General features: G+C 64.7%; 52 protein-coding genes, 4 tRNA genes and 1 pseudogene (1 of these 57 cut by a window edge). 20 read left to right on the forward strand and 37 right to left on the reverse strand.

The window, feature by feature from the left end; all coding sequences use genetic code 11:
* Positions 1-355: 355 nt before the first annotated feature.
* Positions 356-2998 carry a DNA polymerase I gene (gene polA, locus FPH17_RS02685; RefSeq protein ID WP_154878603.1) on the reverse strand — a complete coding sequence of 881 codons (2643 nt, stop codon included), beginning with the start codon at positions 2996-2998 and terminating at the stop codon, positions 356-358.
* Positions 2999-3073: 75 nt separating this feature from the next.
* Between polA and FPH17_RS02690 the strand changes: the two genes are divergently transcribed.
* A tRNA-Leu gene (locus tag FPH17_RS02690) sits at positions 3074-3147 on the forward strand.
* Positions 3148-3522: 375 nt separating this feature from the next.
* Here the strand turns inward: FPH17_RS02690 and FPH17_RS11995 are convergent.
* The 3 genes from FPH17_RS11995 to FPH17_RS02705 all read right to left on the reverse strand — a co-directional run bounded on the left by FPH17_RS11995 (position 3523) and on the right by FPH17_RS02705 (position 4558).
* Entirely contained in the window at positions 3523-3726 is a 204-nt protein-coding gene (locus tag FPH17_RS11995; RefSeq protein WP_208722070.1) for a hypothetical protein, read from the reverse strand.
* Positions 3727-3844: 118 nt separating this feature from the next.
* A complete protein-coding gene (locus tag FPH17_RS02700; RefSeq protein WP_167496759.1) occupies positions 3845-4117 on the reverse strand; it encodes a CPBP family intramembrane glutamic endopeptidase in 273 nt (90 codons plus the stop codon).
* The gene (locus tag FPH17_RS02705; RefSeq protein ID WP_154878606.1) at positions 4118-4558 is read right to left on the reverse strand and encodes a hypothetical protein; all 441 of its coding nucleotides are present in this window, start codon (positions 4556-4558) and stop codon (positions 4118-4120) included.
* 96 nt (positions 4559-4654) lie between these two features.
* Here FPH17_RS02705 and FPH17_RS02710 point away from each other — a divergent pair, with 96 nt between their 5' ends.
* Complete coding sequence (locus FPH17_RS02710) at positions 4655-5026, forward strand: hypothetical protein (RefSeq protein WP_154878607.1); 372 nt, start codon at positions 4655-4657, stop codon at positions 5024-5026.
* Positions 5027-5050: 24 nt separating this feature from the next.
* Here FPH17_RS02710 and FPH17_RS02715 read toward each other — a convergent pair whose 3' ends face one another.
* Genes FPH17_RS02715 through FPH17_RS02730 form a run of 4 tightly spaced genes read right to left on the reverse strand, consistent with a single transcriptional unit; the run spans position 5051 to position 8837 of the window.
* Complete coding sequence (locus FPH17_RS02715; RefSeq protein WP_154878608.1) at positions 5051-6073, reverse strand: DUF418 domain-containing protein; 1023 nt, start codon at positions 6071-6073, stop codon at positions 5051-5053.
* A gap of 55 nt (positions 6074-6128) precedes the next feature.
* Entirely contained in the window at positions 6129-7478 is a 1350-nt protein-coding gene (locus FPH17_RS02720) for an IS256 family transposase (protein WP_154878609.1), read from the reverse strand.
* A gap of 16 nt (positions 7479-7494) precedes the next feature.
* Positions 7495-7713, reverse strand: coding sequence for a hypothetical protein (locus FPH17_RS02725; protein ID WP_167496760.1), 219 nt, complete (start codon positions 7711-7713; stop codon positions 7495-7497).
* Positions 7714-7739: 26 nt separating this feature from the next.
* Positions 7740-8837, reverse strand: coding sequence for a DNA methyltransferase (locus tag FPH17_RS02730; protein WP_154878611.1), 1098 nt, complete (start codon positions 8835-8837; stop codon positions 7740-7742).
* A 209-nt stretch (positions 8838-9046) separates the two neighbouring features.
* On the opposite strand from FPH17_RS02730, the gene FPH17_RS02735 reads away from it, so the two are divergent.
* The 4 genes from FPH17_RS02735 (at position 9047) to FPH17_RS02750 (ending at position 12247) form a co-directional block, all read left to right on the forward strand.
* Complete coding sequence (locus FPH17_RS02735; protein WP_154878612.1) at positions 9047-10273, forward strand: ImmA/IrrE family metallo-endopeptidase; 1227 nt, start codon at positions 9047-9049, stop codon at positions 10271-10273.
* Positions 10270-10716: a PIN domain-containing protein gene (locus FPH17_RS02740; protein ID WP_154878613.1), complete on the forward strand. Its 447-nt coding sequence runs from the start codon at positions 10270-10272 to the stop codon at positions 10714-10716. Before FPH17_RS02735 ends, FPH17_RS02740 begins: the two co-directional genes overlap by 4 nt.
* A gap of 560 nt (positions 10717-11276) precedes the next feature.
* Positions 11277-11801, forward strand: coding sequence for an ImmA/IrrE family metallo-endopeptidase (locus tag FPH17_RS02745; RefSeq protein ID WP_167496761.1), 525 nt, complete (start codon positions 11277-11279; stop codon positions 11799-11801).
* Entirely contained in the window at positions 11798-12247 is a 450-nt protein-coding gene (locus tag FPH17_RS02750) for a hypothetical protein (RefSeq protein WP_154878615.1), read from the forward strand. Before FPH17_RS02745 ends, FPH17_RS02750 begins: the two co-directional genes overlap by 4 nt.
* A 271-nt stretch (positions 12248-12518) precedes the next feature.
* On the opposite strand, the gene FPH17_RS02755 is transcribed toward FPH17_RS02750, so the two are convergent.
* Positions 12519-13745: an AlbA family DNA-binding domain-containing protein gene (locus FPH17_RS02755; RefSeq protein WP_154878616.1), complete on the reverse strand. Its 1227-nt coding sequence runs from the start codon at positions 13743-13745 to the stop codon at positions 12519-12521.
* 698 nt (positions 13746-14443) lie between these two features.
* Between FPH17_RS02755 and FPH17_RS02760 the strand changes: the two are divergent.
* From FPH17_RS02760 to FPH17_RS02770, 3 genes and pseudogenes are all read left to right on the forward strand, one after another.
* Positions 14444-16228: pseudogene (locus FPH17_RS02760) on the forward strand (oleate hydratase).
* Positions 16229-16318: 90 nt separating this feature from the next.
* Positions 16319-16759, forward strand: coding sequence for a MarR family winged helix-turn-helix transcriptional regulator (locus FPH17_RS02765; RefSeq protein ID WP_154878617.1), 441 nt, complete (start codon positions 16319-16321; stop codon positions 16757-16759).
* Between the two features lie 82 nt (positions 16760-16841).
* Complete coding sequence (locus tag FPH17_RS02770) at positions 16842-18053, forward strand: MFS transporter (protein WP_154878618.1); 1212 nt, start codon at positions 16842-16844, stop codon at positions 18051-18053.
* A gap of 70 nt (positions 18054-18123) precedes the next feature.
* Here the strand turns inward: FPH17_RS02770 and FPH17_RS02775 are convergent, their stop codons facing one another.
* Positions 18124-18750: an HNH endonuclease signature motif containing protein gene (locus FPH17_RS02775; protein WP_154878619.1), complete on the reverse strand. Its 627-nt coding sequence runs from the start codon at positions 18748-18750 to the stop codon at positions 18124-18126.
* A 4-nt stretch (positions 18751-18754) separates the two neighbouring features.
* Complete coding sequence (locus FPH17_RS02780) at positions 18755-19165, reverse strand: hypothetical protein (protein WP_154878620.1); 411 nt, start codon at positions 19163-19165, stop codon at positions 18755-18757.
* 172 nt (positions 19166-19337) lie between these two features.
* On the opposite strand from FPH17_RS02780, the gene FPH17_RS02785 reads away from it, so the two are divergent.
* The 4 genes from FPH17_RS02785 (at position 19338) to FPH17_RS02800 (ending at position 22623) form a co-directional block, all read left to right on the forward strand.
* Positions 19338-19889 carry a hypothetical protein gene (locus FPH17_RS02785; protein ID WP_095548320.1) on the forward strand — a complete coding sequence of 184 codons (552 nt, stop codon included), beginning with the start codon at positions 19338-19340 and terminating at the stop codon, positions 19887-19889.
* A gap of 88 nt (positions 19890-19977) precedes the next feature.
* The gene (locus FPH17_RS02790) at positions 19978-20892 is read left to right on the forward strand and encodes an ABC transporter substrate-binding protein (protein ID WP_154878621.1); all 915 of its coding nucleotides are present in this window, start codon (positions 19978-19980) and stop codon (positions 20890-20892) included.
* 6 nt (positions 20893-20898) lie between these two features.
* Positions 20899-21846 carry an amino acid ABC transporter permease gene (locus FPH17_RS02795; protein WP_154878622.1) on the forward strand — a complete coding sequence of 316 codons (948 nt, stop codon included), beginning with the start codon at positions 20899-20901 and terminating at the stop codon, positions 21844-21846.
* A 3-nt stretch (positions 21847-21849) separates the two neighbouring features.
* Positions 21850-22623, forward strand: coding sequence for an amino acid ABC transporter ATP-binding protein (locus FPH17_RS02800; protein WP_269150535.1), 774 nt, complete (start codon positions 21850-21852; stop codon positions 22621-22623).
* Between the two features lie 6 nt (positions 22624-22629).
* Here FPH17_RS02800 and FPH17_RS02805 read toward each other — a convergent pair whose 3' ends face one another.
* From FPH17_RS02805 to FPH17_RS02835, 7 genes are read right to left on the reverse strand one after another with little or no spacing between them, the layout of a single operon-like run.
* On the reverse strand, positions 22630-23382 hold the full coding sequence (locus FPH17_RS02805; RefSeq protein ID WP_331252962.1) for a TSUP family transporter: 753 nt from the start codon (positions 23380-23382) through the stop codon (positions 22630-22632).
* A complete protein-coding gene (gene coaD / locus FPH17_RS02810; protein ID WP_095554682.1) occupies positions 23379-23855 on the reverse strand; it encodes a pantetheine-phosphate adenylyltransferase in 477 nt (158 codons plus the stop codon). The genes FPH17_RS02805 and coaD overlap by 4 nt, the downstream gene beginning before the upstream one ends.
* Positions 23852-24442: a 16S rRNA (guanine(966)-N(2))-methyltransferase RsmD gene (rsmD, locus tag FPH17_RS02815; protein WP_095276186.1), complete on the reverse strand. Its 591-nt coding sequence runs from the start codon at positions 24440-24442 to the stop codon at positions 23852-23854. Before rsmD ends, coaD begins: the two co-directional genes overlap by 4 nt.
* Before the next feature lie 43 nt (positions 24443-24485).
* Entirely contained in the window at positions 24486-26588 is a 2103-nt protein-coding gene (locus tag FPH17_RS02820) for an ATP-dependent DNA helicase RecG (protein ID WP_154878623.1), read from the reverse strand.
* Between the two features lie 3 nt (positions 26589-26591).
* Positions 26592-28193, reverse strand: a complete 1602-nt coding sequence (locus FPH17_RS02825; RefSeq protein ID WP_154878624.1) for a fatty acid kinase ATP-binding subunit FakA — start codon at positions 28191-28193, stop codon at positions 26592-26594.
* An 11-nt stretch (positions 28194-28204) separates the two neighbouring features.
* Positions 28205-28849, reverse strand: a complete 645-nt coding sequence (locus FPH17_RS02830) for a uracil-DNA glycosylase (RefSeq protein ID WP_154878625.1) — start codon at positions 28847-28849, stop codon at positions 28205-28207.
* Entirely contained in the window at positions 28846-29811 is a 966-nt protein-coding gene (locus FPH17_RS02835) for a thiamine-phosphate kinase (protein ID WP_154878626.1), read from the reverse strand. Before FPH17_RS02835 ends, FPH17_RS02830 begins: the two co-directional genes overlap by 4 nt.
* Before the next feature lie 35 nt (positions 29812-29846).
* On the opposite strand from FPH17_RS02835, the gene FPH17_RS02840 reads away from it, so the two are divergent.
* Entirely contained in the window at positions 29847-30806 is a 960-nt protein-coding gene (locus tag FPH17_RS02840) for a DUF3515 domain-containing protein (RefSeq protein WP_154878627.1), read from the forward strand.
* A gap of 2 nt (positions 30807-30808) precedes the next feature.
* On the opposite strand, the gene FPH17_RS02845 is transcribed toward FPH17_RS02840, so the two are convergent.
* Together FPH17_RS02845 and FPH17_RS02850 are read right to left on the reverse strand one after the other, a co-directional pair.
* Positions 30809-31855 carry a D-alanine--D-alanine ligase family protein gene (locus FPH17_RS02845; RefSeq protein WP_154878628.1) on the reverse strand — a complete coding sequence of 349 codons (1047 nt, stop codon included), beginning with the start codon at positions 31853-31855 and terminating at the stop codon, positions 30809-30811.
* Between the two features lie 42 nt (positions 31856-31897).
* Positions 31898-32893: an NAD(P)H-dependent glycerol-3-phosphate dehydrogenase gene (locus FPH17_RS02850; RefSeq protein ID WP_095276170.1), complete on the reverse strand. Its 996-nt coding sequence runs from the start codon at positions 32891-32893 to the stop codon at positions 31898-31900.
* Between the two features lie 131 nt (positions 32894-33024).
* On the opposite strand from FPH17_RS02850, the gene FPH17_RS02855 reads away from it, so the two are divergent.
* Genes FPH17_RS02855 through FPH17_RS02865 form a run of 3 tightly spaced genes read left to right on the forward strand, consistent with a single transcriptional unit; the run spans position 33025 to position 35017 of the window.
* A complete protein-coding gene (locus tag FPH17_RS02855; RefSeq protein ID WP_154878629.1) occupies positions 33025-34059 on the forward strand; it encodes an NUDIX hydrolase in 1035 nt (344 codons plus the stop codon).
* 14 nt (positions 34060-34073) lie between these two features.
* A complete protein-coding gene (locus FPH17_RS02860; protein ID WP_154878630.1) occupies positions 34074-34562 on the forward strand; it encodes a YbjN domain-containing protein in 489 nt (162 codons plus the stop codon).
* The gene (locus FPH17_RS02865; RefSeq protein ID WP_095276163.1) at positions 34562-35017 is read left to right on the forward strand and encodes a YbjN domain-containing protein; all 456 of its coding nucleotides are present in this window, start codon (positions 34562-34564) and stop codon (positions 35015-35017) included. Before FPH17_RS02860 ends, FPH17_RS02865 begins: the two co-directional genes overlap by 1 nt.
* 5 nt (positions 35018-35022) lie before the next feature.
* Here the strand turns inward: FPH17_RS02865 and leuD are convergent, their stop codons facing one another.
* A complete protein-coding gene (gene leuD / locus FPH17_RS02870; protein WP_095536890.1) occupies positions 35023-35613 on the reverse strand; it encodes a 3-isopropylmalate dehydratase small subunit in 591 nt (196 codons plus the stop codon).
* A gap of 40 nt (positions 35614-35653) precedes the next feature.
* A complete protein-coding gene (leuC, locus tag FPH17_RS02875; RefSeq protein WP_154878631.1) occupies positions 35654-37075 on the reverse strand; it encodes a 3-isopropylmalate dehydratase large subunit in 1422 nt (473 codons plus the stop codon).
* 49 nt (positions 37076-37124) lie between these two features.
* Between leuC and FPH17_RS02880 the strand changes: the two genes are divergently transcribed.
* Positions 37125-37838 (forward strand): IclR family transcriptional regulator, encoded by a 714-nt coding sequence (locus FPH17_RS02880; protein ID WP_154878632.1) that lies wholly within the window; start codon positions 37125-37127, stop codon positions 37836-37838.
* Between the two features lies 1 nt (position 37839).
* Here FPH17_RS02880 and FPH17_RS02885 read toward each other — a convergent pair whose 3' ends face one another.
* Positions 37840-39528 carry an alkaline phosphatase D family protein gene (locus FPH17_RS02885; RefSeq protein ID WP_154878633.1) on the reverse strand — a complete coding sequence of 563 codons (1689 nt, stop codon included), beginning with the start codon at positions 39526-39528 and terminating at the stop codon, positions 37840-37842.
* A 145-nt stretch (positions 39529-39673) separates the two neighbouring features.
* On the opposite strand from FPH17_RS02885, the gene FPH17_RS02890 reads away from it, so the two are divergent.
* On the forward strand, positions 39674-41602 hold the full coding sequence (locus tag FPH17_RS02890) for a purple acid phosphatase family protein (protein WP_167496762.1): 1929 nt from the start codon (positions 39674-39676) through the stop codon (positions 41600-41602).
* A gap of 306 nt (positions 41603-41908) precedes the next feature.
* Here FPH17_RS02890 and FPH17_RS02895 read toward each other — a convergent pair.
* The 8 genes from FPH17_RS02895 to gltX form a co-directional block, all read right to left on the reverse strand.
* Positions 41909-41981, reverse strand: a tRNA-Glu gene (locus tag FPH17_RS02895).
* Between the two features lie 89 nt (positions 41982-42070).
* Entirely contained in the window at positions 42071-43261 is a 1191-nt protein-coding gene (gene chrA / locus FPH17_RS02900) for a chromate efflux transporter (RefSeq protein WP_154878635.1), read from the reverse strand.
* Positions 43258-44325, reverse strand: a complete 1068-nt coding sequence (locus tag FPH17_RS02905) for an ABC transporter ATP-binding protein (RefSeq protein WP_154878636.1) — start codon at positions 44323-44325, stop codon at positions 43258-43260. Before FPH17_RS02905 ends, chrA begins: the two co-directional genes overlap by 4 nt.
* Positions 44322-45944 (reverse strand): ABC transporter permease, encoded by a 1623-nt coding sequence (locus FPH17_RS02910; RefSeq protein WP_154878637.1) that lies wholly within the window; start codon positions 45942-45944, stop codon positions 44322-44324. Before FPH17_RS02910 ends, FPH17_RS02905 begins: the two co-directional genes overlap by 4 nt.
* A 13-nt stretch (positions 45945-45957) precedes the next feature.
* Entirely contained in the window at positions 45958-47016 is a 1059-nt protein-coding gene (locus FPH17_RS02915; RefSeq protein ID WP_414437251.1) for an ABC transporter substrate-binding protein, read from the reverse strand.
* 207 nt (positions 47017-47223) lie between these two features.
* A tRNA-Glu gene (locus FPH17_RS02920) sits at positions 47224-47296 on the reverse strand.
* Positions 47297-47331: 35 nt separating this feature from the next.
* Positions 47332-47403, reverse strand: a tRNA-Gln gene (locus FPH17_RS02925).
* A gap of 262 nt (positions 47404-47665) precedes the next feature.
* On the reverse strand, positions 47666-49156 hold the full coding sequence (gene gltX, locus FPH17_RS02930; RefSeq protein WP_203085488.1) for a glutamate--tRNA ligase: 1491 nt from the start codon (positions 49154-49156) through the stop codon (positions 47666-47668).
* 138 nt (positions 49157-49294) lie between these two features.
* On the opposite strand from gltX, the gene FPH17_RS02935 reads away from it, so the two are divergent.
* A complete protein-coding gene (locus tag FPH17_RS02935) occupies positions 49295-50428 on the forward strand; it encodes an isochorismate synthase (RefSeq protein WP_154878638.1) in 1134 nt (377 codons plus the stop codon).
* A gap of 12 nt (positions 50429-50440) precedes the next feature.
* Here FPH17_RS02935 and FPH17_RS02940 read toward each other — a convergent pair whose 3' ends face one another.
* The 6 genes from FPH17_RS02940 to serA form a co-directional block, all read right to left on the reverse strand.
* A complete protein-coding gene (locus FPH17_RS02940) occupies positions 50441-51232 on the reverse strand; it encodes a fumarylacetoacetate hydrolase family protein (protein WP_095535166.1) in 792 nt (263 codons plus the stop codon).
* Positions 51233-51270: 38 nt separating this feature from the next.
* Positions 51271-51840: a 3'-5' exonuclease gene (locus FPH17_RS02945; protein ID WP_154878639.1), complete on the reverse strand. Its 570-nt coding sequence runs from the start codon at positions 51838-51840 to the stop codon at positions 51271-51273.
* A gap of 1 nt (position 51841) precedes the next feature.
* Complete coding sequence (locus FPH17_RS02950) at positions 51842-53632, reverse strand: DUF294 nucleotidyltransferase-like domain-containing protein (protein WP_154878640.1); 1791 nt, start codon at positions 53630-53632, stop codon at positions 51842-51844.
* 41 nt (positions 53633-53673) lie between these two features.
* Positions 53674-55179, reverse strand: a complete 1506-nt coding sequence (locus FPH17_RS02955; RefSeq protein WP_238397077.1) for a cell wall-binding repeat-containing protein — start codon at positions 55177-55179, stop codon at positions 53674-53676.
* Positions 55180-55220: 41 nt separating this feature from the next.
* Entirely contained in the window at positions 55221-56237 is a 1017-nt protein-coding gene (locus tag FPH17_RS02960; protein WP_154878641.1) for a 3-isopropylmalate dehydrogenase, read from the reverse strand.
* 114 nt (positions 56238-56351) lie between these two features.
* A protein-coding gene (serA, locus tag FPH17_RS02965; protein WP_154878642.1) for a phosphoglycerate dehydrogenase crosses the window boundary here: on the reverse strand, positions 56352-56971 show its final stretch. 964 nt of this gene lie beyond the right edge of the window; only the last 620 of its 1584 coding nucleotides appear in the window; the start codon falls outside the window, past its right edge; it ends in the stop codon at positions 56352-56354.

Genomic DNA, 56971 nt, shown 5'->3' on the forward strand with positions numbered 1-56971 from the left:
ATTATAGGATGCTGGGTGTGAGGCGTAGTTGTGTCAGCTGGTCACAGTGGGAGCACTGTATTGTCGTTGGGAAGGCAGTAGGGATATGTCGTTGATGTTTTTATTGCAGGTGCCGTGGACCCCAGGACTATACGTGTTCCTCTTGGGCGGCAGCTTCGGTGGTGTAGAAGGGGAAGAGGGGGGGGAAGGGGGGGGGACGCAGCATTCCCCGGAATGCTGCGCGAGAGGCGGGCACGAGATTAACGGCCCTGGTGCCCGCCTCCTCGTCCCTCAGCGGCGGCTCTGCCCGCGGCTGAGCGCGAAAGGCGCGGGGTGAACTGTACGGAGACGGCACACCCCGCGCTTTTCCGTGCGTTTAGTGCGCCGCCTCGTTCCAGTTCGTGCCCGTGCCGGCGGAAACCTCGAGCGGCACCAGCAGCGAGATCGCCCCATCCATTTCCTGCTTGACGATCCCGCGCACCTCGTCGAGCTCGCCCGCGGCAACCTCGACGACCAACTCGTCGTGCACCTGGAGCAGCACTCGCGACTGGTAGCCCGCGAGCGCCCTGTCGACGCGGACCATCGCAACCTTAATGATGTCCGCAGCCGTCCCCTGGATCGGCGCGTTGAGCGCCGCGCGCTCCGCGTTCTCGCGCGCGACGCGGTTATCGCTGTTCAGCTCAGGCAGGTAGCGGCGGCGGCCGAACAGGGTCGAGGTGTAGCCGTCGCGCCGCGCCTGCTCGACCACCTCCTCCAGGTAGCGCTTCACACCGCCGAAGCGTTCGAAGTAGCTCTCCATGATCTGCTTCGCTTCGCCCGCGGAGATGCCCAGCTGGTTCGACAGCCCGTAGGCCGAAAGCCCGTACACCAGGCCGTAGCTCATCGCCTTCACGCGGCGGCGTAACTCGGGCGTGACCTGGTCGATCGGCACATCGAAGACGCGCGAGCCCACGAAGTTGTGGAGGTCCTCCCCCGCCTTGTACGCCTCGATAAGGCCCTCGTCGCGCGACAGGTGCGCCATCACGCGCATTTCAATCTGCGAGTAGTCGGCCGTCAGCAGGCATTCGTAGCCCTCGCCGACCCTGAAAGCGGAGCGGATTTCGCGGCCCGCGTCTGTTCGCACCGGGATGTTTTGCAGGTTCGGGTCCGCGGAGCTGAGCCTGCCTGTCGACGCCACCGTCTGCTTGAACGTCGTGTGGATCCGGCCGTCGTCGCCGACCGCCTTGATGAGGCCCTCGATGGTGGACTTCATCTTTTGGTACTCGCGGTGCAGCAGCAGGTAGTCAAGGAACTCGTGCGGGTGCTTCTCCGCCAGCGCCTCGATTTCCGACGCCGCCGTCGAGTACCCCGTCTTCGTCTTCTTCGTCTTCGGCAGCTCGAGCTTGTCAAAGAGCACCACGGAGAGCTGCTTCGGGCTGGACAGGTTGAGCTCGGGCTCGTCGACAAGCTCGCGCGCCTTCTCCTCCACCTGGGTGACCTTGTCGGCGAAGTCCTTGCGCTGCGCCTCGAGCACGTCGCGGTCCACGGCGATGCCGGTGTGCTCCATCTCGGCGAGGATTGGCACCAGCGGGAGTTCCAGGTCCGCGTAGAGTTCGTATTCGTCGATGTCGCGCAGCTGCGCGGTGAGTTCCTCGGCGAGTTCGAGAACGGCCGCGGCGGCGTCGATAAGCGAGGTGTCCTCGAGCAAGCTCAACTGGTCCCCACCCACGGTGAGCTGGCGCTGCAGGTGACGCTGGTAGACGTCCTCGAGGCCGTACGTGCGCTGGCCGGGACGCAGGAGGTAGGCCGCGATCGCCGTGTCGTGCGCGATGCCGCGTAGCTCGATCTCGCGCCCGCGCAGCATGTGGTACGCGCCCTTCGCGTCGTGGAGGTACTTCGGGTCCTCCGACTCCAGCCAGGCCTTGAGCGCCGCGTCCTCGGCCGGGGAAAGGTCTGCGGTATCGCGCTGAATGCCGCGCCGTTGCTTATCCACGATCCCCAGCCCCGTCACATCACCACCCGCCGGCACCGCGGAACCAGCCAGGTACACGGCGAGGCCGTCCCCGCGTCGGGCCTCGAGCCAGGAGTCCAGCGGCTCGTCCGCAATCTCGACGTCCGCGAGCTCCACCGGCGCCTGTTGCTCAGCCGCATCGCCCTCGGTCGGCACGGCATTGAGCACGCGCTCGCGCAGGTTGGCACCGAACTCCAGGTCGTCGAAAGCCTTGGCAACCTCCCCCACGTCCGCGGTCTTCAGCGCTAGCTCGTCCGGGCCGACCGGCAGCTCGACGTCCGTGACCATTTGGGTGAGCTCGCGGTTGAGCTGCACCTGCTCGATGCGTTCGCGGAAGTTGTTCCCCGCCACGCCCTTGATCTCATCGGCGTGGGCGATGAGCTCCGCGAGCGAGCCATACTTCACGATCCACTTCGTCGCGGTCTTCTCGCCCACCTTCGGCACGCTCGGCAGGTTGTCCGACGGGTCTCCGCGCAGCGCCGCGTAGTCCGGGTACTGCTCAGGCGTGAGGCCGTACTTGTTCTCCACCTCTTCCGGGGTGAACCGGGTGAGCGTGGAGACGCCGCGGGTTGGGTAGAGCACGGTCGTGTGGGCGTCGACAAGCTGCAAATAGTCCCGGTCACCGGTGACGATGACGATTTCGTAGTCGCCGCGCGCCTGCGTCACCAGCGTGGCGACGATGTCGTCGGCCTCGAAGTTCTCCTTGGACAGTGTGACGATGCCGAGCGTGTGTAGCACGTCCTCGATGATCGGGACCTGCCCCTTGAACTCCGGCGGCGCCGACTCGCGCTGCGCCTTGTACTCCGGGAAGCGCTCCGTGCGGAACGTCTTGCGGCCGACGTCGAAAGCTACCGCAACGTGCGTCGGTGCCTCGTCGGCGAGGATGTTGGCGAACATGGAGAGGAAGCCGTACACCGCGTTCGTGTGCTGCCCGCCCGTGGTGGAGAAGTTCTCCGCCGGCAGGGCGTAGAAGGCGCGGAAGGCCATGGAGTGGCCGTCGATGAGCAGGAGGCGTTTTTGATCAGTCACGGTGCACCAGTCTAGCGACCGCCCACGCCACGCAATTTCCAGATCCTCGCGCGCATCCGCTACACTTTTCCGCGAGCCCCAGTAGCCCAATTGGCAGAGGCAACGGATTCAAAACCCGTCCAGTGTGAGTTCGAGTCTCACCTGGGGCACGAATAGCAAGGTCACAGCCGAAGAGATATCCTAGAGGGTCTCACCACTCACCATTTACTCACCACCATGAGGGCAAGCGGAGCCGCGGCGGGGGTGGCGGCGCAATAACGGAGAGCAGTGAAAACGTACCGGGAAGACCGTGGACGTTAACCGGATGATTCCGACTAGACTCAACTCAAATCACCTACAGGACACGGGAGGTACGATTACCCCCATCCTGGGGTAGGCGGGGGTAACCGAAGGTTGTAGATGACCCCATCTTCCGCCCTACACAACCCCGTTGAACTGCACAATTCCTAAAACCGTCATGCCCCCGGATCCACATCCCATTGGGGGGCTGCTGCCCTCCAAACGGCCACTGATTCTAGCCGGACCTACCTGTCGAGTTGCGGGGTGAGGTCCATATCGAGGTGGTCGAGGACCGCGTTGACTGCGCCTTTCCCAAGCATCCAAAGGGCTAACCCGATGAAGATCGAGCCGGTACCCATGTCAACGAAGTGACCATACCGGGCCAGCAATCGAGAAAAGTCATCCACCGACAGCGCAAACCCGGCTGACATCACAAAGCCTACGGCCACGAGGGCGAGAGGATGACCACAATCCATTCCGATCTGCGCGACATCGGGCCCAGGTACTGCTACTGCAGCTGCGAACACGCCGATTAACGCGAGAGAAACGCAGAATGTCGTCACACGATCACTGCAAAGCCATGAGCGCGACCAGGAGCAGGAACAAGTTGTTGACAAGGTGCAAAATCAGCCCAGCCCACAGGGATTTGTGGCGTCTTGTCACCAGTGCGCAGCCCAAGCCGAACAGTGTCGCGTAGAGGATCACCGATGGGAAGACGTGAGCAAGACCGAAAGTCAAGGAGCTCAGCAGCACACTCAGGACTGCGGGCTCTACGGTGTCGAAATAGCTCATGAGCAGGCGCCTGAAGACGAGCTCTTCGAAGAAGGGGCCGAGAAGCACCTAGGTCGCAAGCGCGAGGAGTATGCCCAGGCCGTCCTCGAGTGGCGGATTTGAAGTCTCATTGTCCAACCCGAGTAAAGATCCGAAGAAGCCAGCGCCAATGGATGCGAGCAACATGATGCACGGCACTTCCCACATCAGATGCCTACCGTCGCCGCGCAGAGGATGAAATCCCAGCGCAATCCCTCGACGCTTCATATACAGAACGAGCGCCGCTGTCGCGAGTGCAATGCTCAATCCAACAGCGACAGGAAATAGGGCCAGAAGTCGGTTGTCTCCAACACCCAATTCACGCAATGCAAGCAGCACTCCGAGCGGGACAGCGACCAACGCAGCCGTCAACAAGAGACCGATGAGTGCGTCTCGCAGTTGAATGTTTTGCCCAGTGCTGTCAATGATCCTAGTCGAACCTCCTAGGCTGCTTCCGATATTGCCAGTCATTCCACTGCAGATACTTGGCTGGACTCAAAGACAGCTCCAAGAACACCGCGCTTTGGCTGCGCCGCATCAACAGGCCCTGTGTCACACTGTAGCTCTGTGAAGGTATTTCCCATCAACGACGGCAATTGGATGACACCGCATAGCGCCGGGGACACCCATCTTCTCCAGCCGACCTATTACGTGTTCTTTTGGGCCAGCGATGCGGACTGGGAAGACGTGCACATCCGTGAGGGTTTCAAGCTCATTGGCGCCAAGGATGTCGTAGAGGCGATCAGCTGGGAGCAGCAGCATGCGAACGGCCGCATGGCAGCGACGTTGCTTCCTGTGTCTCAAAAGATGGATACCGGCAGACACTACCGTGAGCTCTACCTTGTGCACGGAACGTATCCGCAGGAGTCTGAGCGCCCAAGCGAACCCGATTTCGCTTGGGAGATGTTCACACCAGACCCCGAACCCGAATCCAACTAAACACGCCGCGTGGCAGCACGGGCGCTACGCGGCGTGTGCTCCGCTGCGCGAGCCGAACGCGTCCCACGTCAACCAGCGCCAGGCCTTTTCTAAAGGGCCCTGCCCGAATGCCCGCAACCAGACGGTGCTGATCACCGCTTGCGCAATGAGCATCACGATCACGACCAGCCAGGCCGTGACAAAGTCGGCGTCGCTCGCGTTGTCCTGCGCTGGAGGAATGCCCAGCAGCGGCCGAGCGGCGAGGATGATGAAGGTCGCGCCGATGTAGTTCGTCAGCGCCATGCGGCCAAGGGGCGCGAATACGGCTGCGAGTGCGTCACGCAGCGGGGTTCGAAGCATTACCAGTACGAGCGCTACCCATGTCGCAGCGAGAATGAAACCCGCGACAGAAGAAAGCGGGGTGAACCCTGCGCGAGCACGATCCTGGTATTGGAGGAACCCGGTGACCAAGGTCAGGGGTACCAACAGCAGGAGTGCGAGCGCGGCGGGCCGGGGGTTGATATCCAAGCGTTGCGGAAGGCCCCATTCGGCGGCTGCGAACCCGAGCAGCAGCAGCCCCGGAATGAGCAGCGTCCCGCCGAAGTAGACGCCGATGAGTGTGAGTATGACACCGAGCACTGTCGCGATTGGTCGCCTTCTCGTCTCGGGGAGGAATGTCAGCGGCAGCAGGAAGATCAAGCTAGAGAATGCGTAGTGCATCAGTGCCTCGCCCGGGTGCACCAGCGCGTGCAGGAATCCAAGGATGAGCAGTGGGATGAGTCGGCGCAGCAGCACGACCCACTCGCGGCGCTGCCTACGCCGTGCAGAACGCACGATCATTGCGAACCCGATGCCGAAGAGGAAGGTGAATACCGGGAAGAAGCGCTCATGCGCGAGGAGGTTGCGCAATGTCCACGCGATGGAGTCTTGCGTTGATGCGGGAAACATCATCCACAATTGGGTGATGTTGACAAAGGCGATGCCACACAAAGCGATGCCACGGATGACATCGAGTGAGAGCAGTCGTTCCTGTGCAGGCGTGGCGGTGGTGATAGTCAACGGAGGCATAAGCTGCGTGGTCCTTTCTTGAGGGTGTCCGATTCTTTGTGTGCGGGGGTTTGGTTTACAGGTAGTCCGCGAATCGGTCGGGATATGCCACGGCTAGTTGGTTGATGGCTTGTTTCCACCCGGTAGCTTTCGCTCCTTCAATATAGCCGTTGCATTCGATGTCGCGTTTTGCTTTCTTCGCTCGCTGGGCAGCGCGCTTGTCCTCGATGTTGCAGATCATCAGCCACAGCGTTTTCAGCGCCGCAGTATCGTTCGGGAACTGCCCGCGGTTACGGGTAGCTTTACGCAATTCAGCGTTGAGCGATTCGATCGAATTAGTGGTGTAGAGCACCCTGCGTGCCGCAGGCGGGAACTGCAGAAACGGCACGAACCGCTCCCAGGCGTCGCGCCAGACTTTGACCGATTGCGGGTAGCGGCGACCTAGCTCAGAGGCTTCGAACGCGTCCAAGGCGGCACGGGCGGTGTCCTCGTTGGCGGCCGTGTAGACCTCACGTAGCGCACGGGAGACACCTTTGCGGTCCTGATAGGACACCCACCGGTTCGCAGCTCGAATCAGGTGCACGATGCAGGTCTGCACCATGGAATTCGGCCAGGTTGCCTCTACTGCTTCCGGCAGGCCTTTAAGCCCGTCGCAGCACACGATGAACACGTCCTGGACGCCACGGTTGGCCAGATCTGCGCACACTGATGCCCAGAATGCGGCGCCTTCATTGTCAGCGATCCACAATCCCAGGATGTGCTTGATGCCGTCGATGTCGACACCGATCGCCATATAGCAGGCCTTATTGACCACGCGGTGGCCATCGCGGATTTTCACGCGTAGCGCGTCGAGGAAGATCACTGGGTAGAACTCGTCGAGCTGGCGGTTTTGCCAGATCATGACCTCGTCTAACACCGCATCGGTAATGGTGCTGATCGTATCCGGGCTCATATCCACCCCCAGGGTGGTCGCGAGGTGATGCTGAATATCGCGCACTGTCATCCCACCGGCGTATAGCGAGATAATCATGTCGTCTAGCTCGGTGAGCCGACGGGAGCCTTTGGGCACCATCTTTGGCGCAAACGTGCCGGCACGATCCCTCGGCATGGTCACTTCCACCGCGCCGTAGCCAGAATTAACGGTCTTGGTGTACGACCCATTGCGGTGATTGCTCTCCTGTGCGGTTTCCACCCGGGCCTTCGCCTTACGGTCGGCATGGCCGTAGCCCAAATGTGCATCCATCTCCGCCTGCAGACCAGCGTTAATCGACGCCTGCAACAGACCTTTGACCAGGTCGCTTGCATCATCAGCAGAGGTCGACAGCTCGCTAATCAGGCTGGCCAGCTCAGGATTTTCCATCAGCTTCTCGCTGATCTCGTTGACCCTCGCCGGGTCATGGCCTTTCTTCGGTGACACCGTAGTCATTATCGGTGAAACTCCTTCAGATCAAAGCCTCACACACAAACTTCCTGACACCCTCCATCACGGTTTTGAGCCCCTTTGAACGACGGACCTCTACAGAGCCATCTCCGTTGCGCCCAATGATTTCGATTTCACCGCGTTCAATATCTTGCAACTTTCCGCTCGTCAGGTAGTAAGGCGTGAATCCTTTGGATTTTGAACCGACTGCTTTTGCGAAGCCCTTCTCCACGCGTTTCATCAAACTCGGTGGAGTTAGGCCCCAAATCATTTCGGTGCCGTCGGGTTTGACGGGGAAACGGAAACACAGCCGTCCGGAGCTAGGACCGATTCTCGTGGTACATCATCTGCTAATGGAGCACTTGTCCCCACAATTCGTCCATCGCTTTCCGATACGTAGATAGCATAAAATTGGTCTGGCCGACTTCCACGTTTTGAAGTCATCTCGAACCTGCGCAGGCTGTTCCACCGCACTTTTTCCGACGAATCGACTTTGAGAACCAGGGGCTCAATTTTCGACGACCCAAATTGGACAACATAGATATACTCATCCGTCCGTGTGAACTGATTCGACCTAATCGCTCCAGTTGGGTTAATGAGCGAACTCACCATCTGAATCCGCGCTTCCGGGAACGTCTGTTCCAGCAGCATCCCCAGGCGCAGGTACTCCTTCTCGTCAATGGTGACAATGAGCACCGAGTCCTCTGGGTTGAGCAACTCCTTGGCGATCTCCAGACGCTTCTCCATCATCGACAGCCACTTGGAGTGCTTGTACTGATCGTCGCCGTCAACGTAGTCGTTGTTGTACTTCCAGTCCTTATCCCTCGTGTTGTACGGCGGGTCAATGTAGATGCAATCCACCTTGTGGCGGTGGGTGTAGGTAAGCAGGTTTAGAGCATGGAGATTCTCGGAGTTAATGACCGTGTGGAACGGTGCTTCCGGGTCGTCGGAGTTAATCACCTCGCCGGTCTGCACAAGACCCGGGTAGATCACGTCATCGTGTTGCGCGACCACGACGAGGTCTTCGACTAGCACCCCGTCACGCAACTGCGCTACGGCACCCTCAGCGGGCTTCGTTTCGACCGCCGTTGCGGAAGGCCCGCCTTCTGCCTTGCGGTCAATCTTGGCGACCGTCCAGAGAGTTATGTCGCCTGCCTGCTTTGAACCCCTCGGCGGCAAGATGTGTACCGTGTCGCCGCGTCGGACTGGGCGCGTTGGCAGTTCGACGGCGTCCGGCAAATGGCGTTCGAAGACTAAGCCGAAGGAACGTTGGTTCTGCGAATGGCGAATCTCGCGTTCGAGCTCCGCAGCGAGCTTCGGGTCGAGGCCGCGGGCCTGTTGGAGCAAGTCAGTTAAGCGTGACATGGGGTCCTCTCTTTTGCTGGAATAAGCGTATCGAACCGTCTCGGAAAACGAGCCGAGTGCCGGGGCGGGCTTGCTTCTTAGCCTGGCAGAGCCGACGAAATGTTCGAAGGAAAACGAGTGAAGTCGCGGCGGCTACTGCGCGAGGCATGTAGGTTTCACAACGAACTATGATTGAACTGGTCTGAATGCTGAGGGCTAAGGAGGCACATTTGGATCAAGTCGCAGTCGCCCGTGAGTTCATTACCGTTACCGTGGGCGGAGATGGCGTTGACATCCCGAAATCTATTTTTCTTCGCCTTTTCGAGCAGTCTTTCAAGAAGTATTCCGCCCCCTACAGAGACGCGATTGACAAGGGGCGAATCTCGCTTTCCCAAATGCAAGAGCTTGCGCACAAGGCCGAGATTCCCTGGTGCCTCTTCTTCGCACCCGAAGAATTCGTTATTGAGCAGGTCCGCCATAAAGCCCAAGAGCTGAGAAAGGGCGTTCCCCGCCGAGGCTCGATCAGCATTGGGACAAGAGGCTCCGTCGATGTGAGCGAAGTTGACTTGATTGTCATGGATCTGATGCGCAAGCAGGCGAAATTGCGCGAATACGGAGACAAAGCCCCTGACAACGAAGTTCTAGGGCTGCTCCAAAGACGCAGTGGTCTCAGTACGGATGAACAGGCTCAACTTCTAGCGGACAAATTAGAGTTTTCTTACTCCGAATTTCAGCAGTGCAAGGACCCTAGTGAAGCCCTCGACTACTTCATCAACAAATTAGCGGCAAATAACGTGTTGGTTTCTCAAGGAGTTGAGGAGCAGTACATGCCCCAGTACACACGCGAAATTGTGTGCAGCGGTGTGACGATTAAGGACAAATGCTACCCCTACATCTACTTGACTCGGGGAAGCCATGACGATCACCAGGAAGTTCCTGGACGGAAAATTTTCACATTGGCTCTGCTCACTGTGCTCGTAGCTCAAAAACAATTCTCGGTCGTGGAATGGAACGACGGTAATCCAGAGAGCTTCGAAATTGAGTCAGAAGAAATCTTGCCCTACGACATCGCAGCCGCTTTTCTGATGCCACGCGACTACTTGAACCCGGAAAATCTGGACACTCTGGATGGAGTGAGAGCCGCCGCCAAGGGTTTTCAGGTGACCCCGAGTGCGTTGGTTGTCCGATGTGTGAGAGCACAGCTCATGCCGTGGGATCGTGCTACAGACTTCCTCCATCAACTGCGCCGAGAGTTCCAAAGCGCCCCCAAATCTCCAGGTTGGGGCCAGCACAAGCCCGAGAATGCGATAGCGAAGTACGCGAACCACGAATTCGTTCGTCGCATGTTCGATGCTCTGGATGCAGGAAAGCTATCGGAGAGTGAATTTCGGCTGGTTGTAACTCACAACAAGATGGACAAGAACAAATTGTCTGACCTCCGGGGAGCCGTGCAGTGACGTTCCTGCAAACCCGATACATCATTGACACGAATGTGCTAAACAAGATCGATGTAAACGAACGGTCAACCCAGTTCTTTAAGACCAGATGCTCACTCCCAGATGCCGTACTCGATGAAGCCTCCGGTTTCCCAGACATCGAGGAGCTGCGAAAACTGAGGTATCCAACTACAGCCCCGCTTCTCCAGCTACTGATGGAAGTGATGGCAACAATTGAGCTCAAGGATAAGCGAGTAGTCAATCTCTGGAAAAACAAGGGTGCTGCCGATCCGGTTCTAACCGCAGTGGCACTTCATGCCCGCGCGCAAGAAAAAGATCGCATGCTGGAAATTGAATGGGTGATCGTTACCGACGACAGAGCCGTTCGCAACCTTGCGGAAAAACATGAAGTAGAAGTTTTGTCCGGTGACCAATTTCAGGAGATCCTGCGTAGACAAATGTGAGTCACTTCGAGCTCATAACGTCCCACTCTTAGCAGGTGCTCAGCACCTCTGAGTCATGCCCAACGTGGCTTTTATGCTCAACTGTAGGCCTCGCGGCACGGCAGCTCCTGATCCAATGACCAACTTTTGTACGGCTCTCTAAACGGATGGCACCGAGTTTACACTCTTTTGCGAACGGCGGAGATTTTTATCAGTCGCAGCGGTAGGAAGAGTGGGTTTACATGACGGCGACCGTTTCGGTTTCCGCTGCGTGGGGACTACTTTCGGGGTGCCGGCTAAAATGTGCCTAGAGCTAAACAGAGCAAGCCGTGGAGCTAAGCCCGGAACTGGGCCGCGTTGGTGGTGATCACAGAGTTTTCCGCTCCTCAGAGAGATTTCCTTGACTCGGATAAAATTTTCTGTACCTCCAGATATGTTTGAGGGAATTTTAGGCGCGACACAGACGTTGTAGGCAGTGTTAAAGTTACCCGGACAAAAAATCGTTGTTAAGGGTGTCGGCCTACCTAAGTTGAATATGATTATTTGAAAAGCTGTTGTTTGCACCCGGAAGGAGTGATCTCGTGACCACTATCCCACCCCTTCAACCTGGTCGCCCTTTGACGCCTGCCGGCGACGCCGCGACCGCTTTACGTCTCGCCTGTTCAGATGCGGCGGATGACGTAGCACTGCCTGTTGACCCATTGCAGGTTGCCCGAGTGTACGGTGTGCCAGTATTTGGGTATAACCTTCCTTCTGATCTTTCCGGTTACCTGGACTGGGACGAAAAGGGGGCATTCATCGTCGTAAACAACAACCACAATGTTGAGCGTCAGCGTTTCACTGTCGCCCATGAGATGGGCCACTTTTACGACACCCATCGGCGTTCTCTTTCTCGGAAGAAGAAAGACCGAGCTCGTCTCGCAGGTGAAGGAACCGACATCGAGGAGATTTACGCAAACAGGTTTGCCGCAGCTTTACTCATGCCTGCGGATGCCGTGAAGAAAAAGTTTCAGTTTACCCAGGACGTTGGGGTATTGGCACGTCTATTCCAGGTATCCAAGCAAGCAATGTCGATCCGTTTGAGCAACCTGGGACTTGTTGCGTGACGGAAGCGGGAACGTCAACCGATAGCTCCTCCGCCGTTGCTGCTCAGCCTCAAATTGACGACCACGAGGTCGAGCAAGAGGGGGCATCCAGCATTGATGCTTTAGATTTTCCTACCCAGCCTCAGAGGGTTTGGTGGAAAGAGATCTTTCGCTTCCGGCACCGCAGGAAGGACCCATCGAGGGAAGAACTGGAAAATGGCAGGTACGAATCAGACACTCGCAATCGAAACATCTACGCGTGGGTTTTACTTGGCATTCTTATCGCCCAGCTAATTGCGGCTCACTATCTGATCTACCGGTCAGCCACAGGCTCTCACGATCCGTCGAAAGATGGCTTTTACCTCTCGGACCAAGTGCTCATGGCATACATGGGTTCGGTTGTGGTCGAGGTAATTGGTCTAGTCTACGGCATTGTTCGGGGCATCTTCCCGAACAGCGATCAATGACGAATGGAAATCCAAACCTACATCACATAGACGCGAGCATTTAATACACTCAAATTAACCTTTCCGAAGAACCGCCTAGTACCGAAGAACGAAAGTACCGCTGTCCCGCATTCGACCAACCCTCCCGCACCAACGTCATGTCACTACCTCTGTCGCGCGAGACTAGCTGACCGGTGCTATCAACACCGCACCGAAGCCAGACAACGCGGAGGTTCCAGCAGCCGTCGTTGCCAGCGTGTGGCGCACAGTCTGAACTGACATAGTCGGCGGCTCAGTCGCCGAGCGCACCGGTGTCTCGCCCCTTAGGAATTATCTTCAAGCCACGAATACCCGATTGGTTGAGGCAGTCCTCCGCGACCACTTCAGCGTTGTCAAAAAACGTGCCGTCGTCCGAGATGTCCACCGTCGCTTCCACCGGAACAAATTTCGTGACGGGAAGCGGGTCGAACGCTCCTAGCTCATGCGGCCGGTACATACGAAGTGGCTCGCTTCCCTCCCACTCGATTCCAACCTGGAGGTCGTATTCAGGACTGCCATGCTTTTTGCTCATCCCGCGGGCGGCGAGCATGAGGTCCGCAATGAATGCCTCGATGAAGAATGCGTGTACCGAGCTTCCTTCTTCCTGGACGGGAAGGTTCACCAACGCCGATACTGCCCCGTCGTCATGGAAAGCGAGGTACGACTCCGGGTGGCCGCCTACTTTCGAGAGAAGCAGATAGCGCCAGCTACGGAACCCACGGCGCGGATACACGTTTGCGTAGTATGCCCCGAGAGGTGTTTCCGGCCTGCTGTAGTGCCAGAGGTTTTCCCTCTGGTTCACCAACCGGTTTGCGAACTGGCTCACGTCGTGGCTTTCCATGGGCGCTGTCACGGTTCTAGTCGCGGGTCTCGCAACGCCGACCGCCCAATACCCCGATGGGCTCGCGAGCTCTTTTGTGCGCTCGTAGTGCTCGAGAAGCAGCTCGCGACGCTGCCTAGCGGCATTGAAGCGCTGCTGGTACAGGCGGGCGATTTCCGATTCCGAAAGCCAGTCGGTGTCAGCCCCGTGGCGGATCGGAACGTTGAATTTCTTGTCCTTGCCAATCAGCATGTGCGGAACCTGCTGGCTCGTCGGGACAACAACCGCTACGGCATGCGTGCCGTCGTCCGAGACGAGGGGGATGATTTCAACGTTGTGCAGCGGTGGCGTGACGTGGTTGTACGCGACGCGCTGATATGCCTGGATGTAGTTGTCATCTACTGCACCGGTGTCGAGCCGTGTTCCAGCACGACTGTCCGAGTCGGTGACTCCATAGATGATCACGCCACCGCCGTAGTTGGCCATAGCCGCCAAGTCTTTCTTAACATCCGACTGCACCAACGACTCTTTCGATGGCAGCGACTGTTTGAAATCCAGGTCTTCTGACTCCGGGACGTCAGTTTCCACAGCCTGGGTGATCATGTCGTCGGTGATAGGGCCGGCAGGAAGACCGAGCGCGCGGTGCAGCGAGGTGAACATGCCAATAGACTATGTCCGACAATCTGGTTAGGTCGGCTAAGTCACGTTGCTCCTCCTACTCTGGGTAATTCAGATGACGCACAGCCAAAGCAGGGGATAATGGCATGGCGGAGACGGACCATCATGTCGGCGATGTCTCAACGCTCCCATAGCAACACTGGGACGGAGCTTTCCACCCGTGCGAATCATGCCTTGCACTGGGGTTGAGCGCGTGGCCCACCGAGAAAGACAGCAGCCGGATCGGTCGTCTATCCGCAAATGACGATCTTCCGCGCCGGTGCCCAAAACGGTTTCCGCTGCGTGGCGGCTATTTTCAGGCGTCCGCTAGGATCAATTTGGCACTAAACGCTGAAGGCTATGGAACTAGGCCAGGAACAGGGTCTCGTTGTCGGTAGTCAGGGAGTTTTCCGAAACCCCCTCGACGCCCCGCCGCCGGCCCACCTGCCAGCCGCGGGGCGTTCTTCGTGCGCCTGCCGCCCACCGTTCTTGGGCCGCTTCCCGCCTCCCAGCCCCGCACGAGTAACTCGCAGTCCGCACCCCATTTTTCGCTACCTTTCCGTTTCACCACGTCCAGAACGTGACGGCGGTTGCGGCCACCCCGGTTTGTGCGAGAGTTCACGTTGATCCCTAGCGCTGCACGTTTACAAAGGTCTAGCGTAAGCACTTGTAGCAACAACCGCTTTCCAAGGAGATCCACCATGCGCTACACAAATGGCAACTATGAAGCCTTTGCCCGCCCCCGCAAGCCCGAAGGCGCTGACGAAAAGACCGCCTGGATCCTCGGCTCCGGACTCGCCGGACTGTCCGCCGCGGCCTTCCTCGTCCGCGACGCGCAGGTGCCGGGCAAGAACATCCACATCCTCGAGCAGGCGAATATCGCCGGCGGCGCGCTCGACGGCATCAAAGAACCGGAGGACGGCTTTGTAATCCGCGGCGGCCGCGAGATGGAGAACCACTTCGAAACGCTGTGGGACCTCTTCCGCTCCGTCCCCTCGCTGGAAATCGAAGGCGCGAGCGTCCTTGACGAGTTTACTGGCTCAACCTCGACGACCCGAACTACTCCCTCCAGCGCGCGACCGTCAACCGGGGCCAGGACGCGCACACCGACGGCAAGTTCACACTTACCCGCAAGGCGCAGAAGGAACTGATCAAGCTCTTCCTGGCCACCCGCGACGAGGTGGAAAACGTGCGCATCAACGAGTGGTTCAGCGAGGACTTCCTGGAGTCCAACTTCTGGATGTACTGGCGCACCATGTTCGCGTTCGAGGAGTGGCACTCCGCGCTGGAAATGAAGCTCTACGTCCACCGCTTCATCCACCACATCGGCGGCCTGCCCGACTTCTCCGCGCTGAAGTTCACCAAGTACAACCAGTACGAGTCCCCTCGTCCTCCCGCTGATCAAGTACCTGCAGGACCACGGCGTGCAGTTCGAGTACGGCACCCGGGTCACGGACGTCGACTTCCGCATCGCCAACGGCGAGAAGCAGGCCACGTACATCCACTGGGAGAAGGACGGCGAGGACGGCGGCGTCGCGCTCACGGAAAGCGACCTCGCGTTTCTCACCATCGGCTCGCTGGTGGAAAACTCAGACAACGGCAACCACCACCGCGCGGCCAAGCTCAACGAGGGACCTGCCCCGGCGTGGGACCTGTGGCGCAAGATCGCGGCGAAGGCCCCCTCGTTCGGCCGCCCGGACGTGTTTGGCAGCCACATCCCGGAGACGAAGTGGGAGTCGTGCACCGTGACCACGCTCGACGAGCGCATCCCGCGCTACATCGAGAAGATTGCCAAGCGCGACCCCTTCTCCGGCAAGGTGGTCACCGGCGGCATCGTCACCGCGCGCGACTCGAGCTGGCTGCTGTCGTGGACCGTGAACCGCCAGCCACACTTCAAGAACCAGCCAGATGACCAGATCGTGGTGTGGGTCTACGCGCTCTACTCGGACAAGCCTGGCGACTACACAGGTAAAACCATCGAGGAGTCCACGGGTGAGGAAATCACCCGCGAGTGGCTCTACCACCTCGGCGTCCCGGTTGACCAGATCGACGAGCTCGCCGCCACCGGTGCGAAGGCCGTCCCGGTGATGATGCCGTACATTACGGCATTCTTCATGCCGCGCCAGGCCGGCGACCGCCCTGACGTCGTCCCGGAAGGTGCGAAAAACTTCGCATTCATCGGCCAATTCGCCGAGTCCGCGCAGCGGGACTGCATTTTCACCACCGAGTACTCGGTCCGCACTCCGATGGAGGCCGTTTACACGCTCATGAACGTCGAGCGCGGTGTGCCCGAGGTCTTCAATTCGACCTTCGACGTCCGCACGCTTCTCGACGCCACCGTCCAACTCCGCGACGGCGAGCCGCTTGGCTCCGGCCGCGACACCAAGGCGGGCCACTTCATGCGAAAGCACTTCCTGGGCAAGATCGAGGACAACGAGATCGGCGAGCTGCTCCAGGAGTCGGGCCTGCTCAAGCCCCGCAATTAGCCCCGTCCTCCACTTGCCAGGCCGCGCGCTGCACCGCGGCTTGGTGGGCCCCGGATTGCAACTTACATAGGCATAGTATATATTTACGCTATGCAGATTGACGAACAGACACAGCTCGCCAACAGCCTCGTGTGGGCCAGCAGCCGCTTCGCACGGACCGCATATCAAGCAACGCCGGTGCAACTCTCGTACGTCTCGCTGCGCGCGATGTCCGCACTCGATCGCGAGCCCGGACTTCGCGTCGGAGAACTCGCACGTCGTGAGGGTATCACACAGCCGTCCATGAGTCAGGCAATCAAGAAGCTTGTCGACGGCGGCTTCATCACCCGCCACCCCTCGCCCGAAGACGCGCGCGCCGCGGACCTCATGATCACCGACAAGGGCCGCGACATTCTCCTGAAGTACCGCAACGACTCCGCCGCCCAGATTCTGCCTGTGCTGGACACGCTGAGCGACGACGACATCGCCGTGCTTCACCGCGCCTCCGAACTGCTCCAGCAGATCACCGACGAACTCTCCGAGAAGCGCTAGCGCATCTGCATCCCTACTTACTGAGGTCGGCAATCCAGTCGACCCCACCACATTTGTCATGCCCAAAAACAAGGAGGTTTTCATGTCCAACGCTGGTTTGGAAGACGCCGAACCGCATTCAATGCTGAAGCAACCAATCGCTGTGTGGGCCCTCGCGTTCGCCTGCACGGTCTCGTTTATGGGCATCGGCTTGGTCGATCCGATTCTGCCTGCAATCAGCCGCGAACTCGACGCGTCCCCCACGCAGACGATGCTGCTGTTCACCAGCTACCTGCTCATCACGGCGCTCGCAATGTTTTTCAGCGCCTTCATCTCCTCGCGAATCGGAGTCAAGGTCACACTCTTGATTGGCCTCGCACTCATCGTCGTCTTCGCGTTTCTGTCCGGCGCCGCCAGCTCCGTCGACGCCATCATCGGGTTCCGCGCCGGCTGGGGCTTGGGCAACGCCCTGTTCATCTCCACCGCGCTCGCGGCAATCGTGGGCGCCGCCGCAGGCAGCGCCGGTCAAGCCATCATCCTCTACGAAGCGGCGATGGGTATCGGCCTCGCCGTCGGCCCGCTGGCCGGTGGTCTCCTCGGCGAGATCTCTTGGCGAGCCCCCTTCTACGGCACCGCCGTCCTCATGGCCATCGGCTTTCTCGCAATCGCGACGCTCCTCAAGCGCAAGTCCAACAATCCCGCCCCCGTCGAATTCAGCGCAGGATTCGTCGCGCTTAAGGAGCCGGCGCTACTCACGCTCGGCCTGGTCGCGTTCTTCTACAACTTCGGCTTCTTCACGCTTCTGGCGTACTCCCCGTACCCAATCGAGGAGGCCGCCTCGCTCGCAGGCAAGGACTTCGGCGCCATCGAGCTTGGATTCGTCTTCTTCGGCTGGGGCCTCACGCTCGCCATCTCCTCGGTGTTCCTCGCACCCCGCCTCGTGCAATGGCTCGGCCTCTTCCCTGTGCTGAACCTGATCCTCGGCGGCTTCGGCGTTTTGCTCGCCTGCCTCGGTTTCGCCGCGCTGCACCTCACGGCGGTCGTCACCCTGGTCATCATCGCCGGCATCTTCATCGGCGTCTTCAACACCGTGCTCACCGAGGCCGTCATGGAAGCCACCCACCTCCCCCGCAACGTCGCCTCCTCTACGTACTCCGGACTGCGCTTCCTCGGCGGCGCCATCGCCCCCGCGGTGTCCGGCCCGCTCGCCGCCGCCCTCGGCGCGGGCGTCCCGTACTGGTTCGGCGCGGCGTCGCTGGTCCTCTCCCTCGCGATCTTGCTCGTGGGCAAGCGCAACTTGGGCCGCCTCGCTTAACGACGCCACCGCCCCAGCGCATGCCTATGAGCGCCAGGGGCACTGGCGCTGACTCGAAAGCGACGACACGCTACCCGCCATCCGGCGGGTCCGGGGTACGAAACGGCGCCCGCGCCACGTGATCCACCCCAGTCGGTGTGACCCGACCCGACGGCGAGACCCACACAATCCGCCCATCCCGACGCTGCGTCCGCCCACGCGAGGACTTACCCGCCTGAGAATTGTGATACCGACACAACCACCCCAAATTCCCCACCTCAGTCTCACCACCTTGCTGATGCTCCACCATATGATGCGCATCGCACTGTGATGCCGGCACATCACAATCCTTCCACGTACACCGCACCGAATCCGCCAACATCATCTCCCGATGCTTCCGATGCGCAAACCACACATCATACGCATTAACCGGCCCATCAGCCGCCCCCACCAAAATCACCGACCCCAACTCAGCCAAACGCATCCGCACAAACTCCACACCGGAGACCACCACACCATTGTCAAACCGCACCTGGACATCATCACCCATCCCCGCGATGACCTTCACATACTCCCCCAGATCCAAATTCGCAGCCACCCGCACCACATACTCCGCCTTCGGACACTGATCAGACAACCAGCCGACCACATCATCTTTCGCCGCATCACACAACCCCTGCACCGCAAGCGAGGGACCAATAACCTTCAACGTGGCCATCCCATCACCATGCTGACGCACCCCGCACCCCAGGCGTGCGCGCAGGCGCCGGCGACAACTCCTGCTTCAACACCGCCGCGCGGCGACGCACACACGCCAAATCACCACTCGTGGCACACAGCCCTTCAATAAACCGCCACCGGTTCGTCGCATCTGTAATCGAGCGCGACGCACGCGCAATATAGGCCAACGCATCCACCCGGTGCCCGCACTCACGCGCCCCTGCCACCGCACGGGCCTGATAACGCGAATGCGACGTCGGCGCGTACAACATGCGGGCGGCGACTATTAACTGGGAGGCGCGGTCGGGGTCCACGCCGGCGTCGATAAGCGCATCTGCAGACACGCCAACAACCGCGGCGACGTAATCAACGCCGGCGCGGTCGTGGGCCACAAGGTCTGCAATCACATCCATACCCAGCACAATACGAGCCCGTGACCTGCGCAAACAAGCACTTGTGAGAAGACTCCCAAAGCACCCACCGAAGGGAACCGCGGGCCTAGTTCTTGCGTCTAATACGGGTTAAGGGTTTTCCGCGCGCCTCGCCGATGGGACAATGGTCCACCCGCTTGGTTAGGATGTTCGCATGCGCCAGACCATTCTTGCCGGCACCATCGCTGCCGCACTCGCTGTATCCACCGTCCAGTTCAGCCCCCTCGTCCCGGCCGCCGCCGCTGCGGAGGCGGGAGAGAACGGGGGCGATGGGGCGTCGTCAAGCACTCGCCCCAAGGGCAACAAGCCCGGCGACCCCGCGCCCGGCCTGAAGCCGCTGGACTACGACGAAGAGAAGGATCCCATGCACCTGGATCCGGACAAGAACCCGGTGAAGAAGGTGTCGAGCTCCGAGATGTTCCTGGATTGGACCAAGGACATGGAGGAGGGCGACGGCAAGGACGTCGTGCAGGCGTGGGCGAAGAATTCGTCGGTGCCGGACACAGCGAGCCCGTGGGAGCTGGCGAAGCAGGAGGTGCAGGGCTCGTCGATGATGTCGTCCGGCTTTTTTACCGGTGACTTCGCGCAGAGCTCCGCGGGGTCGAGCCGCGCTGCGTCGTCCGTCATCCCGGTCATGCTGGGTCTTCTTGTCATCGGCCAGCTTGTGGAGCTGGTCATGCGCGGCATCCGCATGGCGCAGCAGTAGCTACGCCGCACGGCATGGCAACTTCCCCACCGAAGCCGTTGCGAGTAATATACGGTGAACAGTATATTTCTACGCTTCTGGAAGTTCCATGCACGCAACATTCACCGCACGCCGGGCAGGCGTCCTCGGGGCCTGCCTCGCCGCAGCGACCCTGCTGACCGGCTGCGTGACTAACACCGAGGACGGTACGCCCGATGGCTGGGAGCCGATCGTCCCGGAGGAAGTCCCCGAGATCGCGGCGCTCGTGCCCGAGCAGGTCGCCGCGGACGGCAAACTCTCCATCGGTGCCAACCCGCCGTTTGCCCCGTTCGAGTTTAAGAACTCCGAGGGCGAACTCATCGGGTTCGAAATGGACATCGGGCGCGCACTCGCGGGCGTGATGGGCCTGGAATACGACCCGCAAGACATGGACTTCTCCATGATCCTCCCCGCGGTGCAAGCCGGCAGCCTCGACGCCGGCATGTCCGGATTTACTGACAACCCGGAGCGTCGCGAATCGTTCGACTTCGTCGACTTCCTGTACGCCGGCATCCAGTGGGCGCGGCAGACGGACAGCGCCGTCGACCCCAACGACGCCTGCGGGCTCACCGTTTCCGTGCAGCGCACGACCGTCTCCGAAACCGACGACGTGCGCCCCAAGTCCGACGCCTGCGTCGAGGTGGGCAAGGAGCCGATCACCGTCCTCTCCTTCGACACCGCCGATAACGCTGCGCTGGCCGCGCTCGTCGGCCGCGCGGACGCGTACAGCGCCGACTCCCCCGTCACCGCGTGGGCCGTGGAGCGCTCGGGGGGCGACCTCGAGCTCGTCGGCGAGATGTTTGACGCGGCGCCGTACGGAATCGCCGTACCGAAGGACTCGGAGCTGGGCCCCGTCATGGCGCTGGCCATGCAGCACCTGATCGACACTGGGGAATACGCCCGCATCCTGGAGCAGTGGAACGTCGATAGTGGGCTGCTCGAACACGCACTCCTGAACGAACAACCGATAGAAGGGCTGGGGTAACACCAGATGAGCAACAAGGTATACAGCCGGCGGAGCAAGCCGGAGCGCATTGAGGCGAAGCCGCTTCGCCACCCCGGCCGCTGGGTGCTCGCCGCGATCCTGGTCGCGCTCGTCGCCTGGTTCATCATCGGCGCCGCGCGTAACGACGCCTACGGGTGGGACACCTACTTCCAGTACCTCTTTGACACGCGCATCGCCGTCGCGGGCCTGCACACACTCGCGATCACGCTGCTGGGCATGCTCATCGGCGTCGTCGGCGGCATCTTGCTTGCGGTCATGCGCATGAGCCCGAACCCGGTGTTCAACGCGGTCGCCTGGCTCTTCCTCTGGGTCTTCCGCGGCACGCCGGTCTACGTGCAGTTGATGTTCTGGGGACTGATCGGCGCGATTTATGACTCGATCAACCTCGGCTTCACCGAGATCCCGCTCGAGCCGTTCACCTCCTCCGCGTTCGCGCTCGCGGTCGTGGGTCTCGGGTTGAACGAGGCCGCGTACATGGCGGAGATCGTCCGCTCGGGCGTGTCCTCGGTGCCGGAGGGCCAGGTCGAGGCGTCGAAGGCACTCGGCATGAGCTGGCGCCAGACGATGACGCGCACGGTGCTCCCGCAGGCGATGCGCATCATCATCCCGCCGACGGGCAACGAGTTCATCTCGCTGCTCAAGACTTCGTCGCTGGTCGTGGCGGTCCCCTACTCGCTCGAGCTGTACGGCCGCTCCATGGACATCGCGGCGGCTCTGTTCCAGCCGGTGCCGCTGCTGCTCGTCGCGGCGACCTGGTACCTCGTCATCACCTCGCTGCTCATGGTCGCCCAGTACTACCTGGAGCGCTACTTCGAGCGCGGTGCGACCCGCCAGCTCACCGCCCGCCAGCTCGCCAGCTTGGCCGACGCGGAGGGCACCATCCCCTCCAACGTGGAAATCATCACCGCACCGGACAAGAAGAAGGGACGCTAAGCCATGACGGTCAAAGCAACACCGATGATCCAGGCCGTGGACGTGTGGAAGTCGTTCGGCCAGCTGGACGTGCTCAAAGGCATCAACCTGGAGGTCATGCCGGGCAGCGTCACCTGCCTCATCGGCCCGTCGGGGTCCGGCAAGTCGACGTTCCTGCGCTGCGTCAATCACCTGGAAAAGGTCAGCGCGGGCCGCCTGTACGTCGACGGCGACCTGATTGGCTACCGCGAGCGCGACGGCGTGCTCTACGAGATGAGCGAGAAGGATGCGGCCAAGCAGCGCCGCGACATCGGCATGGTGTTCCAGAACTTCAACCTCTTCGGCCACCGCACGGTGCTGGAAAACATCATCGAGGCCCCGATCCACGTCAAGGGCGAGGACCCGGCAAAGGCGAAGGCGCGCGCGATGGAACTGCTCGAGATGGTCGGCCTCGCCGCGAAGGCCGACGCCTTCCCCATCCAGCTCTCGGGCGGCCAGCAGCAGCGCGTCGCGATTGCGCGCGCCGTGGCTATGGAGCCGAAGCTCATGCTTTTCGACGAGCCCACGTCCGCCCTCGACCCCGAGCTCGTCGGTGAAGTGCTGCGCGTGATGAAGGACCTCGCCGCCGAGGGCATGACGATGATGGTGGTCACCCACGAGATGGCATTTGCCCACGAAGTGGCCGACCACGTTGCGTTCATGGCGAACGGCCAGGTCATCGAGTACGGCACGCCCGCCGAGGTCCTGGACAACCCGCGCGAGGAGCGCACCAAAGCCTTCGTTTCGACGCTGTTCTAGCGTCCGTTACGCCCCGAACATCCCGACCAGCCCGCGCACGAGCGCGGTAAACCCGCCGAAAAACGCGAGCGAGAGCGCGACGGTGTGCGCCTTGGCGCTCGGGATGTGCGGCGCTAATTTCGTACCCGCAACCTGGCCGACGATGAGCCCCGCGGCCGCCGCCACCCAAAACGCCGCCGGGATGGTCGCCAGGTTCGCAGCCCCGGTGAGCTCCTTGATCAGGAACGAGACCGCGCCGGAGACCATGAAGATGGGCTGCAGGGTGGCCGCGTAAGTGCGCTGCGGCCAGCGCGCCGCCTGTGAGTACACCGTGATGGCGGGCCCTGCCACGCCAGCGAGCGTGTTCATGAACCCGCCGACGGCGCCGGACACGGCCGCGGGCAGCGCGCCTTCGATGGGCGGCACGTAGCGCTTGCCCAGGGTCACCACGCTCAGCGCGATGATGAGCACGATGCCGACGACCACGAGCAGCGCCGAGGGCGACACCGCGCGGATGAGGAACGCGCCCGGCACCGCGCCGACGACGAGCGCCGCCGCAATCGGCGCGAACTTGCCCCAATCGACGTCCGCGCGCATGGACCACGTGTTCAGCACCGCGTTGATCGTGGCGAGGACGTTGATGAGGATGATGCCCACGACCGGCCCCAGCATGAGCGAGAGCGCGGGCGCGGCGATGAGCCCGAGCCCCATGCCGGAGACTCGCTGGGAGATGGCACCGGCGGCGATGGCAACAAACACGCCGACGGCGAGCCAGATCACTGGAACTTCTCCCGCATGGCCTCACGGACCGTGTGCGGCACCAGCCCGGTGACGTCGCCGCCGTACTTGGCCACCTCTTTGCACAGGGAGGAGGAGACGTAGCCGTATTTCTCGTCCGTCATGAGGAAGTAGGTGTCGATGCCGGACAAGCGGCGGTTCATCTGCGCCATCGGCAGCTCGTAGTCGTAGTCCAGCGAGGAGCGCAGGCCCTTGACCAGGGCGGTCACGCGGTGCTCGTTGGTGTAGTCGACGAGCAGGCCTCCCCAGGAGTCCACGCGGACGCCCGGGATGTCTGCGGTCACCTCGCGGATGAGCGCCATGCGCTCGTCCACGCTAAACAGGCCCGATTTCTTCGACGGGTTGCCGGTGACAAGCACGATGACCTCGTCAAAGCTGTGCGAGGCGCGGCGCACGATGTCGAGGTGCCCGTTCGTGATCGGGTCGAAGGACCCGGGGCAGACAGCGGTGGTCATTGCTCCTCGCTTTCGTTGGTCTCGGGGTCCGCGTAGACGGCCATGTCCATGCGGGCAATGCCGTAGGTGCGCTTCTTCAACTTCTGGCCCGTGGGGGTGAAAGTCGCCGGCCAATCGGTCTCGGGACTGTCGCGGTGGCGCTCGACGACGACCACGGCTCCGTCGATAAGCAATGGCTCGAGCGCGCGGACCATCTCGGCAACGGTGGCGTCATCGAGCGCGTACGGCGGGTCTGCGAGCACCATGTGGAAGTGCTTGCGCGGGGCGCGCGCGACGTAGGTGGAAGCCTTGACCGGCTCGATGTGGACGTCCGCGTGGCCGACGACCTCGGCGTTGTGCTCGATGACGGCGACTGCGCGCGGGTCATTCTCCACCAGCACCACCTGCTGCGCGCCGCGCGACGCTGCCTCGAGGCCGAGTGCGCCGGAACCGGCGAACAGGTCGAGCACGTTCGCCCCCGTGAACCCGAAGCGGACCTGGAGGGACGAAAACAGGCCCTCGCGGGCGCGGTCGGATGTCGGCCTCGTGCCCTCGGGCGGGACCTTGATCTTCCTGCCGCGGGCGTCTCCGGAAATAATGCGGTTCATGCCACACACTGTAGCGGGCAGGTAGCGCGGGCCGAACTTTTGTCTAGCTTTTGTCGAGGTATTCGAAGTCTTCGGCGACAAAGTCCGCGGTGGCGCTGCGCGCGAACTCCAGGTTGTCGGCCACGATGCTGCCAGCGTCCCGGTAGGCGCGCTCGACGAGTGCTCGGTCGTCTACAAGATTGATCAGCCTCAGGGTGCGGTGCAGGCCGGATTGCTCCTTGCCCAGCACGTCGCCCTCGCGGCGGTTGAGCAGATCGAGCTCCGCGAGTTTGAAGCCGTCCGTGGTGGCCGCGACCTGCTGGACGCGGGTAAACGACGGGGAGCCCTGGTCCGCCAGCGTGTGGAAGAGGCACCACGACTCGAACCCGCCACGGCCGACGCGCCCGCGCAGCTGGTGCAACTGGGAGACTCCGAAGTGTTCGGACTCGCGCACCATCATCACCGTGGCGTTGGGCACGTCCACGCCGACCTCGATCACCGTGGTGGACACGAGCACGTCCGTGGCGCCTGCGGCGAAATCCGCCATCACGGCGTCCTTCTCTTCGCCCTTCATCCGGCCGTGGAGGACGGCGACCGTGCTGTCCGGGAACTCCGCGTCGGCGAGATACTCGGCCACCTCGTGCACGCCGCCCTCGCCCTCGATCCTGGGGCAGACAATGTACGCCTGGTGGCCCGCCGCTATCTCTTCGCGGATCTTCTCCCACGCGCGCGCTACCCAGGACGGCCGAAACTCCGGCACGACAGAGGAGCGAATCGGCTTGCGCCCGCCCGGCAGCTCCTTGAGCGTGGACACACTCAGGTCGCCGAACACGGTGATAGCGATGGTGCGCGGGATGGGGGTCGCGGTCATGACGAGCAGGTGCGGGGTGCGCTCCCCCGCCTTCGCCCGCAACGTGTCGCGCTGCTCCACCCCGAACCGGTGCTGCTCATCCACCACGACCAGCCCGAGGTTGAAAAAGTCCACCGTGTCCTGGATCAGCGCGTGCGTGCCTACGACAATGTCCGCCTCGCCGGAGACGATCTTGAGCAGCGCCTCCTGCTTCTGCGCGGCCCCCATGGAGCCGGTGAGCGCGACGACGCGCGCGGGAACACCGGCGCGCAGCAGCGTCTCTGCAAGCGAGCGCGCGTGCTGCATTGCCAGCACCTCCGTCGGCGCGAGAAGCGCGGCCTGCGCGCCGTTGTCCACCGCCTGCAGCATGGCGATCAGCGCGATGATCGTCTTGCCGGAGCCGACCTCGCCCTGCAACAGCCGGCTCATCGGCCGCACGGAGGCCATGTCCGCGCTGATCTCCCCGAACACCGCCGATTGGCCCTCCGTGAGCGCGAACGGCAGCTGGTCCAGCAGCCTCGCCTGGTCCCGGTCCGCCACCCGCGGCAGGGCCTCCGCACGGCGGTGCGAGAGGTCTGCCCGGCGCACCCCCATGGCCAGCGCGACGGACAGCGCCTCGTCGTACTTCAGCCGGTGCAGCGCCTTGCCGGGCCCCTCGGGGCCGGGCTCGTGGATCTGGCGGACCGCCGAGTTCAGCGGCAGCATCCCAATCGGCGTGAACCCGAGCGGCTCCTCGATGGCCGGCAACGAGTGCAGGACCATGTGGACCGCGCCCATAATCGTCCAGGTGTTAATCCCCTTTTTCGCCGGGTAGATGGGCAGCCAGTCGCGCCCGGAAAGGATGTGCTCCAACGACCCGAAATGCATGAGTTGCTTCAGTGAGCCGGTGGCCTGTGACTTGCCGTCGAGAAGCACGAAGTCTGGGTGCTGGAGCTGGGGGCGGCCGCGAAAAAAATTGAGCTTGCCGTTAAGCATCACGCGGCGACCCTCGCGGAGCATGCGTTGCGCGTAGGCGGAGCCGAAGAAGGTGGCGGGGATGGTTTGGCGGCCGTCGTCGACCTCAATGCGGAAGATGGGGCGCTTCGGGGTCTTGCGGTTCGGGATCAGGGTCGTGCTCACGACGGTGCCGATGATCGTCGCGGTGGAGCCCTCCTCCATGCCGGTCAAGTCTGCGCCCTTGCCGTACTGGAGGTAGCGGCGCGGGTAGTACTGCAGGAGCTCGCCGCAGGTCGTGATGTCCAGGTGCTTCGCAATCGCGCGCGCCTGTTTGAGCGGGATGACCAGGTTCAGCGGACGCGAGTCTGCAAACCCAAGCATGACCTACTCCACCCCGATCTCGGCGACCGCACCGAGGCCGTCCGCCGGGTACGCCACCGCCTCAACGCCGAGCGTCTCGGCGAACCGCACCGCGAGCGCGTCCAATTCGTCGGCGTGCAGGTAGGTGGGGTCATAGAGCACCGTGACCTGCTCGCCGCCGTGGTCGAGCAGGCGCCGGCACGCACCCTCGAGCGCCTCCGCCGGAGTGTCCGCGATGAGCACGGTCTCTCCGTGTGCGGTGACGATGATGTCGCCCTTGCCCACGGGGCCCCCCTGGATAAGCCCCGCCTTTTCGGCGCGGTGCGCGACGGCCGTGCGCATCTCGCCCGCGGCCTCGGACATGGTGAACGCGGCGGTCGCCAGGGGCTGGTTCGCGTCGTGGACGGTCAGCGCGGCGATCCCGGAGACCAGCCGCACGGTGGCGAGCAGCGTGATCGTCTGCTCGAAGGCCCGCGTCGCGCGCTCAACCGCGACCAGGTTCCGACTGTCCAGCAGCCCGTTTGGCAGGAGGATCACCTCTTGGGCGCGGGAGCGGCGGATCGCGGCGAGGATGTCCGCCACCACATCAGGGCCGGGGGCAATGGTCACGGCGCCGGCCTGACCGTACAGCTCGGTGAGCGAACCGGGCGGCGTGACCGCGATGATCACCCGCTTCGGCGCGTGCGTCACCGGCTCCGCGGGCAGGATCTCCAGCCGCAGGTCGCTGACCTTCCCGGCACCGAAGGCCTGCTCGATCACCTCGCCGGCGCGCTCGGTGTGGATATGGACGGTCCCCTCGTCCTCGCCGGCGCGCGCGACGACGAGGCTGTCTCCCAGCTCGCCCAGCGCGTCTTCGAGCCGCCCGAGCGCTCCGACCTCGCCGCGGAAGTAGAACATGACCTCGAGGTTTCCCGCGGCACCGTGCGAATGCGCCGCCGAGCCACTGTTTCTGGACGCCCCCTCCCCCTGCTCGCTCACCCCCGGCGCGTGTTGCGCAGCGCCGTCCGCCACCTCGGCCACGAGGGCTTCAAGGAGGATGACCAGCCCCGTCGCGCCCGCGTCCACGACTCCGGCTTGGCGCAGGGCCTCGAGCTGCGACGGCGTGTTCGCCAGCGCCTGCTGCGCCGCCCCGGTTGCGGCGGCGGCGACGCCGCTGAGCGTGTTCGCGGTGGAGTCGGCAGCCGCCTCCTCTGCGGCGACGGCTGCGGCCCGCAGGACTGTGATCACGGTGCCTTCGACGGGCTCGGCGATCGCCCGGTCTGCAAACCGCACCGCGGCGGCGAGCGCGTCGGCGACGATGACGCCACCGGAGGTCTCCTCCGTCATGGACTGCGCGAGGCCGCGCATGACCTGGGAGAGTACGACGCCGGAGTTGCCGCGCGCGCCCCGCACCGCGCCCTGGGCGAGGGCTTCGGCGACCTCGGCGGCCGTGGCGTCCGCGCCGAGCTGCTCGGTCGCCTCCACGGCAGCGTGCATGGTGTGCGCCATGTTGGACCCGGTGTCCGCGTCGGGAACCGGGAACACGTTGAGCTCGTTGATCTCCACCCTGCGGCGTTCGAGTTCGCTGGCGGCGCGCCTGGCCCATGAGCGCAGGCGGTCACCGTCGAAGCCACGAGGAGTCACCATGAGCGGTTATCTTACAGGCCCCAGTCCACCGGCTGCCCACCTTGGTCTTGAAGCGCCTGGTTGGCCCGGCTAAACGGGCGGGAGCCGAAGAACCCTCGGTTGGCGGAAAGCGGGGACGGGTGCGGGGACTCGATGCGCGGCGTATCACCAAGGAAGCGCGCCGCCGACTGCGCGTCGCGGCCCCAGAGGATTGCCACGAGGGGCTGGTCGCGGGCCGCGAGCGCGCGGATCGCCGCCTCGGTCACCGCTTCCCAGCCCTTCCCGCGGTGCGAGGCGGGCGCACCGGGCCGGACCGTGAGCACGCGGTTGAGCAGCAGGATGCCCTGGGCGGACCAAGACGACAGGTCGCCGTCTGCGCGCGGGGCGACACCGAGATCCTCCTGCAGCTCCTTGTAGATGTTGACCAGGCTGCGCGGCGGCTTTACGCCCGGCTGGGTGGAAAACGCCAGGCCCATCGGGTGGCCAGGCGTAGGGTACGGGTCCTGCCCGACGATGAGGACGCGCACCTCATCGAACGGGTCCGCAAACGCGCGCAGGATGTCGTTGCCGCGCGGCAGGTAGGCGTCCTCGCCGCGGAGGAAGTCTCCCATGGCGTGGATGCGGTCCTCTACTCCCGCGAGCGGGGCTTGCCAGGTCTCGTGTACGGGCAGATTCATCCGAAGCTCTCCCATCCGTTGGTGTAGTGGGGCGCGGCGGCGTCGATAAGCACCTGCCCCGTGCGTGTGACCCTCCCGATCGAGCGGAAGCCGACGGGCGCGGAGCCGTCGCAGGTGCCCAGGAGCGTGTGGTCCTCGCCGCCGGTGAGCACCCACTCCCAGGGGTCCTGCCCGAGGAGCTCGCCGGCTTTGCGCAGCAGATCGTCGGGCGCGATGGCCAGGCTGGACAGGTCGATGCCCACCTTGGAGTGCGTGGCAATCTGGGACAGGTCGCGGATCAGTCCGTCGGAGTTGTCCGTCATCGCGGTGGCGCCGGCGGCGCGCGCAACCACGCCACGGCCGGGGGTCAGGCGCGGGACCTGGTGCGCGTGGACGAGCGGCTCGAGCGCTTCCGGGATCCGCACCCCGGCGTTGAGCAGCGCGAACCCGGCGGCGGAGTAGCCGATGTCGCCGTGGGCCACGACGCGCTGCCCGGGCCGCGCGTGGTCCAGCGAAAGCGGATCGCGGTTCCCGCCGAGCGAGCCGATCGCGGCAACGGAAACCACGAGCTGGTTCGACTGCGTCACGTCGCCGCCGACAAGCTCGGTGGAATAGTCCGCGGTCGTCTGGCCCACGCCGCGCGCCACACCCTCGATCACGGCGAGCGGCAGGTCCGGCGGCGCGGCGATGGCCAGCAGCGCGGCGATCGGGCGCGCGCCCATCGCCTCGATGTCGGCGAAGTTTTGGACGACGGCCTTGCGCCCCACGAATTCCGGCATGGTGAGGTCGGCGCGGAAGTGGCGCCCTTCCACGAGCATGTCGGTGGCGGCCACGACCCGCGAGTTCGGGGTCGAGGGAGTGAGCACGGCGGCGTCGTCGCCGTTGATGGGCGATGGCGAGGCGCGCACGATGGCGTCGATCACCGCGTGTTCGCCCACGGATGCCAGCGTGGGCCCGACGGTGGGAAACCCGGTTCGGATCACGGTTGCGTTACCGCCTTTCGTTAGACTGTGGCGCCATGAGTGCTTCCCCGGCGAACGAATCACAGGTTAATAGAACAGCGGTGTATGTCAGCCTTGGGCTCGCCGTCGTCTTCGTTGTGGCGGTGCTCGGCGGGGCGCGCTTCGTGGCCACCCAGGCCGCGAACCAGCCGGTAGCAATGTCTCAGCTCGACTCGCCGCAGGCCGGGTCTCAGGAGTGCAGCACGCTTATCGACGCCCTCCCCAACCACCTCCTCTCCCACCGCCGCGCAGCACTTGCGGACCCCGCGCCCGAGGGCGCTGCCGCTTGGCAGTCCTCCTCCACCGAGCGGGTGACCCTGCGATGCGGGGTGGCCATGCCGCAGCAGTACACCGCGTACGTCGAGCCCCTGACCTTCGAGGCCGCTGGCGCCCGCTGGCTGCGCGTCGACGACGCCACCCCCGGCTCCACCATGTCCACCTGGTACACCGTGGACCGCGCGCCCGCCGTCGCCGTCACCGCTGACGACGCATCCCTCGGGCGCGACGACACCCCGCTCGACGGCCTGGACCTCTCCGCACTGCCGGAGCAGCAGCACGACTACGCGCCGGCACCGCTGACGCAGCTCGCTGCCGACGAGTCGGGCGCGGCGGACTCGTGCCGCGCGCTCACCGACGCCGCCCCCGACTCGATCGCCGAGGGCTACCGCCGCAGCGCGCCTCGCGACGTTCCCGAGTCCGCCCACGCCGTCGGCTGGATCGCGGACGGCAAGGAGCCGATCGTGGTGCGCTGCGGTGTCGCGGACCCGGCAAGCTACGCTGCGGGCGCGCAGCTCTCACAGGTGGATGACGTCCCCTGGTTCGAGGACACGACGCTGGCGAACGGGACGACCGCCTCGACCTGGTACGCGCTGGGCCGCGCGACGGGCGTGGCGGTCTCGCTGCCGCAATCGGCGGGCAACGAGGCAATCACGAACCTCTCCGCGCTCATCGCCGAGCAGCTGCCGGAGCAGGGCTAGCGCTACCGCTTCCGCGCGGTGGTGACCAACAGGTCCAACAGGTCTGGGTACGCCAGCCCACTGGCCTGCCACACCTGGGGGTACATGGAAATCGGGGTGAACCCGGGCATGGTGTTGATCTCATTGAGCACCGGGCCGTCCTTGGTAACGAAGAAGTCGATGCGGGCCAGGGACTTGCAGTCCAGCGCCTCGAAGCAGCGCAGCGCGAGCCGCTTGAGCTCCGCGATCGTTGCTTCGTCGTAGGGCGCGGGAATGGTCGCGGTGACCTCGTTATCCAGGTACTTCGTCTCAAACCCGTAGAAGCCCTCGGCGGAATCCTCGGTGCCGTTGAGCCTGGCGGGCACGCTCGCTTCGATGCGCCCGTCCGGGTGCTCGATGACGCCGACTTCAACCTCGTCACCGTGCAGCTCCGACTCGACGAGGACCTTGCCGTCCGATTCGTGGGCGAGCGCGATCGCCTCGTCGAGAGCCTCCCACGACTCCACCTTGGACACGCCAATCGACGAACCACCCGAGGCAGGTTTGACAAAGACGGGCAGTCCGAGGCGGGCACGCTGGGCGTCGTCAAGCGTCTGCCCTGCGCGCAGCACCACCTCCTCGGCGACGGCGACTCCCTCCGCCCGCACGAGCTTCTTCGTGTACTCCTTGTCCATGCCGCACGCGGAGGCGAGGACGCCGGGGCCGACGTAGGGCACGCCGGCCATCTCGAGGAGACCCTGGATGGTGCCGTCCTCGCCGAACTTGCCGTGCAGGACCGGGAAGACAACGTCGACCTGAGCCAGGGCCTCGCCGCTTGCCGCGTCGACGAACACGCCGCGCCGGTCCGGGTTGAGTGAGAGCGCCACCTCGCGCTTCCCGGATACCTCCGGCAGCGTGGCGCCCGCGACCGGGTCGAGCGCGCCCTCCACCCAGGCGCCGCTGCGTGTAATGCCCACGGGGTAAATCTCGTAGCGCTCGGACGAGAGGTGCGCCATGACTGCGCCGGCCGAGATGCAGGAAATCGAGTGCTCGGTGGACTGGCCACCGTAAATAACGGCTATACGAATCACAGATCGAGACTACACCAGCCAGCTGCCCAACCAGCTCCCCAGCTACTCAGACTTCTTGCTCCGTCCCATCAGCGCCGCAATCGTCTCCGGCACCTTCACCCCCTTGTGGCACACGGCGTACACCGCCTGGGTCAGCGGCATGTCCACGCCCCGCTCCTGCGCGAGCTGGAAGATGCTTCTCGACGACACGACGCCCTCCGCGACCTGCCCCTTCGTCGCAGCCTTCGCCTCCTCGATCGTGGCCCCCTTGCCCAGCGCGGCGCCGAACGTGCGGTTGCGGGACAGCGGAGACGAGCACGTGGCGACGAGGTCACCTAGTCCGGCCAACCCGGAGAACGTGCGGGCGTCCGCGCCCAGCTCCGTGCCGAGGCGGGTGATTTCCGCGAGGCCGCGCGTGATCAGCGAGGCCAAGGTGTTTTCGCCGAGGCCCTGGCCGGAAGCCATGCCGCAGGCGAGCGCGATGACGTTCTTGGTCGCCCCGCCGATCTCGCAGCCGACGACGTCCTCGTTGGTGTACGGGCGCAGGTAGTTCGTCGCGCAGGCGGCCTGCACCAGCTTCGCGCGGTTGAGGTCGGAGCAGGCGATGACGGTGGCGGCCGGCTGCTCGAGTGCGACCTCTTTGGCCAGGTTCGGGCCGGAGAGCACGGCGATGCGGTCCTCGGTCGCGCCGGTGACCTCGCCGATGATCTGGGACATGCGCAGGTGCGTGTCCGATTCGATGCCCTTGGAGATAGACAACAGCGTCGAATCGGTGCGCAAATGCTGCGCCCACCCGGTGAGGTTGTCGCGCATCGTCTGGCTCGGCACCGCGAAGACGACGATGTCCGCGCCGAGTGCGGCTGCGGCGTCGGAGGTGGGGCGCACGGCGTCGGGAAGCGTAATGCCCGGCAAATAGTCGGGGTTTTCGCGCGTGGTCTCTATCGTGCGGGCAAGCTCCGGGCGGCGCGCCCAGAGGTCCACCGCGTTGCCGGCGTCGGCGAAGACCTTTGCCAGCGTGGTGCCCCACGAACCGGCGCCGAGCACTGCCACATTCACCATTGCGTTGCTGCCTTCCTCGTTGTGCCTCAACAAACTTTGTCAGCCTATCAAGAGTTTTGCACGCCGTGCGCGGCGCGCGGGCACAGCGGGCGCATTGGCGCGCGGGCACAGCGTGCGCAAAAATAGCGGGTATGGCTGACAAGAAATCGCGCGCGGGCGCGCCGCGCAAGGGGAAATTGCACGAGCAGCACAAGGACATCGCCGGGGAGATGTTCCTCACCGGGCGCCACCAGGAGATCCCGAAGCGCCCGCTGGACGAGTTCCCCCGCACCACCCTGGCTGCGGGCGCGGTGCTGTGGCGCGGAGACCGCAACCAACCGGAATCCATCGAGGTGGCGTGCATCCACCGCCCGCACTACGACGACTGGTCCCTGGCCAAGGGCAAGCTCGACCCCGGCGAGTCCCTGGTGGTCACCGCGGTGCGCGAGATCCGCGAGGAGACCGGCTACGAGGTGCGCCTGGGCAAGCTGCTGGGCAAGACCATTTACCCGGTGAAGCACACCACGAAGGTGGTCTACTACTGGACGGGCGAGGTCACCGGCGGCGAGTTCACCCCGAACGACGAGGTGGATGAGATCCGCTGGCTGCCCATCTCCGAGGCGACGCCGCTGATGAGCTACAACCTGGACCGCCAGGTGCTGGAGAAGGCACAGAAACGCTTCTCTCGCTCCGCGGATACCCGCATCCTCCTCGTGCGCCATGCTCGCGCGCACGAGCGCGCGAAGTGGTCCGGGGATGACAATCTGCGCCCGCTGGACAAGAAGGGTCGCCGCCAGGCGGAAATGCTGGTGCCGATGCTCTCCCCCTTCGCACCCACCCGCATCTTCTCGGCGGAGCCGGACCGCTGCCAGGCCACCGTCGAGCCGCTTGCGGACGAACTGGGCCTGGACGTCACCGTCGACCCTCGCTTCGGGGACCAGGCCTGGCTGGGCGATATGGTCGGCGCGAAACGCGCGTTCGAGGACGTGATCAACGCCGAGGGCACGAGCGTGATTTGCAGCCAAGGCGAGGCCATCCCGGGGCTGATAGCGTGGTTGGCAGCAAGCGGTACGCTGCCGATTGATACGGAAATCAACGCGAAAAAGGGCTCGGTGTGGTCGCTGACGTTCCACAAGGGCCAACTCTCGGGTGCTGATTACCTGCCTTCGGCGCTACCGGTGAAGTAGCAGAAAGGACAACTATGGCTTTCGCCCCGATTACGCAGGAGCGCGTTGAGACCACACTGGACGAGCTGGGCCTCAAGCACTACCGCAGCGAGTCGGACGACATGACGGTCACCGCGTTCCCCAGCGCAGTGTGCTTCTTCCGCTTCGACGGCGACATGTTCAACATTGTTGCCCGGTGGCTGGGCACCGCCCACACCGAGGAGGACAAGCTCGCTTTGCGACGCTGCGTGAACACCGTCAACCGCTCCCTGCCCCGCCTGCGCATACACCCCACCCCGTGGGAAGACGACGCCATGCTGGCCTTCGTCGATTCCCCATTCTTCCCCAACGGCGGCGCGGAGGACGAGCAGCTCAAGCGCATGCTGGACTTCTACTTCTCCATGCTGCGCTACGCCACCGATGCGCTCAACGAGGAGCTCAGCGAGCTTCGCGACGACATCGCGCGCGAGCGTTCCGCCGAATCCAGCACCGAATCCGACGCATCCGACGAGGGGGCACAGTAATGGCCGACCAAACAACCGGTTACCGCAACACCGACCTGGACCGCGTGCGCGAGTACTTTCAGCAGCAGGGCTGGACCTACACCGACTCCGAGAACCCGGATTCGTTCCAGACCGGGTTCGCAGGCATCTCGATGGAAATTTCGTACACGTCGAACTCGATCGTGCTGTTTACCACCGTCGGCGTCAGCGAGGTCACCGCATCCCGCTTCGACGAGGTATTGACCTGGTGCGAGGAGTTCAACAACGTGCGCTCCTTCCCCACCGCGGTGGCGCTGGAGGACCCGGAGCGCGACCTCGCCGCGCTGGGCGTGACCTACGCGCTGCCGTGCCACTGGAAGCACACCGACGAGCAATTCCGCGACTTCGTGGACCGCGGCGTGCTCGGCCTGGTGAACACCTCGAAGGCGTTCCTCAAGGAGTTCGCGCCGGAGGCGCTGGAAAACTTGCCGGAGTAGCGTGTCTATCGCACCGCCGGCTTGAACGCGGGGCGCTTCGCTTCGAAGGCCTGGATCGCGGGCTCGTCGCGAAGCGTCAGCCCGATGTCATCCAGCCCTTCCATCAGGCGCCAACGGGTGTAGTCGTCGATGTCGAAGGTGTACGTGTTCTCGCCGACGGTGACCGTGCGGTCCGCAAGCGAGACCGTAGCCTCCAGACCCGGCGTCTGCTCCAGCTGCTTCCAGATCAGCTCGATGTCGGACTCGCTCATGATGCCCGCGAGCAGGCCGGCCTTGCCGGCGTTGCCGCGGAAGATGTCAGCAAACCGGGGGCTAAAGACGGCTTTGAAGCCATAGTCCATGAGCGCCCACACGGCGTGCTCGCGCGAGGATCCGGTGCCGAAGTCGGGGCCGGCGAACAGCACCGAGCCTGCCGCGAAGTCTTCCTGGTTCAGTACGAAGTCCGGCTGGTTCTCGCGCCAGTTGGAAAACAGGCCGTCCTCGAAGCCCGTGCGGGAAACTCGCTTGAGGTAGCGGGCAGGGATAATCTGGTCCGTATCAACGTTTGACCTAGTCAGAGGCACACCAACGCCGGTGTGGGTGGTGAACTTCTCCATGTTGTGTACTCCTCGTTGTCGTGTGTGAGTGCTGGTGAGCTTAAAGATCCGCGGGGCTGGCCAGGTGCCCGGTCACCGCAGTCGCGGCGGCCACCAGCGGCGAGACCAGGTGGGTGCGCCCGCCGGGGCCCTGGCGGCCCTCAAAGTTGCGGTTGCTTGTCGACGCCGACCGCTCCCCCGGCGCCAGCTGGTCCGGGTTCATCCCCAGGCACATCGAGCAGCCGGCGGTGCGCCACTCCGCGCCGAACTCGGTGAAGACCGCGTCCAGGCCCTCCTCTTCGGCCTGCTGCTTGACCAGTGTGGACGACGGCACAACGAGCATGCGGGTGCCGTCGGCAATGCGTCGGCCGCGCACGACCTCGGCGGCGGCGCGCAGGTCCTCGATGCGCGCGTTGGTGCAGGAGCCGAGGAAGACGGTGTCGATGGAGATGTCGCGCAGCGGCGTGCCCGGGGTGAGTTCCATGTACGCGAGCGCCTTCTCGGCGGCCTGCTTCGAGCTGTCGTCGGTGAAGTCCTCCGGGTCCGGCACGTGTTCGCCCAGCGGGAGGCCCTGGCCGGGGTTCGTGCCCCAGGTGACAAACGGGGTGAGCGCCGAGCCGTCGATCTCGACGACGGTGTCAAAGGTGGCGCCCTCGTCCGTGGGCAGCGTCTTCCAGTACTCGACGGCCGCGTCCCAGTCGGCGCCCTTCGGCGCGTACTCGCGGCCCTTAACGTATTCGAACGTCGTCTCGTCCGGGGCGACCATGCCCGCACGCGCGCCCGCCTCGATGGACATGTTGCAGATGGTCATGCGCGCTTCCATCGACAGCTTGCGGATCGCCTCGCCGCGGTACTCAATGATGTGGCCCTGCCCACCACCGGTGCCGATCTTGGCGATGATGGCCAGAATCAGGTCCTTCGCGCTCACGCCCTCGGCGAGCTCGCCGGTGACCTCGACGGCCATCGTCTTAAACGGTTTGAGCGACAGGGTTTGCGTCGCCATCACGTGCTCGACCTCGCTGGTGCCGATGCCCATGGCGATGGAGCCGAACGCGCCGTGCGTCGAGGTGTGCGAGTCGCCGCACACAATCGTCATGCCGGGCTGGGTGATTCCCAGCTGCGGGCCAACTGTGTGGACGATCCCCTGCTTGACGTCGCCCATCGGGTGCAGCCTCACGCCGAATTCCTCGCAGTTCTTGCGCAGCGTCTCCACCTGGGTGCGCGACGTGGGCTCGGCGATCTCAAGCAGGTTGCCGTTCACAATGCCTTCAGTGGGTACGTTGTGGTCCTCGGTGGCCAGGTGCAGTTCGGGGTGGCGCATGGTGCGCCCCGCCATGCGCAGGCCGTCAAACGCTTGTGGGGAGGTGACCTCGTGGAGCAGCTGGAAGTCGATGTAGATAAGGTCGGGCTCGTCGCCCTTGCCTGCGGAAACGACGTGGTCGTTCCACACTTTTTCTGCCAGCGTCAGGGGCTGTTGCTCCATGGTGATCCTCCTTGGGTCAACGCACCGTCGAGAAGCGCTGCTTCCCAAAATGCGAGATGCTACTATCCATTACGTGAGACAGTATAGCGAAGACTCCGGCATCAAAGTGCTCGACCGTTCCGTAGCAATCGTCCGCTCGGTCGCGCGGGGCGACAAGACCCTCGCGCAACTCAGCGAGGACACGGGGCTGCCCAGGGCCACCACCCACCGCATTGCCACCGCACTCGAGGTCCACCACATCCTCGCGCGCACCGACACGGGAGCCTGGACGGTGGGCCCCGCGCTCGAGTCGTTCTCTTCGGGTACGCCGCCGCGGCTGCTCAGCGCGGCGTCGCCCATCATGCGCGAACTCGTCGCCACGACCGGCGAGGCGGTCCAGCTCTACGAGCTCACCGGCGACACCCGCACGTGCATCGCCGCCGAGGAACCCGCGGCCGGCCTGACCTACACCGTGCCGGTCGGCTCGCAGCTCTCGCTCACCGCAGGATCGGCCGCGCGAGTCTACGCCGCACATGCGCTTATCGACGCCACCCCGTTCCCCACCTCCGAACTGGACTCCGTGCGCGAGACGGGCTTGGCAGAGTCCGTCGCCGAGCGCGAGGTCGGCCTCGCGTCCGTCTCGACGCCGGTGCGCGACCCCGACGGCTCGATTATCGCGGTGCTCTCTGTCTCCGGCCCGGCGGAGCGGTTCTCCCCCAGCCCCGCCGACAAGTGGGGCGCGGAGCTCTTAAGCGCCCGCGGCCGGCTCGAGGCCGCCCTCTAGGTTAGGCCTCGACGAAGCCCTCGCCGATGCGCCACTGCTGCTCGTGTGCGAGCGACACGGTGGCGTCCGGGTCCTCGACGTCGGACACGCGGTAGTAGAGCATGTCGACGTAGTCGTGGTGGATGCTGGCGACCCCGTACCCGTGCCCGTCAAAATCGATGTGCTTGACCCACGGGTTGTTGTCACGAATGACCTTCTCCACCAGCAGCGAGGTGGAGTTGTCCTCTTCGTGGTAGGTGCCAAACGCGCTGGTGAGAATCTCGTCCACGTTGGGCGCCGAGATGGAGGTGGTAACCATCTCGCAGCCGATCTCGCCGTAGGTCGAGGAGATTGAGTTCGCCCACTCGGAGTGGATGTCGCCGGTGAGGAACAAGACATTGCTCTCCTGCTCGTCCAGCATCGTGAGCAGGCGGTTGCGCTCGGCAGCGTAGCCGTCCCACTGGTCCGAATTGACCGCGATACCGGTGGAGCGCTCCCTAATGAACCCAACGGCTTCATTCGCCTTGTCGTTGTCCGCGATGGTGACAAAGCGCATCGGGGAAATCATCACCGAGTTGCCCAGCACGTCCCAGCGGGCATTGGATTCCTGCAGCTGCTCGGCGAGCCAATTGAACTGCTCGCTGCCCAGCATCGTGCGATCTGGATCGTCGAATTGGTCGCTGCCGGACTCCTCGTCGCGGTAGGTGCGCAGGTCCATCATGGTCAGCTGCGCGAGCTTGCCAAAGTTGAAACGGCGATAGATTCGACGCTCTCCCGACAGGGATTCCGTGCGAACCGGAAGCCACTCAAAATAGGCCTGCATCGCGGCGTCGCGACGTTCATCAAACTGCCCTTCCTCGCGGCCGTCCGTGTGGTTCTCCGCGCCTTCGCGCCAGTTGTTGTTGGCCACCTCGTGGTCGTCCCACACCACGATCCACGGACAGGCCGCGTGCGCCGCCTGCAGGTTGAGGTCCGTACGGTAGCGCCCGTAGCGCTGGCGGTAGTCCTCCAGCGTGGTGATCTCCCACTCCGGGTGGTGCATACGGGCGACACCGCTCTTGCCCGCGTACTCGCCCGTGGGGTACTCGTAGATGTAGTCGCCCAAGAAGACCACGTGGTCGATCTCGCCACTGCGTCCGCGCTCGGCCATGTCCGCATACGCCTGGAAGTACCCGGATTCCCAGTTGGCACAGGAGGCGATAGCCAGGTTGAGCTGGTCCAGGTCCGCGTCCTCCTTCGGCGCCGTCAGCGCGCGCCCAACCGGAGAGATCGCTCCCTCGTGCTCGCCGCTTTTCACGACAAAGCGGTAGAAGTACTCCGTCTCCGGCTTCAGTCCGGTCGGGTCCACGTGCACGGTGTGGTCCGACGACGCCACCGCCATGACGGAGCCCGTCTTCGGCTTCTTGAAGTCCTCAGAGGTGTCCAGCTGCCACTCCAGCTCCACGTCTTCGCCCAGGCCGGAGCCCGGTAGCGCCTCGCGCGACGGGGTGACGCGCGTCCAGAGCACGACCCGGTCCGGCAGCGGGTCACCAGACGCGACACCGTGCAGGAACGGCAAGCCCCACTGGTCCGCAGTGGTGGGTGTTTCCGGGGTGGAGACGGTACCGGTGCGGGCGGCGTACGCCCCGGTGGCCCCCACAGCAGCGGCGGCAGCAGACGCTGCGGCCGCCTGCAGGACGACGCGACGATTCACACGAAACTCTGAGCTCATGACCGCTACTTTTACCCAAGGCTCACGCCTCCGCAAGACGAACAGCGCAAAGTAAGTTATTGTTCACTTGAATTTCAGCTTTCCGCTGCTTTGCTCGTAACCACCTGTTCAGAACCTTCAGGTTAAGTAAAGGACCATGGCCTTCATGCGTACTCCCCACCGTTCCCCCGCCCGCCGCGGCGCACTCGCAGCCGCACTTACAGTGTCCCTCTTCGCCGCTCCCGTCGCAGTGCCCACGGCGCACGCCGCGACCAATGCGGTCGACCGCGTCGCCCTCGGTATCGGCGCTGACGAGACCCAGGCGAACGTCGCTTGGCAGTCCGCGCGACTCGGCGAGCAGTACCTCGAGTACTGGAAGAGCGACGATCCGTCGTCGAAGCAGAGCGTGACGTCGGAAGAGGGCCCCCGTGAGGCGCTGATGACCAACCTCGAGCCGAAGACTGAGTACACCTACCGCATTGGCAGCGACAGGATCGGTTGGACCGATGAGGCGACCTTCACCACCGGCGAGGAGTCGGATTCCTGGAACTTCCTCGCGTTCGCCGACGCGCAGATCGGTGTGGACACCAAGATCGATGAGCAGGCCGCCGCCTGGGACAAGGCAGTCACTACCGCCACCTCTGAGCACCCGGATTCCGCATTCATCATGCACCTGGGCGACCAGATCGAGGGCTGGGGTGCGCCGAACCAGCAGATGAAGGCGTTCCTGGCTCCGGAGAAGCTCAAGGAGTACCGCCTCGCCGTGCTGCGCGGCAACCACGAGACCTACGCCCCGGCCAGCATCTTCTACGACGGCTTCTACCTCCCCAACGAGGACGCCGACACCACCGACTACTTCTTCACCTACAACAACGTGTTGTTCATCGGCCTGGACGGCAACCGCAGCTCCAGCGAAGACATTCAGAAGCACGCGGAGTTTGTCAAGAAGACCATCGCCGAGCAGGGCAAGGACGCGGACTGGGTGATCGCCGGCATTCACCAGGCGCCGTTCTCCCAGGGCACCCACTACACCGACGACGACGTCGTGCGTATGCGCAACGAGCTCACCCCAGAGCTGTCCAGCGCCGGCGTGGACCTCGTCCTCAGCGGCCACGACCACATCTACACCCGCACCCACCTCATGAACGGCGCCGACCCCGTCGTCCCTGAAGGCGCGGCGAAGGCCGGGGACGTACTCATTCCGGACGAGAACCAGGTCCTCTACGTCACCTCCACCACCGCGACCGGTGGCAAGTACTACGACTTCCAGGACGAGAACAAGGAGAAGCACCCGCGCATCCGCGAGGAGCGCGCGACGGACCTTGCGCACAAGTCCACGGCCCGCTGGCGCCAGGACTACAACCCGGACTACACCAGCATCGATGTCTCCCCGGAGTCCCTGAAGCTGACCACTTACAACATCAACACCCCGTACACGGTCGATCAAGTCACGCTGCAGAAGAAGGACGCGGCGAAGCCGGAGGAGACCACTACCCCGGCCAAGCCGTCCGAGACCACGACCTCCGCGCAGGCGACGCCGACCACGGGCAAGACCAGCCCGGCCGAGACAACGACCGCAGGGACCACTTCCGCGCAGGAGCCGAAGACCACCGTGGTCACCACCACCGTGGAAAAGCCGGTCACCACGACGCAGACGGTGGACAAGACCACCGAGGTCCCGACCACGATCACCAAGGGCTCCCCAGCCCCGACCACGGTGACTACTGCGGTCCCGACGACCGTGCGCGAGGAAGTGGAGAAAACCACCACCAAGCTGGTGCCCACCACCATCACGCGCACGGAGGAGGTCGCCTCCACCGCGAAGGAAACCGTCAAGGAGACGGTAGAGAAAACCGTCGCCACCACCGCACACGCCACGGTGACCACCACCGCCGAGCCCACTGAGAAGCCGGACCAGCAGCCAAGCGAGAAGCCGAGCGATGACACCGAAGGCGCATCGAGCGGCAGCAGCGTCGCCGGCGCCGTCCTGCTCGCGCTCGGCGTGTTCGCTTCTCTGCTCGCCGTCATCGCCGGCATCTTCGCCCACCAGTACCCCGACCTGGTGCAGCAGATCCGCAACTACTTCAACATCTAGCTCAACGGCCATTGCCGCTCTGCGCCGCCGCCTGCCTCCACGAGGGGCCGGGGGCGGCGCATTGTGTATGTAGTGCCCGGAATCGGCGACGTCCAGGCAGGGGTGTGTAATTCCGGAGCCGCTCCGACGGCGCCCAGTTGACGAGAACCCCGTGACGAAGACGCTGGAAAAATTCCGTGATCTCGTCAACCTGTCTTCGTCAAACAGCCCAAGCTGCACCCCGCCGGCACGCCGGGCCAGGTACGGGCTACACGACAAAACCGGACCGGCTTCCACGCTGTGGTGAAAAACGGTCCGGCTACGTTGTACCCCGTACGGGATTTGAACCCGTGTTACCGCCGTGAGAGGGCGACGTCCTAGGCCACTAGACGAACGGGGCTCGTTCGCTGTCCTTGCGACTTTGTAAACAATAAAGGCAGACCCTACCACTTAGCAAATCGCCAGCTCGTCGCGCATTTTTCGCGCGGATCACAAGGCGATAAACCCGACTAGCGCCGCGCCGATCACAACGGCCCACGCCGGGGCCTTCCATGACCGCAGCGCAACGAACGCGACGGCAGCGAGCGCCATCGTCGCGGGCCCGCTAATCCCCGACGTAAACACCGGCGTGTACAGCGCCGCCGCCAGGATTCCCACTACCGCGGCGTTCGCGCCGGCGAGCACTCTGCGGCTCGTCGGGTGGGCACGCAGCTGGTCCCAAAACGGCATCGCCCCCGCCACGAGGAGCGCAGCGGGCAGAAAGATCGCCACCGTGGCCAGGACCGAGCCCAGCGCCCAGTGGATGCCGTGTGCGCTCGCACCGAGGAATGAGGCAAACGTGAACAGCGGCCCAGGCACCGCCTGCGCGGCACCGTAGCCGGCGAGGAAGACGTCCTCGCCCACGAGCCCGTTCGGCACCACGGCCTGTTCCAACAGCGGCAGCACCACGTGCCCGCCGCCGAAGACGAGGGCGCCAGCGCGGTAGAAGGTATCCACGATGCCGAGGCCGACGTCGCCGCCCCGAGCAATCAACGGCAGCGCGACCAGCAGCCCAGCGAACAGCGCCAGGCACGTCACGCCCACGCCTTTGGACTGCTGGTACACGGCGCGGTCACGAGGCGCGACGCCTCCCGTACCGCCCTCCCCGCGCAGCAAACCGAACCCGGCCGCTGCGCCGACGAGGATCGCGGCCACCTGGACCCAGGGGCTCGGCACGAGGAGGACCAGCACCATCGCGGCCACCGCAATCAGCGCGCGCCACGCGTCCGTCACCAGCGAACCCGCCATCCCAATCACCGCGTGCGCAACCACTGCCACGGCGGCGGCTTTCATCCCGGTGAGCCAGCCGGCGTGGGTGGCGTCGTCAAGCGTGGCGAGCCCCAGAGCGAAGCACATCAGGGCGATTGCCGACGGCAACGTGAAGGCCGCCCACGCCGCCGCCATGCCCAGGTACCCTGCCCGGCGGAGGCCGAGCGCCATGCCGACCTGGCTGGAGGCGGGACCGGGGAGGAATTGGCAGAGCGCGACGAGGTCGGCGTACTCGGAGTCCGAGAGCCACTTCCGGCGCTCGATGAACTCGTCGCGGAAGTAGCCGAGGTGCGCCACGGGTCCGCCGAAGGAGGTGCAGCCGAGTTTGAGGAAGGCACCGAATACCTCGGCGACGCTGCCACGTTGGTTCACTCCTGCTCCCTTTCCGTAGGCGTGAAGACCAGCGGTGGGTCGATGCGGACCACTGCGGCGGTGTCGATCTCGGGGCGTGCGCTGCCGGGGGCGAAGGCGCGGAACTCGTGGTCGCCCGCGCGCAGCGAGACCGAGTAGCCGTCGCGCTCGTAGAGCGCGGATGTCACGATCATCGTCGCGGTCACGCCATCGTGTCCGGCACCGTCGAGGTGGACCATGGATGGCCGGACTGCCACCTCGACTTCGGTTCCGTCCGGCGCGGCGGTGCCCGAGTGCTCGGCAGGCCAGGACAGCTCGGGAAGGCTTTCCACGAGCACCTGTCCCCCACGGATCCGCCCCGGCAGCACGGTAGCGTCGCCCATAAACGACGCCACCCACGCCGACGCCGGCCGCGCGAGCAGGTCCGCCGGGGCAGCGATCTGTTCGATGACCCCGTCGCGCAGGACCGCAATGCGGTCGGCGATCGCCAGCGCTTCCTTCCGGTCATGGGTGACGTGAACTGTCGTGAGGTTGTGCGTGCGCGTGAGCGCAACGAGCTCGCGCCGCAGGCCATCGCGGAGGGGTTCGTCGAGGGCGGACAGGGCTTCGTCGAGAAGCAACACGCTCGGCCGCGCGACGATGGCGCGGGCGAGTGCGACGCGCTGGCGCTGGCCGCCCGACAGCGAGTCCGGTTTGCGCGCGCCGTACCCCGCCAGGCCGACGAGCTCGAGCACCTCTTCGACCCTGCTGCGGCGCTGCGACGCGGGCACCTTGGCCTGCTTGAGGGGGTAGGCCACGTTGGCCTCCACCGTCATGTGCGGCCAGACCGCGTGCTGCTGGAAAACCATGCCCATGTTGCGGTGCTCCGGCGGCACGGCGGACACGTCGCGGCCACCGATGCGGATCGTGCCGGAGGTGGGGCTGAGGAAGCCGGCGAGGGTGCGCAGCAGCGTCGTCTTACCAGAGCCGGAGGGGCCGACGAGCGCGAGGAACTCGCCGCTCTGCACGTTCGCGTCGAGGTTGTTCAGGCCGACGGTGCCGTCGGGAAACGCCACGGTCAAGTGCTCGAGCTGGATTTCGCTCACTTGGCGCTCCTTTCTGGGTTGCGGATGGTCAGGGCGAGCGCGGCGATGCCGATGACGGCGAACATGAGCGCCAGCGCCGACGCCTGGTTGTAGTTGCCGGACTGCTGCAGGTTAAACAGCTGCACACCGATCGTGGTGGTGCCGGGCGCGATGAGCAAAATGGAGACGGTGAGTTCCCGCACCGCGGTGACCGCGACCAGCACCGCGCCGGAGACGACCGCGGGGATGGCCATGCGGCCGGTCGTATCGAGCATGGCGCGGAGCCGGCCAGCACCGGAGATGCGCGCCGCCTCCTCCACCGCAGCCGGCATGGACGCCAGCGGGGCACGCACCGCCTGCAGCACGAGCGCGGTGAACGCGCACACGTACGCAAGGAGGATCACCCACCGGGTGTTGTACAAGTCGGTGTAGCGGCCGTAGATGACCCATCCGACGCCGATGATCAGCCCGGGCAGCGCCGTCGGGAGCAGCACGGTCAGCGTCAGGGCGGTGTTCGAGCGCGCCCGTGTGCGGGTGACCAACAACCCGACTGCCCAGCCAAGCAGGCCGCACAGCAGTGCAGCACCCAGGGCGAGGGTGACCGAATTAGTGAAGCCCTCGATCACGCGCGGGTTCTCCAGGGTGGACTGGAAGTTCGACAGCGAGATGTTTTCCAGCGTAAACGGCACGCCCGGTGCGGGAAGCAGCGCGCGGTAGGTCAGGCCGATGAGTGGCCCGAGGGTGAGCGCCAGCGCGATGATCCACGCGACGACGGACACCGCCGCGCGCGACCTCCCCAGCGGCAGCGGCATCGACGCGCCAGTGTGGGTGGTGTTCGCGGCTCGGGCAGCGACTATGTAGTCCGCGACCACCGCCACGATCCCGAGGACGAGCAGCACCGTGCCGATGGTGGAGACGACCTGCAGCGGGTTGGCTACGATGCCTGACTCCATCATGCGGTAGACCATGGTCGCCAGCGTTTCGAAGCGAACGGGCGAGCCCAGGATCGATGGGATGCCAAAGTCGGCCAGGTTCGACACTGCGGTCAGCGTGAACGCGCTGAGGAACGCGGGGCCGAGCAGCGGCAGCGTGACCGTCCTCAGCACGCGGGCATTGCGGGCGCCGCTAATCCGCGCGGCGAGCTCCAAGTCGGCGGGGATGGAACGCAGCGCCGCCGCGACGATGACGTACACCAGCGGGTACGAGTGCAGCGTCATGAGAAAGATCACGCCGTCCGCTCCGTAGAGGTTCCAAATTTCGTGGCCGAACACAGCGTTGAGGCCCTGGTTGTTGCCAAACAGCTGCAGCCAAGAGATCGCACCAACAAACGGCGGGACGAGCAGCGGCGACAACAGCAGGATCCGCAGCGCGCCTTTGCCGTATACGTCTGTTCGCTCGAGCAGCAGGGCCACTGCCCCGCCGAGGAGGACCGCGAAGGCTGACGACGCCAATGTGGTCACCGCCGAGTTCAGCGTCGCCTTTCCAAGGCCTTGCTCCAGCAGGAGCGGAATCTGGTTGCCGCCGAGCGCGAGCGACACGACGAGCGCGAGCGGGGTAAGAAACAGCGCGGCGACGACCAGCCACACGCCGAGGCGCGCGAGGCCGACGCCGGTGATACGGCGAGAGGTGGGAGTGGGCACGGTAATAGTCGGGCTACTTCACCGCGTTCTGGAAGAACGAGACCGCGTCCTCGCGGTCGTTGGTCACCGACTCGAGGTCGGCCTCCATCAGCGGGATGTCCTTGAGGCTCGGTGCGTCGCCAGGTGTGCCCACCGAATCAATCACCGGCAGGTAGTTCTGCTCCACCGCCAGCTTCTGGCCCTCCTCAGAGAGCACGAAGTTGATGTAGCGCTGCGCGGCGTCTTGCACGTCGGAGTCCTTGAACACGGCGATGGGCTCGGTGATAAACGGCGCGCCCTCCTCCGGGTAGGACGTCGCGATCGGGGACCCCGCATCCGCCAGGTCGCGCACCAGGTAGTCCACCACGACGCCCACCGGGTGGCCGCCGCCCGCGATCTCCTGCGAGGTAGGGCCGTTGGACTTGGCAATCATCGGCTGATTCGCGCCCAGCTTGGTGATCCACTCCTCGCCCAGCTCCTCGTTGCCCTTCCACACGGTCGCGTTGTACGCGGCGGCGCCGGACACGGACGGGTCCGGCATGACGATCTTGCCCTGATACTCCGGGTCGGTGAGCGCCTGCCAAGAGGCGGGCGCGTTGCCCTGGTCGTACACGCCGGTGTTGTAGGCAATCACCGTCGGGATGATGCGGGTACCCACGTACATGTTGTCGGCGTCCTGCGCCTCCTCGATCACCTTGGAGGTGTCCACGTCCTTCAGCTCAGCCAGGTCGCCCGCTTCCTTGTACGTCTCAAAGGTCGGCGCGTCGGCGGCCCAGAAGATGTCGGCCTCGATGCTGCCCGCGGTCTTCTCCGCCTCGAGGCGCGCGGTGAGGTCGCCGGTGCCAGCGCGGTAGACCTCCACGTTCACGTCCGGGTTAGCCTTCTCAAAGGCCTGGTTGATCTCGTCCACCTTCTCCTCCGGCTCGGAGGTGTAGACAGTGATCGTGGTCTCGCCGCCATCGGCCGCGGCCGTGGACCCGTTCTCGGTGGAATCCTCAGCGGAAGGTTCGGAGCAGCCAACCAGCAGCGCCGCCACGGATCCCGCGGCAAACAGGGCGGTCAGGGTGGTTTTCGCAGTCATGCGCATGTCAATCGTTCCTCGCACTCGGCCATTTTTAACGACCAATACCGTAGCAAGGACCCGGGTACTTCGCAGCGCGAACGCACTCGCGCTTCTCGACGCCACCGCCCCAGCCGAAGGGACAAACAGGTGACCCACAACGGCCCCGACCCCACTCCCCCGCTCCCAAACGCAAAAACTGAGGCGGCCAGCAAACTCGCTGACCGCCTCAGTATCTTGTACCCCGTACGGGATTTGAACCCGTGTTACCGCCGTGAGAGGGCGACGTCCTAGGCCACTAGACGAACGGGGCTTAAGGACACAGAACAACAAGGTGAAGTTCTGTTGCTGGCCTACCTGGACTCGAACCAAGAATGGCGGTACCAGAAACCGCTGTGTTGCCAATTACACCATAGGCCATCGTTTTTCAGTGCTTACCGGAGTAAACTCCCTGTGAAGTTGTTTCCGTGTTCGCTCTGAACAACGATGATTACTATAACCAGAACGCGCTATACATACCAAATCGCCTGGTCAAAGTGCATTTTCAGTACCTTAAATCACGCCGTTGTAAGTGTGCTTTTGCGGGCCCTCTCCTGCCCTGTTCTCCCCCCCCCTATGCAACGACAACACCCGCGTGGTAGGCGGTGGGCCTGGCACGCGGGCGTCGTGAAGCAATGTGCGCCTATGCGGCGGTGAACGGGGTGACCTCGCGCGCGGCGCGCAGGCGGGTCAGCGTGGACTCCTTGCCCAAAAGCTCCATGGACTCGAACAGCGGCGGGGAGACCTGCTCGCCGGAGATGCCCACGCGCAGGGCGCCGAAGGCCTTGCGGGGCTTGAGCTCCAACTTCTGGATCAGGGCCTCGTTGAGCGCCGCGTCGATGGCGTCGGTGGCCCACGCGGACTCGTCGATCGCCTCGAGGGCGGCGATGCCCTCGTCGAGCGCCTGGACCGCGTCCTCCTTGAGGTTCTTCTTCGCGGCCTTCTCGTTCAGCTGCAGCTCGGCGTCCGGGGTGACGAGGAACTTGAGGAGCCCGTAGGCGTCGCCAAGCATCTTGATGCGCGTCTGCACGAGCTCCGCGGCCAGCGCGAACTTGTCGGCCGGGTAGTCGGCCGGGAAATCGGTGTACTCCGTGAGGTAGGCGCGCAGGCGATCGCGGAAGTCCTCCGGGTCCAGCTGGCGGATGTGGTCGGCGTTGATGGCCTCGAGCTTCTTCTGGTCAAAGCGCGCGGGGTTGCCCAGCACGTCGTGCACGTCGAAGGCCTTGACCATCTCGTCGACGGAGAAGATGTCCTGGTCCGCGGACAGCGACCAGCCGAGCAGCGCGAGGTAGTTGATCATGCCCTCGGGGATGATGCCGGCGTCGCGGTGGTTGAACAGGTTGGACTCCGGGTCGCGCTTGGACAGCTTCTTGTTGCCCTGCCCCATCACGAACGGCAGGTGGCCGAACTCGGGCGTGAACTCCGCGACGCCGATGCGCTGCAGTGCCGCGTACAGCGCGATCTGTCGCGGGGTGGAGGACAGCAGGTCCTCGCCGCGCAGCACGTGGGTGATCCCCATCAGCGCGTCGTCGACCGGGTTGACCAGCGTGTACAGCGGGGCGCCGTTGGAGCGGGCGACCACGAAGTCGGGCTGTGTGTTCGACTTGAACGTGACTTCGCCGCGGACCAGGTCGTTCCAGGTCCAGTCCTGGTCCGGCATGCGCAGGCGCCACACGGGCTTGCGGCCCTCGGCCTCAAACGCGTCGATCTGATCCTGGGTCAGGTCGCGGTCAAAGTTGTCGTACCCCAGCTGCGGGTCGCGGCCGGCGGCCTTGTGCCGCTCCTGCACCTCCTCGTTGGTGGAGTACGCGGGGTAGACTTCGCCGGCCTCGATGAGCTTGTCCAGCACATCTTTGTAAATGTCCATGCGCTGCGACTGGCGGTACGGCTCGTGCGGGCCGCCGACGTTGACGCCCTCGTCCCAGCTCAGGCCGAGCCACTCCAGCGAGTCTATGATCGCCCGGTAGGACTCCTCGGAGTCGCGGGCGGCGTCGGTGTCCTCGATGCGGAAGACAAACGTGCCGCCGCTGTGCCGCGCCTGCGCCCAGTTGAACAAGGCGGTGCGCACCATCCCGACGTGCGGGGTACCAGTTGGCGATGGGCAGAAACGTACGCGCATTGCAGATTCAGTCATGGGGTAAATAGTAGCGCGGACGCAAACAGCGTCAATTAGCAGGCATTTGCTTCTCAACGCCCCTCCCCACGCCCCCGACCACGAGCGTCAAATCCCCGAGAGTTGCTGCACACATTGCGATTGCTAAAGTCTTCCCTTATGCCGCATACCCCCGCGTCCGACTCCCTCCGCCCCGCGAGCGCACCTGACTTCCTGCTCTCACGCCCGGGCGGTTCTGTGCGCACCCAAGGAGCCGCACGCCGGTTCTCCGACGCGTGGGACGCGATTGACGCGCTCGAGGCGGGCGACGTGGACATGCTCGTCGGCGCCCTGCCGTTCGACCAGGACTGCCCCGCCGCGCTCACCGTCCCGGAAAAGATTGTGCGCGAGTCCGGCACGCTGGAGCCCCACCCCTACTACCGCGTGGGGCCGGGCGCCCAGCTCAGCGCGTCGGTGACCAGCTTCGACCCCTCGCCGCAGGAGCACCTGCGCCGCATCGAGGCCGCAATCGGCACGATCGAGTCCTCCAAGTTGAACAAGGTGGTCTTGGCGCGCGCCGTCGACATTGCCTTCGACCCGCCGGTTGACCCGCGGCTCGTCGCCGCACGCCTGATTGATCTGTCGTACACCCGCGACGGCTTCATTGCGGACCTCACTCCCTCCGGCCGCACCGGCCACTTCCTTGTCGGTTCCTCCCCCGAGGTGCTGGTGAAGCGGCGTGGTTCGGAGGTGTCCTCGCGCCCGCTGGCCGGCTCGGCCGCGCGCATCCCGCACGACCGCGACGCCGACGAGGCGGCGGCCGCAGCCCTGTACAACTCGGCGAAAGACCTGGGTGAGCACGCCTACGTGGTCGAACACATCCGCCGCGTACTCGCACCGCTGTGCTCGCGCCTGGACATCCCCGACCGCCCGGAGCTGGAGAAGACCAGCGAGATGTGGCACCTGGCCACCCCGATCCGCGGCGTACTCAAGGCCCCAGCGCCGAGCGCGCTGGACTTGGCGCTGCGCCTCTACCCCACTCCGGCCGTGTGTGGGACCCCCTCCGACGCGGCGGAGGCGCTGATCACCACCGCGGAGACCGACCGCGGTTTCTACGGCGGTGCCGTCGGCTACACCGACGCGAACGGCGACGGTGAGTACATGGTGGCCATCCGCTGCGCCGAGGTCGACGCCGCTGGCGCCACCGCCCGCACCTGGGCCGGCGGCGGGCTCGTCGTCGACTCCGACCCGCAGGCGGAGCTGGACGAGACGAGCGCAAAGCTGCGCACCATCATGCGCGCGCTCGGGCTCTAGGCCCGCCTGCCGCTACGCCTTCGCAACCGGGTTGCCCAGCGAGCCGATCCCGGGGATCTCAACCTCGATAAAGTCGCCCGGCACCATCTCCGCGGTCCCCGCCGGGGAGCCGGTGGCCATGACGTCGCCAGGCAACAGCGTGAACGACTGGGTGACCCACTCGATCATCTCGCCGATGCTCATAATCATCTGCTTCGAGTTGGAGTCCTGCTTCGTCTCCGTGGTGCCGTCGTGCGTGAGGTGGGCCTTGATGGGCAGGTCCGTGAAGTCGAACTTATCCAGGTCCGTCTCAATCCAGGGGCCGAGCGGCGCGAAAGTGTCGATGCCCTTGGCGCGGGCCCACTGTCCGTCCGCGAACTGGAGGTCGCGCGAGGAGACGTCGTTGATGATGGTCACGCCGCGCACCACCGACTTCCAGTCTTTCGCCTTGACGTTCTTGCACGGCACGCCGATGACGACGGCCAGCTCACCCTCAAACTCCACGCCGGTGGCAAAGTCCGGGATGCGGATCGGCGCACCGGGGCCCACCACGGCTGTCGGCGGCTTGATAAAGATGGTGGGCGGCAGGTGCTCGGCAGATTCTTTAAACACCTCGGCGACGTGGTCCGCGTAGTTGCGGCCGACCGCCACGATCTTGCTCGGCAGCGTCGGCGCGAGCAAGCGCACGTCTTCCAGCTTGTATTCCTTGCCCGTGTACTCGGGGTCCGTGTAGGGGGTGCCGGCGATTGCCTTGGCCACCTTCCCCTCGTCATCGATGACCGCGAAGGTCATCCCTTCGGGTGTTGCAATTCGTCCAAAACGCATGCCGACCAGCATACCGAAACACATAGTGCAGTGATACATCACTCACCAGACAGGGCAAGGTAAAGTTCCGCACACGCCAGCGCGTCCGTGAGCGCGCTGTGGCTTGAGTACCGCGGCAGATTGTACCGCTGCCGCACCCGTGCCAGCCGCAGATCTTCCCCGCGTGGGTACGTGCCCATCCGCTCCATGTGGCGCCGCTCCAGCGCCATCGTATCCACCACCTCACTGTCGCGCAGGACCCACTTCGTGCCGGTGACCTGCCCGCCCAGGCGCCCCAGAAACCCGGCCTCCATCTGGGAGAAGTGCGCCAGCAGCTTCCGCCCGTCGATCGCGCGCGCGAACGCCGCCCACACCTCGGCCGGGTCCTCGCCCTGGCGTGCGACGTCGTCGTCGGTGATGCCGTGCACCGTGGCGGAATCGCCCACCTGCGCGCCAGCGAGCACGTGGTATTCGGCTCGCGAGAGGTCGATCACCCGCCCGTCCAGCGGCACCCAGCCGACGGCCACCAGTTGGTCGCGCCCGGGGCGCAGGCCGGTGGTCTCGACGTCGACGGCCAGGAGCGCGGCGTCGACAAGCTCCCTGCGTGATGTTCGCCTGAACCCAAACATGTCACACCGCCTGGACCGGGTACTTGCTGGCCAGCGCGTTTTGCAGCGACTTGATCACGCGGAAGCTGTCGCGCAGCGCGGCGCGGTCACGCTCGGTGAGCTCGCGCGGGTCGATGAGAAGCTCGCGTGCCCCCTTCTCGGAAAGGGCGGTGCCTATCGACGCCCGCACGCGCTCCCCCGTCGCCACCTCCCCAACCCCCGCGACGATGGCATACAGGCGCGCCATCTGGACGACCGCCGCGGTCCCGCCGCGCTTCACGTCCAGGGTGGAGGCGTACTCACCACCGCGCTCGACGACGAGCCCGCGGAAGAACCCGATCGGCGGCTCGCGGAACGTGGCCAACGCCGCCAAGTGGGTGTGGAGCCGCCGCGAGCCGTGCGCGGACGCGAGTGCGGACTCGCGCACCGACCGGGCCATTGCCCGCGCCGCGTCGTCCGAGGCGAACACGGTACGGAAGTCGAAGAAGACCTGCGTGTGCAGCAAGGCGTCGGGGTCGGGCGCGGTCACCCAGCCGTGGAAGGTGCGCTCCCACTGCGCCTGCGTCATCCGCCACGCCGCGTTCGACGCCATCATCTCGCCCGGGCACTGCGCCTGCCCCGCCTCGCTGAGCCCTTGGCAAACAAACCTCCCGAGGGCGGCGAAGTACTCGCCGTGCGCCTCCGGGTCGTACGCGTTGCCCAACACCAACGCGTTGTCCTGGTCCGAGGCCGGCCCCATCTCGCCGCGCGCCTGCGAGCCCACGGCGACGAACGCGAACGGGACCGGCGGCGGGCCGAGCTCCTCGATGGCCAGGACGCACAGACGCCGCGTGATGGCGTCAGTGATCGAGGTGAGCAGACGCTGCGACTCGGCGGCGGTGGCCCCGCGCTCGAAGAATCGCGCCGACACCTCGGCGGCCCGTCGAAAAGCACCGTCGAGGTCGGAGCGGCTACTGCGCTCCACATCGGCGGCGAGGTAGATCGGGTCCGCTTGAAGCAGGCGCATAATGTCGCTGGAGGTCACCACGCCGACGATCCCGCCCGCGCCGGTGACCGGCAGGTGGTGCACGCCGAGTTCGCCCATGAGCAACATCGCCTCAAACACGAGGGCGTCCGCACCGATCGTACGCACCGGCGCGGTCATCACCTCGCGCACCGGCCCGCGCGGGTCCTTGCACCGCGCCACGACGCGGGAGCGCAAGTCGCGGTCCGTCAGGATGCCGGGCCGCTGCGTCCCCCTTGCATCGGCGACGATCAGGCACGTCACGCCCTGCCGGTCCATCTCGGCGGCGGCCTCCGCAATCGAGGTGTCGGGGTGGACGGTGGCAAGCTCGCGGTCGCGGAGCAGCTGGCCCAGCTCGGTGCGCAGCACCTCCGCGGAGCTCGACCTCCGGACCTCCTCCGCAGCAGTGCGCACACGGCGCGAGGCGGACTGAAAGAATCGCCCCAGGTCCGGGTAGCTGGCAAGGAGCTCGCTAAACGACGCGCGCGGGAGCAGCAGGAGCAAACTGTCTTCCACCGCGACCATGCCGTACTGCGATTCCCGTGCGCCGACCAGCGTGGAGTAGCCGAAATTCTTGCCGGCATCGCGGCGGTCCAGCAGCACGCCGTCCCCGGAGACAATGTCCACCGCGCCGGAGCGGATGATGTGGAGTGTGTCGTTGACCTGCCCGGGCGCCACGATCGTCTCGCCCCTGCGGACGTACGTCACTGCCATTTGCGCAGGCAGGCCGGCGAGCACTTCCTCCGGCAGGTGCGAGAACGGCTCGTGCTGGCCGAGGAAGCCCGCGACTTCTTCAAGTTCGACGCTCATGCCCTAACATTAGCGTGGGGCAGCGCACAATATCAGCGGCTTTACTGGTAGCTCACAAACCACGGGCGGGGCTGGACGTCGTTGAACGTCTGCTCCGGGCTGAAGGTCGGAGTGTCCTCGTCCAGGAAGTTCTTCCACGCCATGAAGAAGCGCGGGTTCAGGCCCTCCCGCAGCACGTTCCAGGTATCGAACTTCTGCCCCGGGTCGCCGTGCCCGTCCGCGTGCAGCACGTACGCGAGCTCGTCGCGGTCGGTGCGGATGTCCTGCCGGTCGGGGAACATCTGTACCTGGAATTGGTGCAGCACAAACGCCTTCTGCGGCAAGTTGTTGTCGCGAGTGAGGTCCGCGAGCCAATCGGCGACAACGTTGATCTCCTCAGCGGTGGCGGAGCCCACGCGGGACAGCGGCGCCTCGCCCGGGTTGAGCTTCCACTCGGCGTCGAGTGCAAGGCCGACGTTCGGTCGCTTCAGCAGCTCCTCGTACATCTGCACCTGGTGGAGGAAGTCGCCCTGGCCCGGTTGCAGATCCAGCACGGCGTAGCCGCCCGCCTCCGTGATCGCATCGATGTACGGCACGACCGATTCCACGGGCGCCTCGTTGGAGTAGTCCCCGTCCTCGCCCGGCGAGTTGGACGCAACGGTCACGATGATCTCAAACGCCGGAATTACCGGTTCCCCGGTCAACGGCTGGTACTTGCTGGCGTAGTCCTTGGCCATCGCGGCAGCCTCTTGCGGCGGCTGCTCGCCCATCACTCCCAGCTCGGGGGCGAACGAGTGTCCATAGAGCGCGATCATCCTGCGCCCCGGGAACACCAGGCCGCCGCCGCCCGGCAGCTCGCCGTTGCCCGCCAACTCCACGCGGCGCGCAAACGCATCGGTGCCGCCCCACTGCAGGCCAAGCGCGAGCGTGTCCTGGTCGGAGACGGTACGCATGCTTTCCGACGTCACACGCGGATCCGGGTACGCCACCACCTGCACGTCAGCGCCTGCGGCGCGCGCCGTCGCGGCCGCCGCGCGCGAGGTCTCGGCGGTGGCGAGCATCGGCGGGAGCTCGCGCTCGCTCTTGTTCGGCGCATCGAGCGCGGCGATCGCGGCGACATCCTGTTCCGGCGCGTCGCTCTGCACGGGCTCGGTGGCGTCGTCGGCGGTGTCCTGCGCGTTCGCACCGACCTCGATGACCTCGTCGGCGCCGAGCCGTTCCAGCTCCGCGCTCACCGCGTCGCCCGTCGCTGAGTAGCGCACGAGCATCGGCGCTCCCTTGTCCACCGCGAGCGCCGCCGCCTTCAGCTGGTCCTCACGTTTCGGGCCGGACACCACGGCGGTGTCGGCAGCGTCGAAAAGCCGGCGCGACACTTCGACGCCGGAGCCGTCGGCGTCGTCAATCGCCTCGGCACCATGCGTCTCCAGCTTGTCGGGCTGCGGCAAGGATGCCGCGCCGATGCCGCCCTCACCGCACGCGGTCAGGGCGAGGCTGGAGGCCAGCCCCACCGCCCCAATGACCTTCCTACGGGCTCGGTTCGTGCTGGCGGACATCGCGGGAACGCTCATGCGGGAGTGCACCTTTCATCTGTCTAAAGCTGCTTGACAGATTACTGCAGTGCTGCCGCGATCCGGGTTCCGACCTCCTCGGTGCGCACCGCGCCGCCGTCGCGAGCAGCCACCTCATCCTCAACCGCGCGCTCAATCCGCGTGGCGTTCTCCTCATCGCCAAGGAAGCGCAGCATCATCGCCACGGAGAGAATCATCGCCGTCGGGTCCGCAATCCCCTGCCCCGCGATGTCAGGCGCCGACCCGTGCACCGGCTCGAACATGGAGGGGAACTCGCCCGCGGCGTTGATGTTGCCGGAGCACGCCTGCCCCACGCCGCCCGTGATGGCGCCCGCGAGGTCCGTCAGAATGTCGCCGAACAGGTTGTCCGTCACGATCACGTCGTAGCGCGACGGGTCATCGACCATGTAGATCGTGGCGGCGTCGATGTGGTTGTAGTCCACGTCAACCTCGGGAAACTCCGAAGCAAGCGCATCGACGACACGCTGCCACAACCCGCCCGCGTTCACCAGCACATTCGTCTTGTGCACCAGGGTGAGCTTCTTGCGCCGCGTCATGGCCAGCTCGAAGGCGTAGCGCACCACGCGCTCCACGCCGAAGTAAGTGTTCTGGCTGACCTCGGAGGCCACCTCGTGGTCGGTGCCCTGGCGCAGCGTGCCACCGTTGCCGGCGTAGAGCCCCTCGGTGCCCTCGCGCACGACGACGAAGTCCACGTCGCCGGGGTTGGCCAGCGGGCTCGTCGACGTCGGGAACAACCGCGACGGGCGCAGATTGACGTAGTGGTCAAGCTTGAACCGCAGCGGCAGCAACAGGCCGCGCTCCAGCACGCCTGCGGGGACATTGGCCGGGTCGCCAACCGCCCCGAGCAGGATCGCGTCGTGTGACTTCAGGCTGTCCAGGTCCGCGTCCGTGAGCAACTCGCCGTTGCGGAGGTAGCGGCGCGCGCCAAGGTCGTACTCGGTGGTCTCCACGTCGTTGCGGACAGCGCGGAGCACCTTGAGGCCCTCCGCCATGACTTCGGTCCCGATGCCGTCGCCAGCAATCACAGCCAGTTTCATTTTCTGAGATTCCTTTCCCACATATTGGACTTACGGGATAGCGTAGCAGCTCCGCCGGCGAAAAATCGGCGCTGCGCGGAAAAGGATTCAGGACCACGTGAGGCCCGGAGCGAGCTAGTCCAGGTCGATCTGCAGCGCGGAGGCGCCGAGCTCCTGCGCAATCTCGTTGACCAGGGCCTCCGGCACCTCGGACTCGACGCGCAGAATCAGGATGGCGCCATCTCCCTTGGACGCCTGCGTGAGCGCGGCGGCCTCAATGTTGATGCCCTTGTTCCCCAGTTTGCTGCCCACCGTGCCCAGCGCACCGGGCGCGTCCGTGTACTGGAAGAACAGGTTGCGCCCCTGCGCGCGCATGTCCACGCCGCGGCCGTTGATGCGCACGATCTTCTCCACGCCCTCGAGGCCGGTGAGCGCGCCCGTGACCGTCACGGCGTTGCCCGCCGCGGAGACCACCTGGACCTCCAGCGCGCTGCGGTGCGCCCGTGCCTCCGTCTGCGTCTCCACCGAGTACTCCAGTCCGCGCGACTGCGCGATCTGCGGCGCGTTCACAAACGTCACCGGCTCATCAATGATGCCGGAAAACAGGCCGCGCACAGCGGACAGCCCCAGCGAATCAATCTGTTCCGTGGACAGCTCGCCGCGCGCGGTCACCTTCAGCGACGTCGGCGCGCCGTCCAGCAGCTCGCCGGCGATGAGGCCGAGCTTGCGCGACAGCTCCAGCCAGCGAGCGACCT

The sequence above is a fragment of the Corynebacterium gottingense genome (assembly GCF_007559235.1).
GTDB lineage: Bacteria > Actinomycetota > Actinomycetes > Mycobacteriales > Mycobacteriaceae > Corynebacterium > Corynebacterium gottingense.

Bases quoted from the DNA above. Each gene is read 5' to 3' on its own strand.
- FPH17_RS02880 (WP_154878632.1), top strand. From the start codon at position 37,125: ATGCGAGATGCTACTATCCATTACGTGAGACAGTATAGCGAAGACTCC.
- FPH17_RS02795 (WP_154878622.1), top strand. From the start codon at position 20,899: ATGAGCAACAAGGTATACAGCCGGCGGAGCAAGCCGGAGCGCATTGAG.
- FPH17_RS02715 (WP_154878608.1), bottom strand. From the start codon at position 6,073: ATGCCTCCGTTGACTATCACCACCGCCACGCCTGCACAGGAACGACTG.
- FPH17_RS02850 (WP_095276170.1), bottom strand. From the start codon at position 32,893: ATGGTGAATGTGGCAGTGCTCGGCGCCGGTTCGTGGGGCACCACGCTG.
- FPH17_RS02820 (WP_154878623.1), bottom strand. From the start codon at position 26,588: ATGCTTGGGTTTGCAGACTCGCGTCCGCTGAACCTGGTCATCCCGCTC.
- gltX (WP_203085488.1), bottom strand. From the start codon at position 49,156: ATGACTGAATCTGCAATGCGCGTACGTTTCTGCCCATCGCCAACTGGT.
- coaD (WP_095554682.1), bottom strand. From the start codon at position 23,855: ATGACCACCGCTGTCTGCCCCGGGTCCTTCGACCCGATCACGAACGGG.
- FPH17_RS02935 (WP_154878638.1), top strand. From the start codon at position 49,295: ATGCCGCATACCCCCGCGTCCGACTCCCTCCGCCCCGCGAGCGCACCT.
- FPH17_RS02755 (WP_154878616.1), bottom strand. From the start codon at position 13,745: ATGTTCACCTCGCTGCACCGCGCGCTCGGTCTTCCTGCCGGCCCTATC.
- FPH17_RS02770 (WP_154878618.1), top strand. From the start codon at position 16,842: ATGTCCAACGCTGGTTTGGAAGACGCCGAACCGCATTCAATGCTGAAG.
- FPH17_RS02885 (WP_154878633.1), bottom strand. From the start codon at position 39,528: ATGAGCTCAGAGTTTCGTGTGAATCGTCGCGTCGTCCTGCAGGCGGCC.
- FPH17_RS02855 (WP_154878629.1), top strand. From the start codon at position 33,025: ATGGCTGACAAGAAATCGCGCGCGGGCGCGCCGCGCAAGGGGAAATTG.
- rsmD (WP_095276186.1), bottom strand. From the start codon at position 24,442: ATGAACCGCATTATTTCCGGAGACGCCCGCGGCAGGAAGATCAAGGTC.
- FPH17_RS02950 (WP_154878640.1), bottom strand. From the start codon at position 53,632: ATGAGCGTCGAACTTGAAGAAGTCGCGGGCTTCCTCGGCCAGCACGAG.
- FPH17_RS02730 (WP_154878611.1), bottom strand. From the start codon at position 8,837: ATGTCACGCTTAACTGACTTGCTCCAACAGGCCCGCGGCCTCGACCCG.
- FPH17_RS02705 (WP_154878606.1), bottom strand. From the start codon at position 4,558: ATGACTGGCAATATCGGAAGCAGCCTAGGAGGTTCGACTAGGATCATT.
- FPH17_RS02945 (WP_154878639.1), bottom strand. From the start codon at position 51,840: ATGTTTGGGTTCAGGCGAACATCACGCAGGGAGCTTGTCGACGCCGCG.
- FPH17_RS02825 (WP_154878624.1), bottom strand. From the start codon at position 28,193: ATGGTGACTCCTCGTGGCTTCGACGGTGACCGCCTGCGCTCATGGGCC.
- FPH17_RS02955 (WP_238397077.1), bottom strand. From the start codon at position 55,179: ATGAGCGTTCCCGCGATGTCCGCCAGCACGAACCGAGCCCGTAGGAAG.
- FPH17_RS02960 (WP_154878641.1), bottom strand. From the start codon at position 56,237: ATGAAACTGGCTGTGATTGCTGGCGACGGCATCGGGACCGAAGTCATG.
- FPH17_RS02725 (WP_167496760.1), bottom strand. From the start codon at position 7,713: ATGAAACGCGTGGAGAAGGGCTTCGCAAAAGCAGTCGGTTCAAAATCC.
- FPH17_RS02890 (WP_167496762.1), top strand. From the start codon at position 39,674: ATGCGTACTCCCCACCGTTCCCCCGCCCGCCGCGGCGCACTCGCAGCC.
- FPH17_RS02940 (WP_095535166.1), bottom strand. From the start codon at position 51,232: ATGCGTTTTGGACGAATTGCAACACCCGAAGGGATGACCTTCGCGGTC.
- FPH17_RS02860 (WP_154878630.1), top strand. From the start codon at position 34,074: ATGGCTTTCGCCCCGATTACGCAGGAGCGCGTTGAGACCACACTGGAC.
- FPH17_RS02790 (WP_154878621.1), top strand. From the start codon at position 19,978: ATGCACGCAACATTCACCGCACGCCGGGCAGGCGTCCTCGGGGCCTGC.
- FPH17_RS02865 (WP_095276163.1), top strand. From the start codon at position 34,562: ATGGCCGACCAAACAACCGGTTACCGCAACACCGACCTGGACCGCGTG.
- FPH17_RS02780 (WP_154878620.1), bottom strand. From the start codon at position 19,165: ATGGATGTGATTGCAGACCTTGTGGCCCACGACCGCGCCGGCGTTGAT.
- leuD (WP_095536890.1), bottom strand. From the start codon at position 35,613: ATGGAGAAGTTCACCACCCACACCGGCGTTGGTGTGCCTCTGACTAGG.
- FPH17_RS02765 (WP_154878617.1), top strand. From the start codon at position 16,319: ATGCAGATTGACGAACAGACACAGCTCGCCAACAGCCTCGTGTGGGCC.
- FPH17_RS02800 (WP_269150535.1), top strand. From the start codon at position 21,850: ATGACGGTCAAAGCAACACCGATGATCCAGGCCGTGGACGTGTGGAAG.
- FPH17_RS02775 (WP_154878619.1), bottom strand. From the start codon at position 18,750: ATGGCCACGTTGAAGGTTATTGGTCCCTCGCTTGCGGTGCAGGGGTTG.
- FPH17_RS02720 (WP_154878609.1), bottom strand. From the start codon at position 7,478: ATGACTACGGTGTCACCGAAGAAAGGCCATGACCCGGCGAGGGTCAAC.
- FPH17_RS02840 (WP_154878627.1), top strand. From the start codon at position 29,847: ATGAGTGCTTCCCCGGCGAACGAATCACAGGTTAATAGAACAGCGGTG.
- FPH17_RS02830 (WP_154878625.1), bottom strand. From the start codon at position 28,849: ATGAATCTGCCCGTACACGAGACCTGGCAAGCCCCGCTCGCGGGAGTA.
- FPH17_RS02785 (WP_095548320.1), top strand. From the start codon at position 19,338: ATGCGCCAGACCATTCTTGCCGGCACCATCGCTGCCGCACTCGCTGTA.
- leuC (WP_154878631.1), bottom strand. From the start codon at position 37,075: ATGGAGCAACAGCCCCTGACGCTGGCAGAAAAAGTGTGGAACGACCAC.